Source organism: Mammaliicoccus fleurettii (assembly GCF_003970575.1).
GTDB classification, from domain to species: domain Bacteria; phylum Bacillota; class Bacilli; order Staphylococcales; family Staphylococcaceae; genus Mammaliicoccus; species Mammaliicoccus fleurettii.
The window spans coordinates 1-57,671 of sequence record NZ_RXWZ01000043.1; the positions used below are offsets into that span (position 1 = coordinate 1).

The window sequence follows — 57,671 nt, forward strand, 5'->3', positions numbered from 1 at the left end:
TAAAAATGGCCGAATCCATAGCTTAGCTATGAATTCGACCAAAAATCCATTTTTATTATTTAGTTGTCTACTTGACAGGGTACAGTTCACTGAGTGCTAGAGGGTTTTGTTATATATTATTGCCCTTTTATTCCTCTTTTTTAAAGTCTTTTCTTAAACGTTCTTTGGTCGCTTCTACACGTTTTTCTTTTGCTTTATCATCTTTATTCCGTTTCTCATACATTTCGGCGTCTTCATTCCAACGTTCTGATAATGATTTGTTTTTCTGATACGCAATTTCGTTGTCTATGCGTATACGTTCATTCATTGTTAAAGGTTTTCCCTTACCTTCTCGTATGCCTTTAAGTACTGCCGCTCTTGTTTCTGCTCGATACTTTTCAAGTCCTGCGTCGACTTCTTCTTTTGTTCTTTTAGTCATTAAGCAACAACTCCATTTTGTTGAATTTATTTATATATACACTTTCGAAAGCATTTTGTACCTATATAGTAACATTTACTATGTGTATTCTCCCTAATTTCAGACACAAAAAAACCTCTAGCCTGAGTGCTAGAGGGTTTTGCTATACGTTATATATTATTGTTCTTCTTTAACGTATGGTAATAAAGCCATGTGACGTGAACGTTTAATAGCTATAGTAAGCAAACGTTGGTATTTCGCTGAAGTACCAGTTACACGACGTGGTAAAATTTTACCTCTTTCTGAGATAAACTTTTTAAGTAAATCAGTATCTTTGTAGTCGATATGTGTAATACCGTTTGCTGTGAAATAACAAACTTTTTTACGACGACGACCACCTCTTCTTGGTCCACCTGCCATGATTGTGTTCCTCCCTTCTTTTTAAATTTTTTTATTTATATTCGTTTCAATCAACTATTAGAACGGCAAATCATCATCACTGATATCAATTGGTCCATTAGCATTTGCAAATGGGTTACTTGATTGTTGATTATTGTTTGACTGTTGATTTGAAGGTGCTTTTTGTCCTTGTTGTTGGTTACCACCAAAGTCTTGTCCATAATTTTGGAACTCGTTATTATTTTGGTTATATGATTGGTTATCATTACCAGATTGACGTTGATTTGCGCCTTTAGGTTCAAGGAATTGAACACTGTCACAAACAACTTCAGTTACATAAACACGACGACCTTCTTGGTTCTCGTAGCTACGAGATTGTAGACGACCTTCAACACCTGCAAGACTACCTTTAGATAAGTAATTGTTTACATTCTCTGCGGGACGTCTAAATACAACACAGTTGATAAAGTCAGCTTCTCTTTCACCTTGCTGATTCGTAAAAGTACGATTGATAGCTAAGGTAAAAGTAGCAACTTGAACGCCTGAGGGTGTTACTCTGTATTCCGGATCTTTAGTTAATCGACCGACTAATACAACACGATTAATCATTTAATCTCCCCCATATCTTAAAAGTTAAATTATTTTTCTTCTTCACGTACAACGATGTGACGAATGATATCATCAGTGATTTTCGCTAAACGATCGAATTCGCTGATTGATTCGTCATTTTCAGACTTAACTCTAACGATATTGTAGAAACCTTCAGTGAAGTCTTGGATTTCATAAGCTAAACGACGTTTACCCCAATCCTTTTCTTCGACGATTTCTGAACCGTTTGAAGCTAAGATTCCTTTAAAACGTTCAACGACAGCTTTTCTAGCTTCGTCTTCGATATTTGGACGTACTACGTACATTACTTCATATGTTCTCATCAATTTACACCTCCTTGTGGTCTATGCGGCCTAATAACTTAGTATTAAGCAAGGAATAATTTTCATTACTCACAATCAAGAATTATAGCATAGAGTATTACTTTTTACAATGTTTTTTAGTCAATACTGCAACTATTAAGTAGTGACTATATCATTTAAAATATAAATGGTTTTAACACGCCTTCTGAGTACATGCTTTTAGAGGGTCAGTAAAAGCAGAAATTCAATCAAATCGCACGAAGACTACAAACTCATCGTGCGATTTTCCTACCTATCTAGTCCATACCTTCATATTCAACTAACAAATACAACGACAAAAGAGGCCGAGACACAATGTCTCAGCCTCTTTAAAATTCTATCTATTACACATTAAATCTAAAATGAACTACGTCTCCGTCTTTCATTAGATATTCTTTTCCTTCTAATCTTACTTTACCCGCTTCTTTTGCACCGTTCATACCGTTATTATTCAATAAATCATCATAGCTTACTGTTTCTGCTCTAATGAAGCCTCTTTCGAAGTCTGTATGGATGATTCCGGCACATTGTGGTGCTGTCATGCCTTCTATAAATGTCCATGCTCTTACTTCTTGTTCTCCTGCTGTAAAGTATGTTGCTAGTCCTAACAGGTTATATGATGCGCGGATTAACTTGTCTAATCCTGCTTCTTCTACGCCTAAATCTTCTAAGAACATTTCACGGTCTTCATCGTCTAATGTTGCTAATTCTTCTTCGATTTTAGCTGAAATAACGATTACTTCTGATCCTTCGTTATTTGCGTATTCTTCTATTTTTTGTACATATTCATTGTGTTCTGGACTTGCTACTTCATCTTCTGCTACGTTTGCTACGTATAACATTGGTTTTGATGTTAATAAGCTTAAATGTTTCACGATTGATTTTTCATCTGATGAGAATTCTAAGCTTCTTACTGGTTCATTGTTTTCTAATGTTTCTTTTATTTTTGCTAATACTTTTTCTTCTGCTACTGCATCTTTATCTTTCTGTTTAGCCATTTTTGCTACTCTATCATAGCGTTTTTCTACTGATTCTAAATCTGCTAACACTAATTCCATATTAATTACTTCAATATCATCTATTGGATCTACTTTACCAGATACATGTGTTACATTTTCGTCTTCGAATGCACGTACAACTTGGCAAATTGCATCTACTTCACGGATATGTGATAAGAATTTATTCCCTAATCCTTCACCTTTAGATGCGCCTTTTACGATACCTGCTATATCTGTAAATTCGAAAGCTGTTGGAACTGTCTTCTTAGGTTTAACTAATTTCGTTAATTCTTGTAAACGATGATCTGGTACTTCTACGATTCCTACGTTTGGATCGATTGTTGCGAATGGATAGTTCGCTGCTAATGCTCCTGCTTTAGTAATTGCGTTAAATAGTGTTGATTTACCTACGTTAGGTAATCCTACTATGCCAGCTGTTAATGCCATATGTTATTCACCTTGTCCTTTTTCGATTATTTTTTTGATTTTTTTATTAAATTCTTGTCTAGGTAGCATAATGCTACGAGAACATTCTTCACATTTAATTCTAACATCTGCACCAAGTCTTATGATTTTAAATTTATTATAACCACATGCATGCTGCTTCTTCATTTCAACGATATCATTTAAATTATACGATTTAATCATATTACAGCCTCCCGATTAGACGATTATTGAATGTTATTAGGATTATAAGAAACCATAGTTGGTATTGGTGCTTGAATACCTTCTTTATCAAAGAACGATTTGATTTCTCTTCTTAATATTCTTGCACCTGTCGCATGTTCGTTAGGTTCTGTTTCGCCTGCGATTTTTATCGTTGCTTCTACTGCTGTAACATTTTCTACACCTAAAATTTCAGGGTCTTTTATGAAAATTTGATATTTTTCTTTTAGTGTAGGTAAAAATTTATATAATTTACTTTCTAATTCATCTAAGTCTTCTTTTATGGATACAGGTACTTCCACAATAGCCATACCATTATGAATTGAGAAGTTTACAATCTCATTCATTGTACCATTTGGAAGAATCGTTAAATCTCCTGCAAATGATAAAATTCTCGTAGATCTCATCCCTATTGATTGTACAGTACCTTCAGCAACAGTTGTACCCGTAGTATTAATTTTTACATAGTCTCCAACATCAAATTGATTCTCAAAAATAATAAAGAAACCAGTTATGACATCTTTAACTAAAGTTTGAGCACCAAAACCAATTGCTAAACCTGCAACTCCAGCACCTGCAATAATACTTTCAACTCTTATTCCTACATTGCTTAATATTGTCGTAGCAACAATGAACCACACAACATATGAAATAATGTTTTGTAGTAGGTTTACCATTGTTTTAGCACGCTTGTTAGACTTCCCTACCCTCTTAGTTCCGTATTTCGTAGTAAAGAATTTCTCGACTAATTTATGAAGTATCTTAATTATAATAAACGCTAATATAATATAAAATATCCCGATGAAAATTTGTTCTATCCATTTTTGCCAATTATCTGGATCCATAAAAGGATCGATTAGTTTATGAATGACGCTCATAATTTTATTCATTTTCACACCTCTTATTCTTCTAACAATAATTCCATAATTCTTTTGTATTCTGCTTCAGAATTAAATTCAAGTGAAATTTTACCTGCTTTTTTTGTCTTTGAAATATCAATGTTCGTTCCATATTTCTCTTTCAACTGATATTCATGTTTAACTAAAAAGCTTGGTTTATTATGTTTTGGTTGTTTTGGTTTCTCTTGACCGTTAGCATTCAAAAATTTTATATATTCTTCTAACGCTCTAACGCTCATATTTTCTTTAATCACTTTTTTAGCAACTTGATTGATTTGATGCTTTTTCTCTATTCCAAGCAAAGTTCTGCCATGTGCACTTGATAATTTTTCTTCGTTGATTAAACTTTTCACGCTTGGAGGTAGATTTAGTAATCTTAAGACATTAGCAATATAAGATCTTGATTTACCTAATCTATCTGCTACGTCTTGTTGCTTTAAATTTAGTTCTGCCATCATTGTGGCATAACTCTTTGCTTCTTCTAATGGTTTAAGATTCTCACGTTGAAGATTCTCAATTATAGCGAGTTCTAACATTTCTTCATCAGTTAGCACTTTAATAATTGCTGGTACTGTGTCTTTCTCAGCTAATTGACTTGCTCTGAATCTTCTTTCGCCAACCACAATGTCATATCCTTTAATTGTTTCTCTTACTACTATTGGTTGTAATACACCATGTTGTGAAATAGACTGCGTTAAATCTTTTAAAGCTTCTTCATCAAAATAATCTCTAGGTTGATATGGATTTCTTCTTAATTTGTCTAAAGGAATCTCAACAACTTTATCATGACTAAAGTTATAAGAAATCTTTTCAACAAGTTCGTGATTTCTTTCTTTCATTTCATCACCACGTTATATATTCTAATTTGTTTCACGTAAAACATCCAAATTAGATTATAACAATTTTGAAGATGATATGCACAAAAGAATAATTGACCGATAAATTAAAATATTCAGAAAAGTTGTTGACAAAAAAATATGCCCATAGTATTGTGTAATATATCAACAACGAAATATTAATTAAAAGCACGATAAAAAGGAAAGTAAATCTTAAACTGCAATTATCAGAGAGTTCCCATTTGCTGAAAGGGAATATTGAAAGAAAGATTGAAAATGGCCTTGGAGTGGTGACATCGATATTGAGGTGTCAACGGGATCGCCCGTTATAGCGATACAGTATTAAAGTCTCTTTAGTGTTGATGGCGTACTGGAATTTGTTCATATTTTTACTGCCATTATATACTCTTTTACAAGAGACCACGTACTTATAGAGGTAGTGTCAGTAATGTCATTACGAACAAAGGTGGTACCGCGAGCTAAGCTTTCGTCCTTTACATCCGATTAATATCGGGTTTAAAGGACGGAAGCTTTTTTTATTTTTAAATACATTAGGGAGGAAGGCTATTATGAAATCTACTCAACTCGCTCAAATTTCATTAACTAAAGATCATACAGGTGCAACCACAAATCCTATATATCTTTCAACAGCCTATCAACATGAAAAATTAGGATGTTCAACTGGCTTCGATTATACGAGGACTAAGAATCCAACTCGCTCACAATTCGAAGAAGCATTTGCCAAATTAGAAGGTGGAAAATACGCATTTGCAACTTCTAGTGGTATGGCAAGTATTCAATTAATATGTAACTTATTTAAACCAAATGATGAAATTCTCGTTTCATATGATTTATATGGTGGCACATTTAGAATCTTTGAATTTTATGAAAAACAATACAACATTAAGTTTAAATACATCGATTTTTCAAATATTGAAGAGGTCAATGCATCTATCAATGAGCATACGAGAGCTTTCTTTATAGAACCCGTATCAAATCCATTAATGTTCACAGTGGAATTAGAACCATTGTATGCAATAGCGAAGTCTAAAAATATTTTAACAATTATTGATAATACATTCTTAACACCTTACTTTTCTACACCATTAAAAGATGGAGCTGACATTGTATTACATTCTGCTACAAAATACATAAGTGGTCATAATGATGTATTAGCAGGCATTGTAACCGTATCAGACGATTATTTAGGTGAACTACTTGCTCAATTTCACAATATGATTGGTGCAACACTATCACCTTTCGACAGTTATTTATTACTAAGAGGTTTAAAAACATTACACATACGACTTGATCGTGCTACCGAAAATGCCCAAAAATTAGCCGCTTCTTTTCAGTCAATTGAAAGCATTGATGAAGTACTTTATTCAGGGCAAACAGGCATGTTAAGCATTAGATTAAACAAAGCTTACAGTGTAGATCGTTTTTTACAAAATATTGATTTATGTATATTTGCCGAAAGTCTTGGTGGCACTGAAACATTCATCACTTTTCCATATACACAAACGCATGTAGACATGGCCGATGAAGAAAAAGATAAACGTGGTATCGACGAATATCTACTTCGTCTATCAATCGGAATTGAAGACTATGAAGATATTTACGCAGATATACTTCAAGCTCTAAAAAAATCAAAGAAAGAAGGGGTGTCATTATGAGTTATTCAAAAGAAACGTCATTAATATTAGACTCCACTAGAGGTAATGAACATTTATCAAGCAACCAACCATTATATTATTCATCAACATATCACCAACAAACATTAGGTGGTAATACTGAATTTGATTACGCAAGAAGTGGTAATCCTAACAGAAAGTTACTCGAAGAAAAGTTAGCCGATTTAGAAGGCGGTAATTATGGATTTGCATTCAGTTCTGGGATAGCTGCAGTAACGGCTGTATTCCTTACATTAGAACCTGGAGATCACGTTATACTTCCTGATGATGTATACGGAGGTACTTTCAGATTAACAGAACAAATACTAAAAAAATTCAAAATCGAATTTACAACTGTCGACCAAACAGACTTACAACAAGTAGAAGACGCTGTACAGGATAATACAAAGCTTATCTATGTAGAAACACCATCTAACCCGCTATTTAAAGTAACTGATATTAATGGTGTTGGACAAATTGCTCGTAGAAATGAAGCACTTTTAGCCGTAGATAATACATTCATGACACCATTAGGACAGTCTCCTTTGAAACTTGGAGCAGATATTGTCATTCATTCTGCAACGAAATTCTTAGGAGGTCATAGTGACCTGATTGCTGGCGCTGTTATCGTAAATGATCCCCAACTTAAAAATGATATTTACTTAATTCAAAATGGAACTGGCTCAGGATTAAGCGTCTATGATTCATGGACACTTGCTAAGCATTTAAAAACATTACCAATTAGATTTAAACAATCTGTTAGCAATACTGAACAAATTTATAGATATTTAATTGAAAATGAAGCAATTGAAACTGTTTACTATCCAATAACAAATGACACACATTTAAGACAAGCTAAAAATGGTGGTGCCGTATTAGGATTCAGACTTAAAGATGAATCAAAAGCACAAGCATTTGTTGACCATCTAAATATACCTTTAGTTTCTGTAAGTTTAGGTGGTGTTGAAACCATTCTTTCTCACCCAGCTACAATGAGTCACGCAGCTATACCTGAAAACATTAGAGCTGAACGTGGTATTACAAACGGCTTATTTAGACTATCAGTAGGATTGGAAGATGTCAGAGAATTGATTACAGATATCGATTGGGCATTAAAGGAGGCTATATATGAATCTGAAAGAAGCATTGAAGAACCGCATTTTAGTGGCTGACGGTGCAATTGGAACAATCTTTTACTCAGAAGGATTAGACACTTGCCCAGAAAGTTATAACCTTACTCATCCTAAAAAAGTAGAACAAATACACCGCTCATATATAGAAGCAGGTGCTGATATCATTCAAACGAACACTTACGGTGCTAATTTCGAAAAGCTAAAAGACTTCAATTTAGAGCATCGCGTCAAAGAAATACATCGTGAAGCTGTTCAAATCGCTAAAAAAGCAAGCAATAAAGATACGTTTATATTAGGTACTGTAGGTGGCTTTCGTAACATAAAAAAGAGTGACTTATCTATAGAGGCTATTCAGTATCATACAGAAATTCAAATTGAAACACTTGTAAATGAAGGTGTAGATGGCATTCTATTTGAAACTTACTATGATTTAGAAGAGCTGCTTACCGTCTTAAAAGATGCAAAAGCGAAATATGACATTCCGATTATTGCTCAACTTACAGCAAGTAATACTAATTATTTAAGAAATGGTACACCTATACCTGACGCATTAGAGGCATTACTAAGAGAAGGCGCAGATGTTGTTGGTTTAAACTGTCACCACGGACCTTATCATATGATAAAGACGTATAAACATATTGAAATTCCTAACAGTGCATATCTTTCTTGTTACCCTAATGCAAGTTTGCTGGATTTAGAAGACAATGACTTGAAATACAATAACAATTCGGAATACTTTTCTGACGCAGCTAAAGAACTTGTCAATCAAGGCGTCAGATTAATAGGTGGTTGCTGTGGTACAACACCAGAACATATTAAAAAAATCAAAAATGTCGTTAAAGATTTAAAGCCTATCAAGCAAAAAAATGTTATTCCAATAGAGACAAAACAGTATAAAAAGCAAAATAAAAATGAACCTAGCATTAAAGAACTCGTTCAACAAAGACCGACCGTTATTGTTGAACTTGATACACCAAAACATTTAGATACGAATAAATTTTTCGATGGTATACAAGCTCTAGAAGACGCGGGTGTTGAAGCTGTAACACTTGCTGACAACTCATTAGCAAGCGTTAGAATTTCTAACATAGCAGCAGCTAGCATTATAAAGCAACAATATAAAATTAGACCCCTCGTACACTTAGCATGTCGAGATAGAAATTTAATTGGTCTTCAGTCACATCTAATGGGACTTTCGTTACTAGGTATTAATGATATTTTAACTATTACAGGTGATCCATCAAAAGTTGGTAATTTCCCTGGTGCAACAAGTGTATTCGATGTAAATTCTAGTGGATTAGCTGAAATGATTACCCAATTTAATCAAGGTATTAACGCAGATGGAGACACATTAAGAAGTAATACTAACTTCTCTGTAGCAGGCGCTTTTAATCCAAATGTAAGACGTCTTGAACCAGCAGTTAAAAGATTAGAAAAAAAGATAGAGTCTGGAATGGAATACTTCATTACACAACCTATCTATGAACCTGAAAGAGTTAAAGAAATATATGAAGCAACAAAACATATAGATGCACCAATCTTTATTGGCATCATGCCAATTACAAACTATAATAACGCCCTATTTTTACACAATGAAGTTCCCGGTATTAAATTATCAGAAACTGTTCTCAACGCTTTTGAAAAAGTTAAAGACGATCGAGACGCAACTCGTAAGCTCAGTATTAACTTGAGCAAGCAATTGATTGATGCGATACACCAATATTTTAATGGTCTGTACATCGTTACACCATTTTTAAAATATGATTTATCCGTTGAATTAGCAAATTATTCAAAATCAAAAACTGAAACACAAACCAAGGAGGCAATATTATGACAATTAAAACAGCAAATTTAGGATTTCCAAGACTAGGTAAAAAAAGAGAATGGAAGAAAGCCATTGAAAGCTACTGGGCTAAGAAAATAGATAAAGCTGAATTAGATCAAACATTGCAAGATCTACATAAAGAAATTTTAACAATTCAAAAAGAACATCATGTCGATCAAATTCCTGCTGGTGATTTCTCATTATATGACCATGTACTTGATACATCATTATTATTTAATATCATTCCAGAGCGTTTCCAAGGACGTCCTGTTGATGATGAATTATTATTTGATATTGCAAGAGGTAATAAAGAACACGTTGCAAGTGCACTTATCAAATGGTTTAACACAAACTATCACTATATCGTACCTGAATGGGATAACGTTACTCCTAAAGTAAATAACAATGTGTTACTAGAAAAATTCAACTTTTCTAAAGAAACTGGTGTAACATCTCATCCAGTAATCGTAGGACCTGTGACTTATGTAGCTTTATCAAAAGGCGGAGACCAAAGTTTTGAGGAAAAAGTTAGAACACTGTTACCATTATATAAAGAAGTATTCGAAAGTTTAACTGAAGCTGGTGCAGAATATATCCAAGTAGATGAACCAATTTTAGTAACTGACGAAGCTAAAGAACTTCAAGATATTACTAAAGAAGCATATGAATTCTTTAATAAAGAAGTTCCATCTACAAACTTAGTATTACAAACATACTTCGAACGTGTTGATTTAAACTTTGTAGGACAATTGCCTGTCTATGGTCTTGGTTTAGATTTCGTTCATGATAATGGATTTAACTTACAACAAATAAAAGATGGTTTATTCCCTAAAGAAAAGGCACTATTTGCTGGTATTGTTGATGGTAGAAATGTTTGGGCAACTAACATTGAAGCTAAAAAAGAACTGATTGCCTCTTTACAACCATATACAAATGAATTAGTTATTCAGCCTTCTTCTTCATTATTACATGTACCAGTTACTTTAGAAGAAGAAACATTAGATGATTCAGTTCGAGAAGGTTTAAGCTTTGCCACTGAGAAATTAGACGAACTATATGCTTTAAAACAATTATTTAATGAAAATGATGACACTTTATACAATGAATTAAAAACTCAATTTGAACGATTTGAAAGTCAATCATTCAAACAACTTGAATACGATTATGATTCCGTGAAATCAGAACGTACAACGCCATTTAAAGAGAGAAAAGTTTTACAAGATGAAGTATTAAACTTACCTGATTTACCAACAACGACGATAGGTTCATTCCCTCAATCAAGAGAAGTAAGAAAATATCGTGCAGATTGGAAAAACAATAGAATTTCAGACGAAAAATATGAAGAATTTGTACAAAATGAAATTAAGCGTTGGATTGATATTCAAGAAGATATTGGTTTAGATGTATTAGTACATGGTGAATTCGAACGTAATGACATGGTAGAATTCTTCGGTGAAAAATTAAATGGATTCTTAGTAACTAAGTTCGGTTGGGTTCAATCATACGGTTCTCGTGCTGTTAAACCACCAATCATCTATGGTGATGTTAAATGGACAGCTCCACTAACAGTTAAAGAAACACTATATGCTCAAAGCTTAACTGGCAAACCTGTTAAAGGTATGCTTACAGGTCCAGTTACAATCTTAAACTGGTCATTCGAACGTGTTGATATTCCTCGTAGCGAAGTTCAAGATCAAATCGCTTTAGCTATAAACGAAGAAGTATTAGCACTTGAAGAATCAGGCATTAAAGTGATTCAAGTAGACGAACCAGCATTGCGCGAAGGCTTACCTTTACGTTCAGAATATCATGAAGATTACTTAGATAAAGCTGTTCGTTCATTCAGATTATCAACATCTTCAGTCCAAGATTCAACACAAATTCATACGCATATGTGTTACTCTCAATTTGGACAAATCATCCATGCAATCAAATCACTTGATGCTGATGTTATTTCAATTGAAACATCAAGAAGCCATGGCGATTTAATCCAAGACTTTGAAGATATCACATACGATTTAGGAATTGGTTTAGGCGTATATGACATTCATAGTCCGCGTATACCTACAGAAGAAGAAATTACTGTAGCAATCGATAGAGCACTTAAAGAAATTGACCGTTCTCTATTCTGGGTAAACCCTGACTGCGGATTGAAAACAAGACAAGAAGATGAAGTTAAACAAGCTTTAACTGTACTAGTAAAATCAGTAGAAAAATTACGTAAAGATAGCACAGTAAAACAACCAAATTAAAAGAACTGCCAACACACGGTTCAGTTATATTAGCCATTAGTTCCAAATCTAATAACACTGCCATATAATATTTTTGAGCGAGTACTATATGGCAGACTTCCTTCCCTATATTAAATATATAAAATAAGAACCTTTCGGTGGAGACCGAAAGGTTCTTATTATGATGTTTAGTATTTTGAAACTGTTGCAGATCCAATTTGATGATCGATTTCAATCGCATTTTCACTGTTTTTACGATATAAATAATAGAAATACATACTACATAAAATTGTAAGACCTACTGATAACCAGTAGCTTAGAGATAAATCCATTCCAAAACCAATCGGCTGACTTAAAATATAAGTGAATATATTCCATGTCATAAACAATGCAGGAATCAATGCTACGTAGAAATTCTTTTTAGATAACAATAGATACATTGCACCTATCCACAGCGCTATTGTAGCTGTAGTTTGGTTTGCCCAAGAGAAGTATCTCCATAAGATTGTAAAGTCCACTGTTGTTAAAATGAAACTAATAATAAACATTGGTATTGCTATTGCAAATCGTTTCCACATTTTCTTTTGACCAAATTTAAAGTAATCTGCAAGAATCATTCTAGCACTTCTAAATGACGTATCACCACTCGTAATTGGTAATACAATAACACCAAGAATTGCTAATGTACCAAACACTGAGCCTAATAACATTGTAGATGCTTCACTAACTACAAGAGCCGCTTCACCTTTAGCTAATACTTCTTGAAGTCCGCCATAACCACCGAATAAACTCATTGCCGCTGCAGCCCAAACCATAGCGATAATACCTTCAGCAATCATCATGCCATAAAATATTTTACGGCCATTCTTTTCATTATTTGTCGTTCTAGAAATAATTGGCGATTGCGTCGCATGGAAACCAGATAAAGCACCACACGTGATAGTAAAGAATAATAATGGGAATATCGGTGCAGAATCAGGATGCATATTCTTTAAAGTTAATTCTGGAATCTCTGCTCCTGTCATCAATAACCTCACGAAAATACCTACTGCTGAAATCATGAGAATTAAACCAAATATCGGATATACCTTACCAATAATTTTATCAATCGGTAAAATTGTAGATAAGAAATAATATAAGAAAATAACAAAGATAATAATACCTAAAGCAATTTTTCCATCCATTAGTGAATGTAGAAGTAATGCTGGACTAGTAACAAACACAGTACCAGTCAATAAAAGTAGTAATAACGTAAACACATTAACCAAATGTTTCATCACATTACCTAAGAATTTACCAGCTAATTCAGGTAAGTGAGCCCCTTTGTTACGAATTGAAATCATACCCGTTAAATAATCGTGAACAGCACCAGCAAATATAGAACCTAATACAATCCATAAAAAAGCAACCGGACCATATAAAGCACCCATAATTGGACCAAAAATAGGTCCAACACCAGCGATATTCAATAATTGAATCAATGAATTCTTATTCGTCGTCATTGGAACATAATCAATATTATCCCTTTGATCATGAGCCGGTGTCGGACGTTCATCCTTAACACCAAACATCTTTTCGATATACTTACCATATGTAAAATACCCTACAATCAATAATACTATTGAAACTAAAAATGTAATCATTGAAATCCCCCTTTGTAAGTGCAAGCGTTTACATAATTATAAATGAGTTTTTTAGGAAATACAATGCTACATCTGTAATGATTTCGCACTTGTAAATAAATAAAAAAAATCTAAGACAAAATAATTGTCTTAGACTTTTTCATTATTTTCTTTTATACACTTTAATCGTAATTTCGTAAAAGTCTTTATGTTCTTCATCGATTCGTTTTACTTTAATACCTTCTTTTTCAACATTTTTAATGCTTTGTCCGAGTGTATCAAGTGCTTCTGTAATATCTTGTTCGAATTGAAATTGTTTAGCTTTTACTTTTTCTGATCCTCGTATTTTTTTAACACGATCTTCTGTTTGTTTTACGTTTAAATTTTGTGATTGAATTGTTGTTAAGACATCTTGTTGACCATCGTCATCTAAACCTAACATTGCTCTTGCATGTCTTTCAGTTATTTCACCTTTTTGTAATGAAATAATGATTGGTTCTGATAATTTAAGCAATCTTAATTTGTTCGCTATGAATGATTGACTTTTTCCCATGCTTGCGGCTAAATCTTGTTGTGTTATACCTTCTAGATCAAGCAGTTTTTTATATGCTTCCGCTTCTTCTATAGCTGATAAATTTTCTCGTTGAATATTTTCAATCAATGCAACTGCTGCTGTTTCTTTATCGTTTAACGGTTTAATGATTACTTCAGTCTCAGGTAAATCGTTATGTTTTATTGCACGAAATCTTCGCTCTCCAGCAATGATTTCATACATACCTTCTTCAATTGGACGAACTACAATAGGCTGTAATAATCCATGTTCTCTTATAGATTGTGCCAATTCTTTAATTTTTGATTCATCAAATACTTTTCTCGGTTGGTAACGGTTTGGCACAATTCTTTCTGTTGAAATTATCGCTACATTACCTTCAGCTCTAGCTTCTTCTATATGTTCTAATTCTTTGTCTTTAAGTCCAAATAATTTAGAAAAAGGCTTTTTCATCTCAATATACCTACTTTCGTTCATACATATTTCCCAGGAATTATTTTGTTATAGGTTCTTTGTTTGGTGTTCCTGGTTTTCTTGGATATTTCTTAGGTGTTTGTCTTAATTTATCTATCGTAATAATTTGTCTCATACTTTCTTCTAAAGGTAAAGTGAAGTCATATACTTCATTCACTTGACCACCTAGGACAGAAATAGCAAATTGTGCATCTTCTAACTCTTCATTGCCTTGTGCACCTTTGAGAGCTACAAATTGGCCACCTTTTTTAACTAAAGGTATGCAAAGTTCACTTAGTACTGATAATCTTGCGACTGCACGAGCTGTTACAAGATCAAAACTTTCACGATAATTACTTTTTCCAAATGTTTCAGCTCTATCATGAACAAAGTTTACTTTGTCTAAGTCCAAGGCAGCTGCTAATTCATTTAAAAATTTAATTCGTTTATTTAATGAATCTACTATTGTAATTTGCAAATGCGGATAAATTATTTTTAATGGAATGCTTGGAAATCCTGCTCCTGCACCTACATCACATACAGACTCAATTTTATTGAAATCTATATAAAAGCTAGGTGAAACAGAATCAAAAAAGTGCTTCAAATAGACTTCTTCTTTTTCAGTCACTGCTGTTAAATTAATTTTTTCATTCCACTCTACTAGCGTTTCAAAATAAATTTCAAATTGTTTTAATTGTTTATCTGTAATTTCTATACCTGATTCTTTTAATGAATTAATAAATGTTTGTTCGTTCATCTATTTCACCTTCTGAATTTTACCTTGTTCAATATAAACAAGCAATATTGAAATGTCTGCAGGATTAACACCTGAAATACGTGAAGCTTGTGCAATATCTAATGGGTTTACTTCTTTAAGTTTTTGACGTGCTTCAGTAGCTAAACTGTTAATTGCATCATAATCTATATTTTCAGGTATTTTTTTATCTTCCATACGTTTCATTTTTTCAACTTGTGCTAATGATTTTTGGATGTAACCTTCGTATTTAGTTTGAATTTCAACTTGTTCTTGAACATCTGCACTTACTGGAGATTCTTCTTCTAAGATTTCCATAATAGCATCATAGTCCATTTCTGGTCTACGTAATAAATCTAATGCTAAAATACCATCTTTAAGTGCTGCGCCTCCACGACTTTCAATAACACTTTGTGTGTGTTCATTCGGTTTAATACGAATACCTTTTAATCTGTCTTGTTCTCCGCTGATCGCATCACGTTTTTGGTTAAATTTAGCATAACGTTCTTCAGAAATCATGCCTAATTCATAACCAATATCCGTTAGTCTTAAATCTGCATTGTCATGTCTTAATAATAGACGGTGTTCAGCACGTGAAGTTAATAAACGATAAGGCTCATTTGTACCTTTCGTCACTAAATCATCAATTAATACACCAATATATGCATCTGAACGACGTAAAACAACATCCTCTTTACCTTGTACTTTACCTGCAGCATTAATACCAGCCATTAATCCTTGACCAGCCGCTTCTTCATAACCTGAAGTACCATTAATTTGGCCTGCAGTGAATAAATTAGTTACAAGTTTCGTTTCTAATGTTGGCCATAATTGAGTTGGAACAATTGCATCATATTCAATTGCGTATCCTGCACGCATCATATCTGCTTTTTCAAGACCTGGGATTGTCTCTAACATTTTGCGTTGAACGTCTTCCGGTAAGCTTGTAGATAAGCCTTGTACATAAACTTCTTGAGTTTGGCGTCCTTCTGGTTCTAAGAACAATTGATGTCTTGGTTTATCGTTAAATCTTACGAATTTGTCTTCAATTGATGGACAATATCTTGGACCAGTTCCTTTAATCATACCTGAGTACATTGCAGATAAATGTAAATTATCATCAATAACTTTATGTGTATGTTCATTAGTATAAGTTAACCAACAAGGTAATTGATCTAAAATATATTCTGTCGTTTCATAACTAAATGCTCGTCCGACATCATCACCTGGTTGAATTTCAGTCTTGCTGTAATCTATAGTATTTCCATTTACACGTGGTGGTGTTCCTGTTTTGAAACGAACTATTTCAAAGCCTAATTCTTTCAAATGATCAGCTAATTTTAGTGATGGCATTTGATGATTTGGACCACTTGAATATTTTAAATTTCCTAAAATGATTTCGCCACGTAAGAACGTACCTGTAGTTAATACAACTGCATCAGCTTCATAAGTTGATCCAATAACCATTTCAACGCCTTTAATTTTATTATCTTCTATAATTAAACGTTCTACCATACCTTGCATAATATCAAGGTTAGGTTCGTCTTCTATCACACGTTTCATTTCTTGTTGATATAACACTTTATCAGCTTGTGCACGCAATGCTCTAACAGCTGGACCTTTACCAGTGTTTAACATACGCATTTGAATATGTGTTCTATCAATTGTCTTAGCCATTTGACCACCAAGTGCATCGATTTCTCTCACTACTATACCTTTAGCTGGTCCACCTACTGATGGGTTACATGGCATAAATGCTACACTATCTAAATTGATTGTAAGCATAAGTGTTTTTGCGCCACGTCTAGCTGAAGCTAATCCTGCTTCTACCCCAGCATGCCCTGCTCCGACAACAATAACGTCATATTTTTGTGTCAAAATTTTTCCTCCTTTTTATTTTCCTAAACAGAATTGACTAAACAGTTGATCGATTAGCGAATCACTCGCCTCTTCACCTATTACTTCTCCTAGCAATTCCCATGTTTTAATTAAATCAATTTGTACGATATCTATAGGTACGCCGTCTTCAGCTGACTGAATTGCATCATTAATTGAAATTTTCGCATCTTTTAAAAGTGCAATGTGCCTAGAATTAGAGACATATGTCATATCTTGAGACTGAACTTGTCCACCAAAGAATAGTTCTGAAATTTTTTGTTCAAGTTCTTCTATTCCTTGTTGTTCTATCATCGACGTTTGTACTAATGGATGGTCACCTATCATGTCTTTTAATTGATCCATGTCTAAGTTTTGTTCTAAGTCCATTTTATTTATTATAACAATAACATCTTCATCTTTAATGACATCAAATAATTGATAATCATTTTCTGTTAATGCCTCATTGTAATTAAGTACAAATAAAATTAAATCTGCTTCTGATAATGCTTTTCTAGATCTTTCGACACCGATTTTTTCTACTATATCTTCAGTTTCACGAATACCAGCTGTGTCTACAAGTCTTAGCGGTACACCACGAACATTAACATATTCTTCTAATACATCACGTGTAGTTCCTGCAACTTCAGTCACGATAGCTTTATTATCTTGAATTAAGTTATTAAGCATCGAACTTTTACCTACATTAGGCTTCCCTACTATTACTGTAGATAGACCTTCACGCATGATTTTTCCTTGTTGGCCAGTTCTTAATAATTGATCAATTTCATTCTCAATATGCCTAGATTCCTTTAAAAGGAATTGCGCAGTTGCTTCTTCGACATCATCATACTCTGGATAGTCTATATTTACTTCCACTTGTGCAAGGATTTCTAAAATAGATTGTCTTAGACCTTTAATTAGATTACTTAGACGCCCTTCCATCTGCCCTAAGGCTACCTTCGATGCGCGTTCCGTCTTAGATCTTATGAAATCCATGACCGCTTCTGCTTGTGATAAATCAATACGTCCGTGTAAAAATGCTCTCTTTGTGAATTCACCTGGTTCAGCCATTCTTGCACCATTTGATAAAGTTAATTCAAGTACACGATTAACAGTTACAAGACCACCATGACAGTTAATTTCAACGATATCTTCTCTTGTAAAAGTCTTGGGTGCTTTCATTACGGCTACCATTACTTCTTCAACAACTTCTTCTGAATCAGGATCAATAATATGACCATAATTTATTGTATGCGATGCTACTTCATTGAGTTGTTTCTTTCCTTTATAAATACGATCAGCAATATTTAAGGCATCCGGGCCACTTAATCGTACTATTGCTATTGCACCTTCACCCATAGGCGTTGAGATACTTGTAATTGTATCTAATTCCATGTTTTTCTCCTCCACCATTAGTAACTATTCTATTGATTGTAAATGGTTTTGTTCTATTTTTCGAATATATTGTTCGAAAAAATGCGGAGCGAGATCACTCACTCCGACTATTATCATTTATTCTTAATGACTAAATATCGATGTGGTTCTCTTCCTTCAGAGTACGTTTCGATATTTTCAATCTTACTAACTGCTTGATGCATTATTTTTCGTTCGAAATTTGGCATAGGCTCTAATTTAACAGGTTTCTTTGTCTGGATAGCCTTTTTAGCCATATTAATTGCCAACTGTTCTAAAGTTTCTTTACGCTTTTCTCTATAAGATTCTATATCTAATATAAGCGTATAATAACCTTTCACGAATTGATGCATATAATTTTGTCCTACAATTTGAAGCGCATTTAAAATTTGTCCACGCTTACCTATTATATAAGCAGCATTATTTGAAGTCATATTAATATAAATTGTATGAGACTTAACTTCATACGAACCATCTACATCAATATTCATTTCTCTTACTATTTTAAGTACATATTCTAATGTATCTTGTGCTACTTCATTTAATGAATCTTTTTTCTGATTACTGTGTTCATGTATATCTTCTTCTGACTGAATATCATTTTGAACATCATCATTACGCTCTTGAACCGTTTCTTCTTGCTGAATATGAACATTATTTGATGATTCATCAACCTCTTCAAGTTGTTGATGACGATTTTTTAATGCTTCAATTGATTCAAACTGTTTAAGTTCTGGATCAATTACAGTTAATTCAATTTGTGCATCCTGTTTCATAAATCCAAAAATACCTTTTTTACCTTCTTTAATAACATCAATTCTTACTTGTTGTTCTTGAACATCCAAATCTTCTAAACCTTGTTGTAGTGCTTGTTCTACTGATTGTCCTTCATAGCGTGATTTAAGCATCCTGCAACCTCCTAGTAATATTTCAATACTTAAGGAATACGTTTATTAAAAACTTTAGCAATCTTCAATACATGCTCTAAACTCTTCTGTGTTTCAAGTACATCTAAATCAACAGCTTGGTTTCGAGCGATAACAATGATGTCTTTAGGAATAATATTTTCTTTATGATTCTTAAAACATTCTCTAATAGACCTTTTTATTCTATTTCTAGTAACAGCATTTCCTAATTTCTTTGAAACACTTATGCCTAATCTGAAATGTTCATTATCATTTTCTGCTGTATAAATAACAAACTGTCTATTAGCAACTGACTTACCTTTTTTATAAATTCTTTGAAAATCATTATTTCTCTTAATACGATAAGCCTTTTCCACAAACATCCACTCCACAATACATCACTTAATTATTGTTCATTATACAAAACAATTACATCAATTAAAACAAAAAAAAGACCACTGCTCTTCAGTGATCTTAAGCTGATAATACTTTTCTACCTTTACGACGACGGCGAGCTAATACTTTACGACCGTTTTTAGAACTCATGCGTGCACGGAAACCGTGTACTTTACTGTGTTTACGCTTATTTGGTTGATACGTACGTTTTACCATTTAAGAGCACCTCCATTATTTATTCGTTAGTATCTAATTTATAGTTAGATAATTGTTTGTATGATATTCATTTATATATATCAGATCAGAAGATTAGTTTCAAAATTATTTATACCATACATGTGATTTGTCACAATTTCAATAACTACTAAACTATAACAAAACAGTTTTTAAAAATCAAGAAGAAATTTATCGTAATCAAAAAATCGAGTTATCCACTTATTCACAATGCATCACAAACATTTTGTGGATAATCATATAACTATTTTTTCTTATTCACAGCATAATATTATCTTTCTACACATATTCACATGTATTTGACAACTTGTTTTGTTTAAAAGTATAATTGTGTGGATAAGTTATACAAAGTATTGATACTACTATGATTACTACATGAAAATATTAGTGTAAAGATTGTGGACAAGAGAATTATAAAGTTGAGTTATCCACCGTTTGTGTGTAAGTTGTGGATAATTATTCACACCTTGTGGTTTTCTTTATCAACAGTCTTATTTTATGTGTATAACTCAATAAATTTAAATTAGAAAGAGGACTTTTATGAATTCAAAAGAAGAAATCTGGGAGCAAGTGTTATCCATTGCTGAAGATCAAATCGCTTCTGCTGGTTATAATACTTGGTTCAAAGGCACTTACTTACATCAAATAGATAGTAATCGTGCAATAATCGTTGCACAAAGTCCTTTTGTTGCTGAGTGGTTAACCAATAAATATCATGAACATGTCATTAATTTCATCTATGATGTCATTGGCGACAAAGTTCAAGTTAAATTTATTTCAGAAGAAGATTTGCAAAGTGAAGATTTCGCTGTGCAACCGAAAAAATCAAAAGAAATCGAAGAGCATGAAGAAGTAATAAACAGCCAACTTAATAGTAACAACACGTTTGATACATTTGTTATTGGACCTGGTAACCAGTTTCCACACGCTGCTTCATTAGCTGTTGCTGAAGAACCAGCCAATGCTTATAATCCACTGTTTATATATGGTGGTGTTGGTTTAGGTAAGACACATTTAATGCATGCGATTGGTCACTACGTACTTGAACAGAATCCAAATGCAAATGTACTATATACATCTAGTGAAAAATTTACAAATGAATTTATTAAGTCTATAAGAAAAAATGATACTGAAAGCTTTAGAGACAAGTATCGTAATATAGATGTTCTACTAATAGACGATATTCAATTCATTCAAAAGAAAGAACAAACTCAAGAAGAATTTTTCCACACATTTAATGATTTACACCAAAATAAAAAGCAAATTGTTATCTCAAGTGATCGTCCACCTAAAGAAATTCCTACTTTAGAAGATCGTTTAAGAACACGCTTTGAATGGGGTTTAATTGTAGATATTACACCGCCTGATTTTGAAACACGAATGGCTATTCTACAAAAGAAAATTGAAGAAGAAAACTTAGATTTACCGGTAGAAGCTCTGACTTATATCGCAAATTCAATTCAATCTAATATTCGTGAATTAGAAGGTGCTTTAACAAGAGTGTTAGCCTATTCTAAGCTTAGAAATAAACCAATTAATACTGATTTAGTAGCAGAAGCGCTTAAAGATATTATTTCTACACCTAGATCCACTAAAATTACTATTCAAGACATTCAGCAAATAGTTGGTAAAATGTATAATATCCGTATAGAAGACTTTGCTGCCAAAAAACGTACAAAATCTATTGCATATCCTAGACAAATTGCGATGTATCTTTCTCGCGAACTTACAGATTTCTCATTACCAAAAATTGGTGAAGAGTTTGGTGGTCGAGATCATACAACAGTAATTCATGCGCATGAAAAGATTAAAAAAGATTTAGTAAACAATCCAGAACTCAAATCTGATTTAGAACAACTAGAAAATCAAATCCGTGGATAATGTGGATAAGTTGTGCACATCCATACACAGTTTATTAACATGTGAATAACTTTTGTATCACGTTTTTAAACCACTTATCCACCAATCCACAGCCCCTATGACTATTACTATGATTTTAAAAGATATATAATTAAATATATAACGACTGGAAGGAGTTTTATAAGTTATGAAATTTACTATTCAACGAGATTACTTTCTTAATCAATTGAATGACACATTAAAAGCAATTTCACCAAGAACAACATTACCAATACTTACAGGTATAAAAATCGATGCTACCGATAGAGGCATCATATTAACAGGATCAGACTCTGAGATATCGATAGAAATAACAATAAATCAAAATATTGATGGTGAAAAAATTGTAGATATTGAAGAAAAAGGTTCTGTAGTACTTCCAGGACGTTTCTTTGTAGATATCGTTAAAAAATTACCAGGTAAAACAGTTAATCTATCAACAAACGATCAATTCAAAACACTTATCACTTCAGGACATTCAGAATTTAACGTTAGTGGTTTAGATCCAGATCAATATCCTTTATTGCCACAAGTATCCGAAGATGATGCAATCAAATTACCAATCAAGGTATTAAAAAATATAATCGCGCAAACAAACTTTGCAGTGTCCACGTCAGAAACACGCCCAGTGTTAACAGGTGTAAACTGGTTGATACAAAATAATGAATTAACCTGTACTGCAACAGATTCACACAGACTTGCATTAAGAAAATTAAAACTTGAAGATGAAGAAATAGAAGATAAAAATGTTATTATTCCAGGTAAAGCTTTATCTGAATTAAATAAAATAGTTTCGGATTCTGAAGAAGATATCAATATATTCTTTGCAAGCAACCAAGTTTTATTCAAAGTAGGTCATATAAACTTTATTTCACGTTTACTTGAAGGCAATTATCCAGATACGACAAGATTATTCCCTGAAAACTATGAAACTAAATTAACTTTGGATAATAGTGAGTTCTATCACGCTATTGATCGTGCATCATTATTAGCACGTGAAGGTGGAAATAATGTTATTAAATTATCAACTGATGTAGATAAATTAGAATTATCATCAACTTCACCAGAAATTGGTACTGTAAAAGAAGATGTGTCTACAGATAACGTTGAAGGTGAATCGTTAAAGATTTCGTTCAACTCTAAATATATGATGGATGCATTAAAAGCAATTGATAATGATGAAGTACAAGTAGAATTTTTTGGAACGATGAGACCATTTATTCTTAAACCAAAAGATGATGAAACATTAATTCAACTAATTTTACCGATTAGAACATACTAATAATTTTTTAAGAAACTCACTTTAATTAGTGAGTTTCTTATTTTTTTGTCGTTAATTGTCAAGTAAACTTGACATAGAGTACTAAATATTTTATTGTAAAGTTAACTTGCCAGGAAGTGATGAATTGAAAAATAAAGTTTATGAATATCGAACGAGTAGAAAAATGACTCAAAGTGAATTATCTCGATTGGTCAATGTGTCGAGACAAACGATTAATTCTATTGAGCGTTATAAATTTAATCCGACATTAGTATTAGCACATAAGCTTTCTCAAGTATTTGAAATTTCCATTGATGAATTATTTATTTTTGAAAATGATGAAAATATAGACATTTCAGAAATAAAATCCAACAAAAAGGAGTAAAAGTTATGACATTACTAATTAAAAATGTTTCTAAAAAATTTAATGACTTTGTAGCTGTACATGATGTTAATTTGGAAGTTCCAAAAGGGAAAATGTATGGATTTTTAGGTGGAAATGGTGCAGGTAAAACAACTACTTTCCGTATGATTCTAGGTTTATTACCTAAAACAACTGGTGTCGTTTCTTTTGATGACAAACCGATTGATTATTCTATGACTAATACAGTTGGTTATTTGCCTGAAGAAAGAGGTCTACACCCGAAACTTAAAGTTTGGGAACAAGTGCAATATTTAGCAGAATTAAAAGGTATGAGAAAAAAAGACATCGAAAAAGAGCTAGATTATTGGTTGAAAAGATTTGATGCATTTGAAAATAAAGAAAAAAAGATCGAAGCATTATCAAAAGGTAATCAGCAAAAAGTTCAATTAATCGCAGCTATTATTCATAAGCCAGAATTACTAATTCTTGATGAACCATTTAGTGGTCTAGATCCTGTAAATGTTGAATTACTTAAGTCGGCAGTTAAAGATCTTAAAGACCAAGGCACAACGATTATATTTAGTTCTCACAGAATGGAGCATGTTGAAGAACTTTGTGATTACATTTGCATTATGAGTAAAGGGAAAGCGATTGTCTCAGGTTCTATAGACAAAGTTAAAGATGATTTCGGAAAGAAAGATATTTTCATTGAAGGTGCTCATAATTTTGAATTTTTAAAAGAATTTGAAGGTGTCGAAGATTTCAAAGAGACTAAAAAAGGCGTTAAAATCACAATTTCTGATGAATCATACGCAGAAAATATATATCAAAGTGTTACAAAATTAGGATATCTTAAACGATTCCAAGTTGCTGAACCATCACTAAACGATATATTTATTGCTAAGGTGGGTGAGAAACATGAATAAATTTTGGACAACATTTAATTTAACGTATATGCAAAAAGTGAAAAGTAAATCTTTTATCATAATGACAGCGATTTTTATGATTTTTGTATTTGCATTAAGTAATGTCGATAAAATTATTGATTTCTTCGACAACGATAGTAAAACAGTAGCGATTCAATCAGATAACGATATGATTTATAAAGTACTGGAAAAACAATATAAACAAAATGATGATATAGAAAAAGTCGAAAAAGTAACTCTTGAAAAAGGTAAGAAGGGCGTTAAAGATGAAAAGTATAAACGTCTTATTGAAGTTAAGGTAAAAGGTGAAAAAGTAGACGGTAAGATTTACGAAAAAGGTAATGTTAGTGAAAGCGAAAAAATGACTTTGCAATCAACACTTAGCCAAATGCAATCATCATTAACAGCTCAAAAATTAAATTTATCAGAAGATGATTTAAAAACATTGAATACACCTAGTGATGTAAAAACAGAAGAAATTAAATCTGACAAAGATAAACAATCGAGTGATGTTAACCCGAAAGTTCAAGCGTTAAATTCAGCTGTTGTTTATATCATCATCTTCTTATCATTCTTTATAACTATAAATTATGCTAACCAAATAGGTTCAGAGATTGCGACTGAGAAGACTACTCGCGTAATTGAAATGATTGTAACGAGTGTGAAGCCTTCAGTACACGTTACAGCTAAGATATTAGCTATTATATCTGTCGCATTCACTCAAATATTCTTTATTGTTCTCGCAATCGTAATTAGTATCTTTGCATTTGATTTAAAAGGTCTATTCGAGTCAGCTGGTGTTGAATATGGTCCTGAGACAACTAGAATCATCGTATATGGAGCTATATTCTTAATTTTAGGGGTAATATCCTATATTTCATTAGCGGCTATTCTAGGGGCATTAACGAGCCGTATAGAAGATCTTGCTCAATCTATGATGCCTGTCACATTTATATCATTAGGCGCTTTCTATATTGCAATATTCAGCATATCTAATCCTGATACAATGCTTGTTAAAATAACGAGCTTCATTCCAATGCTATCGCCAATGGTAATGTTGCTAAGAACAACTTCTGAAAGCACACCTGAATGGCACTTAATTTTAGGAATTGTGATTTCAATCGTTACTTGCATTATTTTACTTTTATTCGCAGCTAGAACATATCGAGGCAGTGTACTTACGTATGAAAAAGGTATTATTAAAAATCTAAAGAATGCATTAAATATTACTAAATAACTTTAAAAACCATATAAAAAGCCAATTTGTCACAAAACCTTAATGAATTTTTAGTGAATAATATAGAATTTCTTTGTATGATAGTATAAAATTTATATTATCAACATAAGAGATTGAGGGGTAAATATGGCGAATAAAAATAGTAATAGTAATATTATGTTTCTGATGATAGCAATACTTGTAGTGGTAGTAGGTATTGTATTACTAGTTGTGTTTGGTGGAAGCGGCAGTGACAATAAAGAAGAAAGTCTATTTGATAGAACTGTTAAAGCAACAGATTTATCAAAAGATACAAAAGATAATCCAACACAGAAAAAAGATAAAGCTAAAGTTCAAATTATTGAATTTGGAGACTTTAAATGTCCAGCATGTAAAGCATTCGAAACAAACTACATGGATCAAATAGAAAAAGACTATATCGATAAAGATAAAGTTGAATATAGATTCGTTAATGCACCATTTCATGGTGAAGGTTCAGAATTAGGAGGTGCTTCAGCACACGCTGTGTATAAAGTAGCACCAGATGCATATTGGGATTATCATAGAGCATTATTTGAAGCTCAACCAGATGATCATAATGCTGAAACTGATGACGAATGGTTAGATTTGAAGGTAGTTAAAAAAGCAGTAGATGGTTTAGATATTGATCAAAGTAAAAAAGATCAAATCATGAAACTAGTAGAAGATAGAAATTCAGAACCGTATAAACAAATGAAGAATGATTCAGACTTAACAAATAAATATGATGTAGATATCACGCCTACAGTTGTCATAGATGGTAAAGTGTTGTCAGACCCAATGGATTATGACAAAGTATCTAAAGCAATCGATCAAGCAATCGAAAAGAAAAATAAATAAAAATAGGTGATATATTTGAAGCAGCAATATGCACTATTTATTTCCTGGGTTATAGCTTTATTAGCTATGTTAGGTAGTTTATATTTCAGTGAAATACAAGGATTTATACCATGTACGCTTTGTTGGTATCAAAGAATATGTATGTATCCTTTAGTCATTATTTTAGGAATCGGATCGTTCCAAAACGATTATAGCGTTAAGAAAATAGCACTTCCATTTTCAATAATTGGACTATTAATCTCAACATGGCACTACTTAGAACAAAAAGTACCTGGCTTTGCTGAAATTAAACCATGTACGCAAGGTGTTCCGTGTTCATCAGAATATATAAATATATTTGGATTCATAACAATACCGTTTTTAGCAGGAATAGCATTCTTATCAATCAGCTTGTTATTAATATTCTCTAAAAAAGATAAAGAAATTTAATGACGTAAGTCTAGACAAATTTCTATTATCAAAAATATCCCAATCCGTTAAAATTTAATTTCGGATTGGGATATTTTTTTAGTTTGAATATAAATTTTTTGAAGATTTATTTATCTTAAAATGAATTGTACATAAAACATGATTTTTTAGTGAAAAAAAGGTATAATATAGAGATGACTAATTAAGATTGGAGTGAAGATAGTGGTACAAGATATCTCAGTTGAAGACGATATAACTTTAGGTCAATTCCTAAAAAATGAAGGCGTCATTGGAACGGGTGGTCAAGCTAAATGGTTCCTCCAAGATGAAGAAGTATTAATAAATGGTGAACGTGAGATTCGTCGTGGAAAAAAATTACATGATGGTGACTTAATTGAAATTCCTTCAGAGGGCAAATTTCGTATTAACCATCAAAGTGAATAAATTATGATACTACAAAAGCTTACTTTAACTAATTACAGAAATTATGATAAATGCACACTTCAATTTAATCCAAATGTGAATATTTTGATCGGTGAGAACGCTCAAGGTAAGACGAATTTATTAGAATCTATTTATACTTTGGCATTAGCTAAAAGTCATAGGACTTCAAATGACAAAGAACTCATACAGTTTGGTGAAGAGTATGGTAAAATAGAAGGTGAACTAAGTTATCGCCATGGATCGATGCCTATTTCTTTAATCATTACGAAAAAAGGCAAAAAGGCGAAAGTCAATCATCTAGAACAGAGTCGTTTAACGCAATATATTGGCCATTTAAATGTGGTATTGTTCGCACCAGAAGATTTAAATATTGTAAAGGGTAGCCCGCAAATAAGACGACGTTTTATTGATATGGAACTCGGTCAGATGTCTGCGGTCTATTTAAATCATTTATCTAATTATCAGAGATTACTTAAACAAAAAAATCATTACCTCAAAATGTTACAAATTGGGAGAATGAAAGATCGAACAATGTTAGAAGTATTCAACGATCAATTTTCAGAAGCGGCAGCAAATGTGACTTTGAAACGTGCACACTTTATTAGTGAATTAGAAAAGATTGCAGAAGTGATTCATCAAGGTATAACGAGTGATAAGGAAAGTTTAATGGTTCATTACGAACCTAACATTAAGCTTGCTGAAACACATCACAATGTAGCTGATTTAAAGAATGCTTTTTGTGAGTTGCTTAATGAATCTATGGATAAAGAGATTGAGCGTGGAAGTGCAAGGTTTGGACCACATAGAGACGACATTAGTTTTCATGTTAATGATATGAATGTACAGATTTATGGTTCACAAGGACAGCAACGTACAACAGCATTATCTATAAAGCTTGCAGAGATTGAGTTAATTAATCAAGTTGTTGGAGAATATCCAATTTTATTATTAGATGATGTGTTGAGTGAACTTGATGATAAACGACAAACCCATTTATTAAGTACAATTCAAGAAAAGGTTCAAACTTTTGTTACGACAACATCTGTTGATGGAATTGAACATGAGATTATGAAAGATGCCAAGGTATTTAATGTATCTAAAGGCAACATTATTGAGTAGATGAAAGTGAAGGTGGAAATACGTGTCAGAACAAAATAACGGTACAAGTTATGGTGCAGATCAGATACAAGTATTAGAAGGTTTAGAGGCAGTCCGTAAACGCCCTGGTATGTATATTGGTTCTACAGCTGCAAGAGGTTTACATCATCTAGTTTGGGAAATTGTTGATAATAGTATTGACGAAGCTTTAGCTGGGTATGCAGATCATGTAGAACTTGTGATTGAAAAAGATAATTGGATTAAAGTAACGGATAACGGTAGAGGAATACCTGTAGATATTCAAGAGAAAATGGGTCGTCCTGCTGTAGAAGTTATATTAACCGTTCTACATGCTGGTGGTAAATTTGGCGGTGGCGGATACAAAGTATCTGGTGGTCTACATGGTGTAGGTTCATCTGTCGTAAACGCACTATCTTCTGAACTAGAAGTTTACGTTCACCTTAATAATAAAATATATCATCAAGCATACGAAAGAGGCGTACCAGCATTTGATTTAAAAGTCATTGGCGAAACAGAACATACAGGTACGACTATTCGTTTTAAAGCAGACAGTGAAATCTTCACTGAAACAACTGAATACGACTATGAAACATTACAAAAGCGTATACGTGAATTAGCATTTTTAAATAAAGGTATTCAAATTTCATTGAAAGATGAAAGAGACGAAGAGAATATTCAAGAAGATTCTTACCATTACGAAGGTGGTATTAAATCTTACGTTGAAATGTTAAATAAATCTAAAGATGTATTATATGATGAACCAATTTATATTCACGATTCAAAAGAAGATGTAGAAGTTGAAATTGCAATTCAATATAACGGTGGTTTTGCTACAACATTACTTACGTATGCCAATAACATTCATACTTATGAAGGTGGTACACATGAGGATGGATTTAAACGTGCTTTAACACGTGTGATTAATAGCTACGGACTGAAGAACAAACTTCTTAAAGAAAACGAAGAAAAGCTTTCTGGTGAAGATGTGCGTGAAGGTATGACAGCTGTTGTATCTATCAAACATAGTGATCCTCAGTTCGAAGGTCAAACTAAGACTAAATTAGGTAATTCAGAAGTACGTCAAATTGTTGATAAACTTTTCTCTGAACTATTTGAAAGATTCTTATTAGAAAATCCAAACGTAGCAAGAATTATTGTTGATAAAGGTGTTATGGCATCTAGAGCTCGTCTTGCTGCTAAGAAAGCAAGAGAAGTAACGAGACGTAAATCAGCTTTAGAAGTTTCAAGTTTACCGGGTAAACTTGCTGACTGTTCAAGTAAGAAGCCTGACGAATGTGAATTATATATCGTTGAGGGTGACTCTGCTGGTGGGTCTGCGAAATTAGGTAGAGACTCTAGAACACAAGCCATCTTACCTTTACGTGGTAAAATTTTGAATGTTGAAAAAGCACGTCTAGATAGAATTCTAGGCAACAATGAAATCCGTGCAATGATTACGGGTCTTGGTACAGGTATTGGTGGAGAATTTGATATTAGTAAAGCTAGATATCATAAACTAGTTATTATGACAGATGCTGACGTTGATGGTGCTCATATTAGAACGTTATTATTAACATTCTTCTATAGATTTATGAGACCACTTATTGAAGCGGGATATGTGTATATTGCACAACCACCTTTATATAAAGTCGAACAAGGTAAGAAAAAATATTACGTATTTAACGATAGAGAATTAGATAAATTAAAAGAAGAACTTAGCTCAACACCAAAATTATCTATAGCACGTTATAAAGGTCTTGGAGAGATGAATGCTGATCAATTGTGGGATACAACAATGAATCCTGAACATCGTTCAATGCTTAAAGTAACACTAACTGATGCGATAGAAGCTGACGAAACTTTTGAAATGCTTATGGGAGATGTTGTTGAGTTTCGTCGTCAATTTATTGAAGAAAATGCCGAATACGCAACGTTAGATATATAAAGCATCATTTACGATTTAAGGAGGATATGATTAATGGCTGAAATACCACAATCAAGAGTTAGTGAACGTAACATCAGTAAAGAAATGAAAGAATCATTTTTAGATTATGCAATGAGCGTAATTGTATCTCGTGCTTTACCAGATGTTAGAGACGGTTTGAAACCAGTTCATAGACGTATTTTATATGGTATGAATGATCAAGGTATGACTTCAGATAAACCATACAAAAAATCTGCACGTATTGTTGGTGACGTAATGGGTAAGTATCACCCTCATGGTGACTCATCTATTTATGAAGCAATGGTACGTATGGCACAAGACTTTAGTTATAGATATCCATTAGTAGATGGCCAAGGTAACTTTGGTTCTATGGATGGTGATGGTGCTGCTGCAATGCGTTATACTGAAGCACGTATGTCTAAAATTACAGGCGAATTATTGAGAGATATAAACAAAGATACAATTGATTTTCAAGATAACTATGATGGTAATGAAAGAGAGCCAGTAGTCTTACCTGCAAGATTTCCTAACTTATTAGTAAATGGTACTTCAGGTATAGCTGTTGGTATGGCTACAAACATTCCACCACATAACTTAAATGAGGTCATTGACGGGGTATTGGCATTAAGTCATAATCCAGAAATTACAACGAATGAGTTAATGGATATCGTTCAAGGTCCTGATTTTCCAACTTCTGGTTTAATTATGGGAAGAAGCGGAATTAGACGCGCTTATGAAACAGGTCGTGGTTCCATCATAATGAGAGCTCGTTCTGAAATAGAAGTTATGAAGAACGGTAAAGAGCGTATCGTAGTAAGTGAAATTCCTTACCAAGTTAACAAAGCAAGATTAATTGAAAAAATTGCTGAGTTAGCACGTGATAAGAAAATCGAAGGTATTACAGACTTAAGAGATGAAACAAGCTTAAAAGTCGGCGTTCGTATCGTTATTGAAGTAAGAAAAGATGCTAATGCGAATGTTATTTTAAATAATTTATATAAACAAACGCCATTACAAACTTCATTTGGTGTAAATATGATTGCTTTAGTAAATGGTAAGCCTAAATTATTAGGATTACGTCCAGTACTATTCCACTATTTAGAACATCAAAAAGAAGTCGTAACAAGACGTACTAAATATAACCTTAAAAAAGCACAAGATAGAGCACATATTCTTGAAGGTTTAAGAATAGCGTTAGACCATATCGATGAAATCATTGCATTAATTCGTGAGTCACAAAGTGATTCAGAAGCTATGGATGGATTACAAAATCGCTTTAATTTATCAGAAAGACAAGCACAAGCGATATTAGATATGCGTTTACGCCGATTAACTGGATTAGAACGTGGCAAAATCGAAAATGAATATCAAGAGTTACTTAAACTGATCGAAGAGTTAATAGAGATTCTTAAAGATGAAGAAAAGTTACTTGAAATCATTAGAGAAGAAATTATTGAAATAAGAGATAAATATGGCGACAAACGTCGTACTGAAATTACTGCAGCCGGTCTTGATCAAATAGAAGATGAAGACTTAATTCCTGAAGAACAAATTGTTATTTCATTAAGTCATAATAACTATATTAAACGATTACCAGTTTCTACATATCGCTCTCAAAATAGAGGTGGTCGTGGTGTACAAGGTATGAATACTATAGAAGACGACTTTGTTAGTCAGTTAGTAACATTAAGTACGCACGATAATGTCTTATTCTTTACGAATAAAGGCCGTGTATACAAACTTAAAGGCTATGAAATTCCAGAGATGTCTAGACAGTCTAAAGGGTTACCAATTGTGAATGCTTTAGAAATAGATAAAGATGAAATGATTAGTACAATGATAGCAGTCAAAGATCTATCAAGTGAAGAAGACTTCTTAGTATTTGCTACTAAACATGGTACTGTTAAACGATCTAAACTATCTAATTTCTCTCGTATAAATAAAAATGGTAAAATCGCAATCAACTTTAAAGAAGGTGATGAACTTATAGCGGTTAGACTGACGGACGGTACTAAAGAAATTATTATTGGTACTAAACATGCTTCATTAATTAGATTTGATGAAACTAAGTTACGTCCATTAGGTAGAACAGCAGCGGGTGTAAGAGGTATTTCATTACGAGATGGTGACGAAGTAATAGGACTAGACATCACAGATGAAGAACAACAAGATGAAATCCTGATCGTAACTGAAAATGGTTATGGTAAACGTACATCAGCAGACCAATACCGTATCTCTAATAGAGGCGGTAAAGGTATTAAGACTGCTACCTTAAATGAGAAAAATGGTGATCTCGTTTGTATCACAACAGTTGCAGGTGATGAAGACTTGATGATCGTTACAAACTCAGGCGTAATCATAAGACTTCATGTCTCAGATATTTCTCAAAACGGACGAAGCGCTCAAGGTGTTAGATTAATCCGTTTAGGCGATAACCAACACGTTGCAACAGTTGCAAAAGTTGAACCAGACGAAGAAGAAATAGCAGAAACTCCAGTAGAAGGTGTATCAGAAGAAACTGTAGATACAGAAGTTACTGAAGAAGAGAATGAAGGTAAAGAAGATTTAAGAGAAGACTTCATAGAACGAGTAAATGAAGATATCGAAGAACAAGATAACGACGAAGAATAATATATAATAATGATAAAAGGCTGAGACAATTAACTTGTCTCAGCCTCTTTTTGCATTTAAATATAGAATTTATGGTCTGTTTCTAAGACTCAAATGATTTCATAGCATATGGGATTTCATCTATAAGTTTGGATGGTGGGACGATATACATGTCTTTAGCTAATTTTTCACCGATATAGCTGTGTATATAACACGCATTTATAACCGCTTCTTCTAAATCAAATTGTCCTACGAAACTTGTGATCATGCCTGCTAATGTATCTCCCATTCCACCTGTAGCCATAGCTGGGGTACCAATTGATAATTTATATTCATGGTCTTTAAAGAACAACTCTGTACCATGCTTTTTTAATACTACAGTCGCATTCAAAGCTTCGACTGCTTCTTTATTTTTTTCATATGTTTGTTCTTCTATAGGAATATTGCTCAGTCTTTCCCATTCTTTTTGATGAGGAGTGAAGATAATTTCACATTCTGGTAAAGTATGCTTTAATTTACTCAAAATTGTAATAGCATCTCCATCAATAATTAAAGTTTGGTGTGGCTGAATATTTTGGAATAGAAATGTTAATGTATTATTCCCTTTAAAATCTAAACCGAGTCCTGGACCAATTAAAATACAGTCCGATAGTTCGATTAATTTAGATAGCTTTTTTAAATCAGTTATATCTGAAACCATTGCTTCAGGACAACGTGAATGTAAAGCAGCAAAGTTTGATGAATGTGTGGAAACTGTGATAAGACCACTACCACTAAATACACAAGCTCTTGCAGCTAACATAATTGCGCCACCTAAATTAGCGTTACCACCGATTAATAATATCCTACCATAATCCCCTTTGTGAGACTCTTGTTCTCTTTTTGGAATTGTGACAGATGAAATTGTCTTCATATTAACCCACCTTCAAATAATTGTACGACTTATTATGCCACTTAAAGTTGAAATTGAACAGTGTAATTTCTAAAACATTACAAAGAAATCACTTTAACAAGCTAATATATTAATCAATCACTGAATTACGGATGTATTAAAAACTATTGTCATAAAAATTTTGAAAGCGTATACTAAATATAAATATAGACATTAGATATTAGACGAGATAGGAGCTTCTACATGACTGAACAGATATCGATTGGAAAGTACGCTACATTATTAACTATTACAGATGAGCAGACTGCTAAACAGCTGATGCCTCAGTGTAAAGAAATGCAATTTTTAGTAGGCAAAATTGGAACAATGTCGTTGAACAAAATTATTGCATCGGTTGAAACAGCGGCTAGAAGAGAAGGTATTATTTCAGAAAGTCATTATAGAGAAACTCATGCTTTATATCATGCAATTTTAGAAGCAGTTAATGGTATAACGAGAGGTGAATTATCTATAGGTGAAATCATGCGAACAGTTGGCTTAAGATTTGCTATTGTACGTGGTTATCCATATAAAGATGTTGGAGAAGGTGAATGGATAGCAGTTAGCTTATACGGTACAATTGGTGCACCTATCAAAGGTAAAGAACATGAAACAATCGGATTAGGTATAAATCATATATAGACATAGAAACACCTACTAGACATTAGCTATAAGAAAGGTGCAACAAATGGTTATTTGTTGTATTTTTTTGTGTCCTGAAAAAGGAGTGTTTTAAATGGCTTTAGTACTAAATGGTAAAGATTTAACAATTCAAGATATTAAAGAATTTTTAAAAGAAAATGGTCAAATTACGATTTCAGAAGAAGCATTAGTAAATGTTAGAAAAAGTCGTGAAACAGTTGAAAGAATCATTAAAAATAAAGAAACGATCTATGGTATCACAACTGGATTTGGATTGTTTAGTGATGTATTAATAGAAAAAGAAAAATATAACGATTTACAAGTAAACTTAATTCGTTCACATTCATGTGGTATTGGTAAAGCATTTCCTAACGATGTGTCATTAGTCATGATGGTCTTAAGGCTAAACACAATGTTAAAGGGACACTCTGGTGTTACAGAATCACTCGTGGAATTACTTGTAGAATTTATCAATCGAAGAATTATACCTGTTATACCAGAGCAAGGTTCACTAGGTGCTTCTGGAGATTTAGCGCCGTTATCTCACTTAGCATTGGCATTGATTGGTGAAGGAGATGTTCAATACGAAGGTGTAACGCGTAATGCGAAAGAAGTGTTACATGAAGTTGGACTAGAACCTCATTCATTACAAGCTAAAGAAGGATTAGCACTTATTAATGGGACACAAGCAATGACATCACAAGGGGTAATTGCTTATATAGAAGCAGAAAATATTGCTTACAATGCTGAATGGATTTCTTCATTAACACATCAAGCACTTAACGGTATTGTAGATGCTTATGATGAACATGTGCATATTGTGAGAAATTTTGAAGAACAAGTTGAAGTAGCCGAAAGAATGAGAGACTGGTTGGAAGGATCTAAGTTAACAACCCGTCAAGGTGAAGTTCGCGTCCAAGATGCTTATACATTAAGATGTATTCCACAAATTCATGGGGCAAGCTTCCAAGTACTTAATTACGTAAAAGAAAAATTAGAACTAGAAATGAATGCAGCAAACGACAATCCTCTTATCTTTGATAATGATGATGAAACACTTGTTATTTCAGGTGGTAACTTCCATGGTCAACCAATTGCATTTGCAGTCGATTTCTTAAAAATTGGTGTTGCAGAGTTAGCTAATGTATCAGAAAGAAGACTTGAGAGACTTGTAAACCCTCAGTTGAATGGTGGTCTACCAGCCTTCTTAAGTCCAGAACCAGGATTACAAAGTGGCGCGATGATTATGCAATATGCAGCTGCTTCATTAGTATCAGAAAATAAAACATTAGCTCACCCAGCAAGTGTAGATTCAATTCCTTCTTCAGCAAATCAAGAAGATCATGTTTCTATGGGGACTATTGGAGCAAGACATGCTTATCAAATCATTCAGAATGTAAGAAGAGTGATTTCTATAGAGTGCATCATTGCATTACAAGCTGTAGAAATCAAAGGTGTGGATAAATTATCACCTAAGACAAAAGCGAAATACGACGAACTAAGAGCAGTCGTTCCTTCCATCACACACGATAGAGTATTCCATCATGATATAGAAAAAGTTTGTGAATATTTAAGATAATTATTGAACAAACAAAGGGGTGTTATGGTGAATAATCAGAAATTAGACAACAAAGGTAAGGATATGTGGAGATTTTATGTATTTAGCTTATTAGGAATTGTGTTGTTCTTTATACCGATGGAGATTGGTGGACAGAGTACGATTTTAGTCGATCATATACATCTAGGTATACGCAGTTTACTTGGTGATTTTATGGCTTATTATGCACTCATCATTATTTTAATAGGTGCGATATTACCAATTGTACGTATGGACTTTAAGAAATCTATAACTGACTTTATATTAGTATTGTTTAAAGTTATGGGAGCAGTAATTGGGTGTATGTATGTCTTTAAGGTAGGACCACAATTACTCTTTAAACCGGATTATGGGCCGTTTCTTTTTGATAAATTAATGTTACCACTTAGTGTACTTATACCTGTTGGTGCAATTGCTTTATCATTCTTAGTTGGTTATGGACTATTAGAATTTATCGGTGTGCTGATGCAACCAATTATGAGACCAATATTTAAGACGCCTGGTAAGTCTGCCGTCGATGCAGTTGCTTCATTTGTAGGAAGTTATTCTTTAGGATTACTCATTACAAATAGAGTTTATAAAGACGGAATGTATAACAAAAAAGAAGCGGTTATTATTGCAACTGGATTTTCAACTGTATCGGCTACATTTATGGTTATCGTAGCTAATACTTTAGATTTAATGAGTATGTGGAATTTATTCTTCTGGATTACATTGGTTATTACTTTTATTGTAACGGCAATTTCTGCACACTTACCACCAATTTCAGGTGAGTCAGAAGCTTATTATAATAATCAAGAAGGTCAAAAAGAAGTTACAGTTAAAGGCAATTATTTTAAGGCAGCTTACAGAGAAGCAAAGCTTCAATCACATCAATCATTAACATTATTTAAAAACATCATGGCAAATTTAAAAGATGGTATAGAAATGACAATGGCAATATTACCTTCAATCTTATCAATTGGATTTTTAGGATTAGTGTTAGCTAATTTTACGACTATTATTGACTGGTTAAGTTATATATTCTATCCGTTTATATATCTGTTCCCAATCGATGATAAAGCATTATTAGCAAAAGCTTCTACAATATCAATCATAGAAATGTTCTTACCATCATTACTTGTTGTGAAAGCAGCGATAGAAGTTAAGTTTGTTACAGCTATTACAAGTATCTCAGCAATTATATTCTTCTCTGCTTTGGTACCTTGTATTTTGGCAACAGATATCAAAATTCCAATTTGGAAATTGGTAGTAATTTGGTTTATTCGTGTCGCACTCACATTATTAATTGCGATACCGTTCAGTTTATTAATTTTTTAGAAAAGGGGAAATGACAAATGTCTAGAGAAATTAAAGCTAAAAAAGGTTTAGAAATTGAATGTAAAGGTTGGGAACAAGAAGCGGTACTTAGAATGTTATATAACAACCTTGATCCTGAAGTGGCAGAACATCCAGAGAAATTAGTTGTGTATGGTGGTATTGGTAAAGCGGCTCGTAACTGGGAAAGCTTTGATGCGATTGTTGAAACGTTAAGAAGATTAGAAAGCGATGAAACAATGCTTGTACAATCAGGTAAGCCAGTAGCTGTATTCAAAACTCATGAAGAAGCACCAAGAGTATTATTATCAAACTCTGTACTTGTACCTAAATGGGCAAATTGGGAACATTTCCATGAATTAGATAAAAAAGGGCTTATGATGTATGGTCAAATGACTGCAGGTAGTTGGATTTATATCGGTTCTCAAGGTATCGTTCAAGGTACTTTTGAAACATTTGCAGAACTTGCAAATCAACATTTTGGTGGTTCATTAAAAGGTACAATCACTTTAACTGCTGGATTAGGTGGAATGGGCGGTGCTCAACCATTAGCAGTAACAATGAATGAAGGGGTAGTAATTGGTGTAGACGTCGATCCTTCAAGAATCGAAAAGAGAATTGAGACTAGATACTGTGATATTATTACGGAATCTTTAGATGAAGCTTTAGAAAAAGCTGAAGAAGCTAAAAAAGCAGGCAAACCACTTGCAATAGGTTTAGTAGGTAATGCAGCTGAAGTACATCATGAAATCTTAAATAGAGGATTTAAGATTGATATCGTAACAGACCAAACTTCAGCACATGATCCTTTAAATGGATATGTTCCAGAAGGTTATTCATTAGAAGAAGCGGACAAATTACGAGAAAGTGATCCTAAAAAATACGTTAAATTATCTTCAGCATCTATGAAAAAACATGTCGATGCAATGTTGAAATTCCAAGAAAAAGGTTCAGTAGCTTTTGACTATGGAAATAATATCCGACAAGTAGCATTTGATGAAGGTTTAGAAAATGCTTTTGACTTCCCAGGATTTGTACCTGCTTATATTCGTCCATTGTTCTGTGAAGGTAAAGGTCCATTTAGATTTGCAGCATTAAGTGGAGATCCAAAAGATATTGAAAGAGCAGATCAACTAATGAGAGAGTTATTCCCAGAAGATGAAAAATTAATGCGTTGGTTAGACATGGCAGCAGAAAAAATCGCCTTCCAAGGGTTACCTTCTAGAATTGCATGGTTAGGATATGGAGAACGTGCAAAAATGGGCTTAGCTTTAAATGAACTTGTTAGAAATGGTGAAATTTCAGCTCCAATTGTAATTGGTCGTGACCACTTAGATTCTGGATCTGTAGCATCTCCAAACAGAGAAACAGAATCAATGAAAGACGGATCAGACGCTGTAGGTGACTGGGCAATATTAAATGCACTTGTTAATACTGCGGCAGGTGGCTCTTGGATTTCAGTTCACCATGGTGGTGGCGTAGGTATGGGTTATTCATTACATGCTGGTATGGTAGTTGTAGCAGATGGTAGTGAACGTGCTGATAGACGTCTAGGAAGAGTATTAACAACAGATCCGGGTATGGGTGTAGTAAGACATGCAGATGCAGGTTATGACATTGCAATCGATACTGCAAAAGAAAAAAATGTAGATATTCCAATGTTAAAGGAGAAAGATAACAATGAATGATATTTTAATTCAAAACATAGGCGAATTAATTTTACCAAAAAAGACTGACCGACCTCTTAAAGGTAAAAAATTAAACGAATTAACAGTAATTAAAAATGGTACTGTAGCTGTTAAAGATGGCAAAGTTATATATGCAGGGGAGCATTCTGAAGAATATGAAGCAAAAGAAGTAATAGATGCTTCAAACAAAGTTGTCTCTCCAGGTTTAATAGATGCACATACACATTTAGTGTTCGGTGGGTCTAGAGAGCATGAAATGGCGCTTAAACAACAAGGTGTGAGTTACTTAGATATATTGAAACAAGGTGGCGGTATTTTAAGTACAGTTGAATCAACGCGCAAATCAACTGAAGAAGAACTTTACAATAAATCTAAAAAAGAAATTGTTAGAATGATCCAATTTGGCACAACGACAGTTGAAGCTAAAAGCGGTTATGGATTGGATAAAGAAACCGAATTAAAACAATTAAATGTTGCGCATCAATTGGATAAAGATACACCTATCAGAATGAAACACACTTTCCTCGGACCACACGCAGTTCCTAAAGATGCTAAAGATAATGCTACATTTTTACAAGAAATGATAGATTTATTAGATGATGTGAAAGATAAAGCTGATTTTGCAGATATATTCTGTGAAACTGGTGTATTCACAACTGAAGAATCAAGACGTTATATGAAAGCAGCAAAAGAAAAAGGATTAAAAGTTAAAATCCATGCTGATGAAATTGATCCTCTTGGTGGATTAGGACTAGCAATTGATGAAGGTGCAATTTCAGCAGACCATCTTGTTGCTTCAAGTGAAGAAGATAAAGCTGCTTTAAAAGATAGTAATACAGTTGCTGTATTATTACCTGGTACAACATTCTATTTAGGCAAAGATCAATATGCAGATGCTAGAGGGATGATTGATCAAAATGGTGCAATTGCAATTGCGACAGACTTCAATCCGGGTAGTTGTGTAACAGATAACCTTCAACTAGTGATGAGTATTGCTGCTTTAAAATTAAAGCTTACGCCTAATGAAATATGGAATGCTGTTACAGTGAATGCTTCTAAAGCAATAGATGCTGATGCAGGAACTCTTGAAAAAGGCGATCAAGCTGATGTTGTCGTTTGGGATATTCCAAACCATGAATATTTACCTTATCATTACGGAGTTAATCATGCTCAAACCGTTATTATCAATGGTAAAAAAGTGTACGAAAATACAGGCTTATTAACTGAATCATAAGTATATCTTGAAAATGTGATGTCGATTTGATATATTTAGGTTAATTTAATATCCATATTGTTTAGGAATAAGTAATTTAAGGCGTAATGTAAAGAGAGCTTGTGGTTGGTGGAAACAAGACATGAAACTTAAATGAATCTATCCTTTTAAGAATAACAATCGGTTTAAACCGTTATATGACTTAGAGTGCAGTCTTAGTGACTGTTAAATAGGGTGGCAACGCGTAAGCACCACGTCCCTTGTGTAATAACAAGGAACGTGGTGCTTTTTTTCTTAAACAATATTGGAATAAGAGGGAGGAAATATTATGTTAGACATTAGGTTAATTAGATCTGAACCAGAATTCGTTAAAGACAAAGTAGCAAAAAGAGGTGATGACCCAAAAGTCATCGATGAAATTCTAGAACTTGATAAAAAACGTCGTGAGTTAATTGCTCAAACAGAAGAACTTAAATCTCGTCGTAATAAAGTAAGTGGAGAAATCGCTCAGAAAAAACGTAATAAAGAAAATGCGGATGATGTTATTTTAGAAATGCGTCAAGTTGGAGACCAAATTAAAGAAATAGATCAAACTTTAAATCAATTAAATGATGATGTTACTTATAAATTAGTTAGAATCCCTAATTTAATTAGTGACGAAACACCAGTTGGTAAAGATGAAAATGACAATGTAGAAGTTCGTAAATGGGGTACACCTAGAACATTTGATTTCGAATCTAAAGCACATTGGGATTTAGTTGAAAGCTTGAAAATGGCAGATTTCGAAAGAGCTGCTAAAGTCTCTGGTGCACGTTTCGTATTTTTAACTGGTAAAGGTGCACAACTTGAAAGAGCACTTATGAATTTCATGGTAACGATGCATACAACACAACATGGTTATACTGAAATGATGGTGCCACAACTTGTAAATGCTGATTCTATGTTTGGAACTGGTCAACTACCTAAATTTGAAGAAGATTTATTCAAAGTTGAAAAAGAAGGATTATATACAATTCCTACAGCAGAAGTACCGTTAACGAATTTCTATCGTAATGAAGTACTACAAAATGAACAATTTCCTATTAAATTTACAGGGCAGTCAGCATGTTTCAGAAGTGAAGCAGGTTCAGCTGGTAGAGATACAAGAGGCTTAATTAGATTACATCAGTTTAACAAAGTAGAGATGGTAAGATATGAAAGACCTGAAGATTCATTTAAAGCATTAGAAGAGCTTACAGAGCATGCTGAGAATATCCTTAAAACGTTAGAATTACCATATAGAACAGTTAATCTATGTACAGGTGATATAGGCTTTGGAAGTACTAAAACATACGATATAGAAGTATGGTTACCAAGCTACAATGATTACAAAGAAATTAGCTCATGTTCAAATATGACTGATTTCCAAGCAAGAAGATCAAATATTAGATTTAAACGTGATAAAGATGCGAAACCTGAATATGTACACACATTAAATGGTAGTGGTTTAGCAGTTGGTCGTACATTTGCAGCAATCGTTGAAAATTATCAAAATGAAGATGGATCAATCACAGTCCCTGAAGCATTAGTACCATTTATGGGTGGACAAAAAATAATTGAATTATAATTGAATTAAAACTTTGAAAAAGGGTAATCATATATTGGTTACCTTTTTTTAGATTTAATGCTTGAATATACTTTTTATATCTGATATACTAAGTATACAATATAAATAAAGGGAGTTTTGACACATGACTAATTTCAATTTTGACAAAGCACACAGTAGTTTAGAATTTACAGTAAAACATTTAATGGTATCTCGCGTAAAAGGTACTTTTGAAGATTATGATGTAGCAGTATCAGGAGATATAAATGATCTTTCATCATTAAAAGCAACAGTAACAATTAAATCAAACTCAATTAACACTAAAAATCCTGACCGTGACGCACACTTAAAATCAGCAGATTTCTTCAGTGCAGATGATAATCCAAACATTACGTTTGAAACAAAATCTATTAGTGAAGATTCAATCACTGGTGATTTAACAATGGCTGGTACAACTCATGAAGAAACATTCGATGTTGACTTCAATGGCGTTAGTAAAAACCCATTAAACGGTGAAACAGTTACAGGTTTCGTAGTTAACGGTAAAATTGATCGTGAAAAATATGGCGTATCATTTAACCAAGCACTAGAAACTGGTGGCGTAATGATCGGTAGAGAAGTTAAATTCGAAGCAAGTGCAGAATTCGGTTTAAGCGAATAATTTAAAATAGATTATTTAATGATTAGAGAGTTTAGGACATGAATCCTAACTCAAAATAAATAAGCATATCACGTAACTGATTTTATATAGGTTACAGTGATATGCTTATTTTTTATACAAACTTACGATTTTGTACGTGCATGCTTGCCTAGGGTAGGGTACGATTCTGTAGTTTCTCACACATACTATTCCCTCAGGCGTCCGCACTATACAAAATCGTTACTAATAATCTGTTTTTATAAAATCTTACGATTTTGTAAAGTGCATGCTTGCCTAGGGGTATGGCTTGAGCCTGTAGTCTCTCACACATACTATTCCCTCAGGCGTCCGCACTTCACAAAATCGTTACTAATAATCTATTTTTATAAAATTTTATGATTTTGTACGTGCATGCTTGCCTAGGGTAGGGTTCGAGCCTGTAGTCTCTCACGCATACTATTCCCTCAGGCGTCCGCACTATACAAAATCGTTACATATATCTATTTTTTTAAATCTTACGATTTTGTACGTGCATGCTTGTCTAGGGTAGGGTGCGATTCTGTAGTTTCTCACGCATATTTTTTCTTCAGGTGTCTTTTTTTAGGCAAGAAAGGTTATGAAAATGGATTTAATATACAATCAGGTCTTATTGCTAAAGTGCGGTATGTATGATAAAAATAAGACATATTTAAAAATAAAAAAAGAGGTAAGTCAGACTGAGGTTAGACAAACGTTAGACTAACCTGAATGGCGTTATGTAGTTTGGAGGTAGGCAATTGACCAGTTCTAGTATGACGAATAAAACTTTATTTCTTCAAGGTGTTAAAGATTGTATACCTACGATGCTTGGATATTTTAGTGTTGCATTAGCATTTGGAATTGTAGGTGTTTCATCAGGCTTATCTATTTTAGAAATTGCTTTGTTATCTATCTTTGTATATGCAGGTGCGGCTCAATTTATTATTTGTGCGTTAGTTGCAATTCAATCTCCTATATCAGCTATTTTATTAACTGTATTCTTTGTTAATTCTAGAATGTTTCTTCAAAGTTTAGCGTTAGTCCCAGCGTTTAAAGGTAATGGATTTTGGTCTAATATCGGTATAGGAACACTCGTGACCGACGAATCATTTGGTGTTGCAATAACAAAATATGCTAAAGAAAAAGCTTTAAATGCTACGTGGATGCACGGTTTAAATATTTCTGCTTATTTATTGTGGATATTGACTTCAATAATAGGTGGTTTAGTAGGAAACTTGATTCCGAAGCCTGAAGCTTTTGGTTTAGATTACGCTTTAACAGCGATGTTTATATTTTTACTCGTCGCACAGTTTGAAACAATACATAAAACCAAAGTTTTCTTTTATATATTTTTAATTGTCTTAACAACCATTTGTATGATAATTCTTACATGTTTTATGCCGACTTATTTATCTATTATTTTAGCGACGATCATTGCTTCAGTCGCAGGGGTGGTGTTTGATAAATGAGTATTTCAATGTATTTAATGCTTATTATTTTGGGTTGTTTTATTTTAACGTGGGTTATAAGGGTATCGCCCTTTGCATTTTTATCAAAGGTTGAATTTCCTAAAAGTGTGATTAAATGGCTGCAATATGTGCCTGTATGTTTATTTACAGCATTGATTGTTGAAGGTATGTTAAATCAAGAAGGTCATTCTGGGTTCACATTCAACTACGAAAGTATTTTCGTTGCCATTCCAACATTGATGATAGCTTTAATTTCTAGAAGTTTAACGATATCAGTTATAGCAGGAATGTTCATCATGGCGATTGTTCGATTAGTCTTTTAATTTCATTCGTTAACTTATTGAAAGAAATGCACTTTTCTAGTATTCTTAATATAAATTATATAGCAAAGCTTATTCAGAGAAGTTAAGGGATTTGGCCCGATGACACTTCAGCAACCGGTCGTTTAAGATACGGTGCTACTACCAACGAGTTTACTCGCATAATAAGGATGATGAGGACTTCTTACTTCTTTAACGAGTAAGAAGTCTTTCTATTTAATAACAAGGAGGTTCTAATATGCTTATTTCTCGAGACACAGGTTTAGTTGAACTAGGACATTTCGAAACAGAATCTGGTGAAGTGATAGATAATTTAAAGCTTCAATATGAATATGTAGGTCACAAAGGACAGCCTTTAGTTGTTGTTTGTCATGCTTTAACAGGGAATCATCTTACTTATGGAGATGATGAAAATCCAGGTTGGTGGAGAGAAATTATTGATGGTGGTTATCTTTCAATCAATGATTATCAGTTTATAACATTCAATGTGATTGGTAGCCCTTATGGTTCAAGCTCTAAATTGAATACGCCCGACTTTCCTGAGAGATTGTCTATGAGAGATATTTCTAAAGCAAATATTTTAGCGTTAAAACATTTTGGCTACGAAAAAATAGATGTATTAATTGGTGGTTCTCTAGGTGGAATGCAAACTTTAGAAATGCTTTATGACGGATCTATTGAAGTTAAAAAAGCAGTTATATTAGCAGCTACAGAGAAGACTTCATCATATAGTAGAGCGTTTAATGAGATTGCTAGACAAGTTATAAATATGAATGGACAAGATGGCTTAAGTATCGCAAGACAGATAGGCTTCTTAACTTACCGTTCAAGTAAAGATTATGAATCGAGATTTTCAGCGGATGATGTAGTGAGTTACCAAAAATATCAAGGTAATAAATTTAAAGATGTCTTCAATAAAGATTGTTATTTAACATTGTTAGATGTATTAGATAGTCATGACATATTTAAAGGTCGTGATGATGTCGAAGAAAGGTTACAACAACTCGAAACGAAAGTATTAACTTTAGGGTTCGCTGATGATTTATTGTATCCAGATGATCAAGTTAGAGCTTTAGGTAGATTCTTTAAATATCATAGACATTTCTTCGTACCAGACAATGTTGGCCATGATGGATTTCTATTAAACTTTGGAGATTGGGCACCTTACGTATATCACTTCTTAAAATTACATAAATTTAAAGCGCGTTAATATCATCTGAAAAGTCACGTACGTTGTTTTAAGCGTTAAAAATCTGTAAAATAGAGAAAGATGTTTAAATTAGATTGGGAAGTGAAAAATTTGTCTTTTAAAGTCGATATAAAAGCGACAATTATTGCAACATTAGTACTTGTGCTTAGTGTGGTTGTCATGAGTCTTGTACCATATTTAGCGATTATTATATTACCGTTCATTACGATACCCGGAACAATACTCTGGTATCGATCTAAACCGTCATTTTTTGTGACAGTCGTCGTGACCTTATGTGCGACCGTATTATTTAATAATGTATTTTTATTAACAGTCATGACGCTTATGATATTTATGAGTGTTTTCATAGGTCAATTGCTCGTTGAACGTACATCAAAAGAACGTATTCTATACTTAGTGACAACGTTTATGAGTATTTTAACAATAGGTAGTGTATTAATTTTACAAATTACGGGAAACCTACCTTTAACAAGCAAGTTTTTCAGTCAGTATCATGATGTTTTAATTTCTTACTTTGAAATGGGTGGAAATTTAACGACTGAAATTGAAGAAACATTACAAACTTCATTAGAAATATTACAAGCAAGTATTCCTGGGTATATAGTATTATGGGTATTTTTATTAGTATTTGTTAATTTACTTGTGACATTCCCTATACTAAGAAAATTCAAAGTAGCGACACCAGTATTTAGACCATTATTTATGTGGCAAATTAATAGAAGTGTAGCTTTTGTATTTGTGATAACCGTGCTGATAAGTTTGTTTGTAACGAAAGAAAATGTTGTGATGTATGGTATAGTCACTAACTTACAATTTGTGTTAGAATGGGTTATATTTATTCAAGCATTATCGTTGTTCCATTTATTTGTAAAAGTGAAAAAACTACCTGTTGTTGTGGGAGTTTTGATATTTGTATTGGCATTTGTGTTTAAACCATTTGCGTACTTATTTGGATTGATGGATATTTGGTTTAATTTAAAACAACGCATAAAAAAGTAAATTGAGGTGAGTTTATGAACCGTCAATCAGTTAAGAAAGCCCTAATATTTCCGTACATAATTATGATGATATTAGCTTTAGTGATACTTGTATTCAGTTTTTTTAATTCTATATATTGGGCGATTATTTCGACGGTTGTTACAGTAATTCTAATTGCAGTGAGCATATTTTTTATTAGAAAGAGCTTCTTAAAATTAGATTTATATATTGGGAGTTTAGCCGGAAGAATTACTAAAAGTAAAACGAGTGCTGTCAGTGACTTACCAATAGGTGTAATACTATTAGATAAAAAAGATCATATCGAATGGATTAATAATTTTATAAATAAACGTATAGAACGAGATGTTTTAGACGAACCAATTAATGAAGTTTTTCCAAATATTTTAAAAAGATTAGAAAACACACATGAAGTAGAGATTGAAGAAGGTTCTTATAAATATAAGGTTACATATACTGAAGATGAAAAAGCTATTTATCTGTTTGATATAACAGAGTCTTCACATGTATATGAATTATATGAAAATGAAAAACCGATCATAGCGACAATTTTCTTAGATAACTATGACGAAATTACTCAGAACATGAATGATTCTCAACGTTCTGAAGTCAATAGTATCATTACACGTGTTGTAGACGATTGGTCATCACGTTATCAACTATTTATTAAACGATATAGTTCTGATCAATTTATAGCATTATTAAATAACAGTATTCTAGAAGATATTGAAACATTGAAGTTCAATTTATTAGATGACTTAAGAGATAGAACAAGAGAAATTGGACACCAGTTAACATTGAGTATCGGTATTGGTGAAGGTAGTGAGAACTTAATTGAATTAGGTGAACTATCACAATCAAGTTTAGACTTAGCGCTCGGACGTGGTGGAGACCAAGTTGCAATTAAGAATAGTAATGGTAATGTGAGATTTTATGGCGGTAAAACAGACCCAATGGAAAAAAGAACAAGAGTCCGTGCCCGTGTTATTTCACATGCATTAAGAGATATCTTAATTGAAGGTGACAAGGTTATTATTATGGGTCATAAATCACCTGATATGGATGCAATCGGTGCAGCAATCGGTGTTTCTCGTATAGCCAAAATGAATAATTTAGAGTCTTATATTGTGTTGAATGACTCTGATATTGATAGTACATTAGAACGTGTTATGACTGAAATAGACGAGAAGCCTGACCTTAAGGAAAGATTTATTACTTCAGAAGAAGCATGGCATGAAATGACACCACGCACAACGCTAGTAGTTGTAGACACGCATAAACCAGAACTAGTAATAGATGAGAATTTGTTGAATAAAGCAAATAGAAAAGTAGTGATCGACCATCATCGTCGAGGAGAAAGCATTATATCTAGTCCGCTACTTGTTTATATGGAGCCTTACGCAAGTTCAACTGCTGAACTTGTAACTGAATTGCTTGAATATCAACCAACAGAACATCGTTTAACAAGAATAGAATCAACCATCATGTTAGCAGGTATTATAGTTGATACACGTAACTTTACGTTAAGAACTGGATCACGAACATTTGATGCAGCAAGCTTTTTAAGAAGTCATGGCGCAGATACAATTCTTTGTCAGCATTTCTTAAAAGATGATATAGATACGTACATTAAACGTTCGGATTTAATTAAGACAGTTAAACTGTTACGCAATGGTGTCGCAATTGCTCATGGAGAAGATCATCAAACTTATCACCCTGTTACAGTTGCACAGGCTGCAGATGAGTTGCTAGGCTTAGAAGGTGTGGAAGCATCTTACGTAGTAGCAAGACGATCTGAAGATACAATTGGTATTTCCGCACGCTCGTTAGGTGAAGTGAATGTACAATTAACAATGGAAGCATTAGGTGGAGGCGGTCATTTATCAAATGCCGCAACACAAATTAAAAATACATCAGTAGAGAAAGCAATCGAAGAATTAATTAAGGTTGTTGAATCAGACGAAAAAGGAGTGGAAGAATAATGAAAGTTATTTTCACACAAGACGTTAAAGGTAAAGGTAAAAAAGGCGAAGTAAAAGACGTACCAGTAGGCTATGGTCAAAATTACTTAATAAAAAATAATTTTGCTGTTGAAGCAACTCCAGGTAATATGAAACAATTAGAACAACAAAATAAACGCCAAGAAGAGTTGAAACAACAAGAAATAGATGATGCAAAAGCACTTGCAGAAAAATTAAAAGAATTAGAAGTTGAAATTTCTGCTAAAACAGGTGAAGGTGGTAAATTGTTTGGTTCAGTAAGTACTAAACAAATTACACAAGCATTAGAAAAACAACACCAAATTAAAGTAGATAAACGCAAAATGGACTTACCTAATGGCATTCATAGTTTAGGTTATACAAATGTTCCTATTAAACTTCATAATAAAGTTTCTGGAACATTAAAAGTACACGTTGTTGAAGCTTAAGTAATCCATTAAAATGGTCGGTATTTGATTTACCGACCTATTTTAATGCGTTATAATAAAAAATATTAAAAACGGAAAGGAGTAATCAGTATGGATGGTATGGATAATATGATGAATGCGAAACAAATGCCCCATAGTATAGAGGCTGAACAATCTGTTATCGGTGCAATCTTGATTGATCCTGAACTGATTAACTCAACAGGTGAAACATTAATACCTGAAGCTTTCTATCGTGCAAATCACCAACATATCTTTAGAGCAATGTTGATGTTAAGTGAGCAGAATAAAGAAATTGATTCGGTAACACTGATGGATGAGTTAGCAGCTGAATCTTTGTTAGAAGAAGCGGGTGGCCCAGCATACTTAGCTGAATTAGCAAACAATGTCCCAACAACTAGAAATATTCATTTCTACATAGATATAGTGTTTAAACATGCAGTGAAACGTCAATTGATTCGTGTAGCAGATAGTATTGCTGAAGATGGGTATAATCCAGAGCTTGATTTAGAATCGTTGTTAGGTGACGCAGAAAAAAGAATATTAGAAATTTCTGCTTCAAGAGGTACAGAAGGATTCAAAGACATAAAAGATGTCTTAAGTATAGTATTTGATAATGCTGAGCAACTAGACCAAAACAGTGGTCAAACGCCAGGAATACCAACAGGATATAGAGATTTAGACCAAATGACAGCAGGATTTAACCGCAATGATTTAATTATTATTGCGGCACGTCCTTCTGTCGGTAAGACTGCCTTCGCATTAAATATTGCTCAACAAGTAGCAACACATCAAGATTTATACTCTGTTGGAATCTTCTCACTCGAAATGGGTGCAGATCAGCTGGCAACACGTATGATTTGTAGTACGGGTAATGTCGATTCAAATAGATTGCGTACAGGTTCTATGACAGAAGAAGACTGGAGCAGATTTACAGTTGCAGTAGGTAAATTGTCTCGTACAAAAATATTTATTGATGATACACCAGGTATTCGTATAACGGATATTCGTGCAAAATGTCGTAGACTGAAACAAGAGCATGGCTTAGATATGATTGTGATTGACTACTTACAGTTAATTCAAGGTAGTGGTTCACGAAGTTCAGATAATAGACAACAAGAAGTATCTGAAATATCTCGTATGCTTAAAGCAATAGCAAGGGAATTAGAGTGTCCAGTTATCGCATTAAGTCAATTATCTCGTGGCGTTGAGCAAAGACAAGATAAGAGACCGATGATGAGTGATATTCGTGAATCAGGTTCTATTGAGCAAGATGCTGATATTGTTGCCTTCTTGTATAGAGATGATTATTATTCAAGAGGCGGAGAAGACGAAGATGGTGAAGCAGTTGATGCTGGTGCACAAGATGATAATGGTGAAATAGAAATTATCATTGCTAAACAACGTAACGGTCCAACCGGCACAGTTAAACTGCATTTCATGAAACAATACAACAAATTCACAGATATCGATTATCAACATGCAGGAATGGAATTTGGATAAAAAAGTTTTTAGGCTTAAAGACGTACATTTATAGGACTTTCTATTATAATGTACGTCTTTTGTTTTGTGTAAAGACACTATTATTTCTTTATGTTTGTGTTTTTATAGTTAGTGATTTTGGTTAAAAACCTTTTAATTACTATGGTTAAGGCGTTTATTAGACATTGTGATGTGATTACAAAATGTAAAAAAACACTCATGACTAATGTTCGTTTTTAGTTTGCAATTTAGTTATAGGACTGATAGAATACTTAATGGTTAATGAGAAAAAGCGGAGGTGCTCACATGTCATCAATCGTAGTAGTTGGGACGCAATGGGGAGACGAAGGTAAAGGTAAAATTACAGATTTCTTAGCAGAGGATGCAAACGTTATTGCACGTTTTTCAGGCGGTAACAATGCAGGTCATACAATAAAATTTGATGGAGAAACTTATAAATTACACTTAGTACCATCAGGTATATTTTATAAAGAGAAATCAAGTGTTATCGGTAATGGCGTAGTAGTTGATCCAGTAGCTTTATTAAAAGAATTAGATGCTTTAAACGAACGCGGAGTTGAAACAAACAACTTGAGAATTTCTAACCGTGCACAAGTAATCTTGCCATATCATTTAAAACAAGATGAACTAGAAGAAGAAAAACGCGGTGATAACAAAATTGGTACAACTAAAAAAGGTATCGGTCCAGCTTATGTAGACAAAGCACAACGTATCGGTATTCGTATGGCTGATTTATTAGATAAAGAAACATTTGAAAAGCTTTTAAAAAATAATCTTGAATATAAAAATGAACTATTTGAAAAAATGTTCAATGCTGAAGGTTTCACTTTTGAAGAAATCTTTGAAACATATTTTGCTGCAGGTCAACGTTTGAAAGATTACGTTACTGACACAGCTAAATTATTAGACGATGCTTTCGTAAACGAAGAAAAAGTTTTATTTGAAGGTGCACAAGGTGTTATGTTAGACATCGATCATGGTACATATCCATTCGTAACTTCAAGTAATCCAATTGCTGGTAACGTTACAGTAGGTGGCGGAGTTGGTCCAACATACGTATCAAAAGTTATCGGTGTATGTAAAGCTTATACATCACGTGTAGGAGACGGTCCATTCCCAACAGAACTATTTGATGAAGATGGTCATCATATCCGTGAAGTAGGTCGTGAATACGGTACAACAACAGGACGTCCTCGTCGTGTAGGTTGGTTTGACTCAGTAGTATTACGTCACTCACGTCGTGTAAGTGGTATTACAGACTTATCAATCAACTCAATTGATGTATTAACAGGACTTAAAACAGTTAAAATTTGTACAGCATATGAAATTGATGGCGTAGAAATTACAGAATACCCAGCAAACTTAAACGAATTAGAACGTTGTAAACCAATCTTCGAAGAACTACCAGGTTGGGAAGAAGACATTACAAGTTGTCGTTCATTAGATGAACTACCAGATAACGCACGTCGTTACTTAGAACGCATCTCTGAATTATGTAACGTGAAAATTTCTATCTTCTCAGTAGGACCAGATAGAAACCAAACAAACTTATTAGAAAACTTATGGAACTAAGTTTTTATATAGATAAAGTAGGAGGCAATTCAGCATATAGCTGAATTGCTTCTTTTTTGTTTGGATAAGACGTATTTAGTGTTTCTGGACCGATAAAAATAAATAGCGGTCCAGAAATGAGAAATACGGACCGATAAATAAAAATACCGGTCCAGAAATGAGAAATACGGACCGATAAAAATAAATAGCGGTCCAGAAATGAGAAATACGGACCGATAAAAATAAATAGCGGTCCAGAAATGAGAAATACGGACCGATAAAAATAAATAGCGACCCGAAAACGAGAAATACAGGCCGATAAAAATAAATAGCGACCCGAAAATCGAAAATACAGGCCGATAAAAATAAATAGCGACCCGAAAATCAAAAATACAGGCCGATAAAAATATTTATCGGCCTGTATTTCTCATAATATATTAATCACTACATAAAATTGGAATAAAAAAGCACAAGAACTCAATTTGTAAGAACAACTATGACTGTAGACATGAATCTCAACCATCTACTATGTAACTAACCATTCTTTAGACTACCCGCTCACATAGATGTCTAAAAAAACGATAGTGTAATCATTAATTCTCATGCGTTTTTAGTCAATTTGTTAATGGATTTCTCTTTTTTTAAAGCGTCCACCTTTTACTTCGCTAACATCTCCTATTGATAGGAATGCTGTATTGTCTATTTCTGTAACAATATCCTTTAATTTAGATTCTTCTAATCGTGTGATTACGCAGAACACTACTTTTTTATCTTCTCCTGTATATGCGCCTTCTCCATTAAGGTATGTAACACCTCTACCTAGACGGTCGTTGATTGCTTCTCCTATGTCTCGATATGTATCACTGATTATCCATACTGCTTTAGATTCATCAAATCCTTGTACTGTCACGTCAATCATCTTAGCTGCTATAAAATATGCTATAACCGAAAACATAGCTGACTCCCAGTTGAATACAAAGCCTGCAGCTGTGAATATGAAACAATTAATAAGCATCACGATTTCTCCGACTGAAAACGGTGCTTTACTACTTATCAATATTGCACTGATTTCTGATCCATCTAAAGATCCACCATATCTAATAACTAGACCGACGCCTAGTCCTATAATTGCCCCACCGAAAATAGTAACTAGAAATGTCTCTTTGATAAATGGGTCAAAATGATGTAAATAAGCAGTTGTAATTGATAAGACTGTTATGGCATATATTGTTGAAATCGTGAATGTTTTACCAATTTGTTTATAACCTAAAAAGAAAAAGGGGATATTTAGTAAGAATATAAATAGTCCGAGTTTCAAATTTGTTAAATGGCTTAAAATAATCGCAATCCCTACAATTCCTCCATCGAGTAATTTGTTTGGTACTAGGAATAGTTCTAACCCGACACCCATTAAAACACTCCCGATTGTGATAAAAATGAACCGTTTAAGGATTTCTCCTTTACTTAATTTACGGTGTCCTTTTTTAATAACTTGCGCTTGCTCCATATCATCATCCCTTTTTATTACTTCTATTTTATATTATATAAAAAATTTAAAATAAAATCTTGTCTTCTGTATAATAGTCATGCTATAATCAATCTTGTGTCTAATATAGGCCCCTTGGTCAAGCGGTTAAGACACCGCCCTTTCACGGCGGTAACACGGGTTCGAGTCCCGTAGGGGTCACCATCTAAATTATATACATATAAGGTCCCGTGGTGTAGCGGTTAACATGCCTGCCTGTCACGCAGGAGATCGCGGGTTCGATTCCCGTCGGGACCGCTTTTAATGCTTATCGTAATAACGATAAGCATTTTTTTGTTGTTCAATTATAGAATAACATCAAACAATAGAATTAATGGACAAATAGTGTTAAATTATAGTATAGGATATCATGCACAATTGTGTGCTTGAAGATACTTATTTTCAAAAAGAAATGAGGTAAATAGCATGGCTAGAAAAATAGTAGTCGTTGATGATGAAAAACCAATTGCAGATATACTTGAATTTAACTTAAAAAAAGAAGGTTATGATGTTTATTGCGCGTATGACGGTGATGACGCAGTAGATTTAATATATGCAGAAGAACCAGACATAGTGCTCTTAGATATTATGTTACCTGGTAGAGATGGCATGGAAGTATGTCGAGAGGTTCGTAAGAAATTTGAAATGCCAATCATTATGTTAACAGCTAAAGACTCAGAAATTGATAAAGTTTTAGGTCTTGAGCTTGGTGCAGATGATTATGTAACTAAACCATTTTCAACACGTGAATTGATTGCCCGTGTTAAAGCGAACTTGCGTAGACATTATTCACAACCTACTCAAACTGAAGATGAAGAAACAAATGAAATTGTTATTAAAGATATTACAGTATACCCGGATGCATATTCAATTAAAAAACGTGGTGTGGATATCGAATTAACACATCGTGAGTTTGAATTATTCCATTACTTAGCTAAACATATTGGACAAGTTATGACGCGTGAACACTTACTTCAAACAGTGTGGGGTTATGATTATTTCGGTGATGTGCGTACTGTTGACGTGACAATACGTCGACTACGTGAAAAAATCGAAGACGATGCATCTCACCCAGAATATATCGTTACGCGTAGGGGTGTGGGTTATTTCCTACAAACGCAAGAGTAGGCTGATCATATGAATTGGCTAAAGAAATTTCAGTCCTTACACATTAAACTTGTCGTCATTTATGTTTTATTAATCATTATTGGTATGCAAATTATCGGTTTATATTTTACAAACAGCCTTGAGAAGGAACTAACACGTAACTTCAAGACGAACATTGAACAACACGTGAAACAGATTAATTACAACATAAAGAAAACGTACAATTCAGAAGATCCTAATCGGAACTTCCAAAAAGAGATACAAAGTATATTAGATGACTACGCAAACCGAACTGAAATTGATGAGATTAGGTTTATTGACCAAGATCAAATCATCGTTGCGACATCTAAAGCTACAAATCAAAATACCGTCAATCAAAAAGTAAACGATAGCTCTGTAAAAAAGGCGTTATCATTAGGCAAAGCAAATGATAAAATCGTTTTGAAAAATGATTCCTCGGATAGTAACCGAGTATGGATTAAAAATAAACCTGTTGAATACGAAGGTAAAGTTGTTGGGGATATTTATGTAGAATCAGATATTGATTCTGTATATGAACAGTTAAACAACATTAACCAAATTTTCATTATAGGTACAGCAATCTCATTATTGATCACAATTGTGCTCGGTTTCTTTATTGCGAGAACAATTACGAAACCAATATCAGATATGCGTAACCAAACTTTAGAAATGTCTAAAGGTAACTATACACAGCGCGTTAAAATATATGGGAATGATGAAATTGGCGAACTTGCACTTTCATTCAATAATTTATCGAAGCGTGTACAAGAAGCTCAAGCGAATACTGAAAGTGAGAAACGACGACTTGATTCAGTTATTACACATATGAGTGATGGTGTATTAGCGACAGACAGACGTGGTCGTGTACGTATTATCAATGAAATGGCGCTTAAAATGTTAGGTTTAGAGCGTTCAGATGTAGAAGCTAAACATATACTAGACATTCTTAATATTGATGATAATTATTCATTAGATGATTTACAGGAGAATAATGATAGCTTCATTATTGATGTAAACGAAGAAGAAGGCATAATCGCTCGTGTTAACTTCAGTACAATCATACAAGATACAGGCTTTATAAATGGTTATATTGCGGTATTACACGATGTTACTGAACAACACATTCTAGAAAATGAACGACGCGAATTTGTTGCGAATGTTTCACATGAATTACGTACGCCATTAACATCAATGAGAAGTTATATAGAAGCACTAGAAGAAGGGGCTTGGCGTGATCCAGAAGTTGCGCCAACATTCTTAAATGTTACGCGTGAAGAAACAGATCGTATGATTCGTTTAGTTAACGATCTATTACAACTATCTAAAATGGATAGCTCGAGTGATCAGATGAATTCAGAGTTAATTGACTTTAATATGTTCATTAATAAAATTATCAATAGACATGAAATGACTCAAGGTAAGAATGTAACGTTTATACGTGACATACCTGTTAAAGGATTATTTGTTGAAATCGATCCTGATAAAATGACTCAAGTGTTTGATAATGTTATTACAAATGCGATTAAATATTCTCAAGAATCTCATAAACGTGTAGAGTTTCATGTGAAACAAAATACGTTATATAACAGAATGACGATACAGATTAAAGATAATGGTATCGGTATTCCAGTTAATAAAGTTGATAAAATATTTGATCGATTTTATAGAGTAGATAAAGCAAGAGCACGTAAGATGGGCGGCACTGGATTAGGTTTAGCGATTACTAAAGAAATCGTAGAAGCACATAAAGGTAGAATATGGGCGAATAGTAAAGAAGGTCAAGGCACATCCATTTATATTACTTTGCCATGTGAATTCATAGAAGATGAGTTTGGTGATTGGGATGCGTAATAGAGAAGTTATTAAATCTGCTATTCTCATAATCCTCGTTCTAATTAGTGTGTTTATGACATACCGTATATGGACATTTACACCTGAATTGACTGACTTGGAAACGGATGTTAATGCTGATACACCTTCTATTGGACCTAAGATTAGTAAGCCTATCGATAGTGTGATTATGCCTTTTAGAATGATTAATCGTAATGGTACGGACGTGAAAGGGACGTCTAATATGAAAGATATCAAAAAGGTAACGGATCAAATGTTGAGTAAAGAAGTTAAGAAGGTAGATGTCTTAAGTAGCGAGTCAGTTGTGCAACTTGAAGATTTATCTGAACGCTATACAATTTTAGACTTCCCTGACAGTGTCCCTAGTGAAATGTATTTGAATCAAGTATTAGGTATGAATATGAGTTATTATCCTAGTGTTAATTTTGATAGAATTTTAGTAGATACGAAGTCAACAAATGAAGCGAATGTTTATTTGTTAAGTGAGAATAAGCAAAAAGCAGTAAAGTTACAGACAACGATGAAAAGTCATAAATTTGATCAAATGAATAAAGAAGTTGCGAAAGATTTAAAACCTTATACAGGCATTATTACGAATGAAACAACGACGAATGAAATTAATCAAATTTATGCACCTGAAAATGCTTATAGCATGAATGTATATCGTTATGTGACTAACAAAATATCTGTATCTGATTTAAATGATGTCATTCTTGGAGATTCTGTTATTGCGCGTAGTAACGAAGATCAAGTTTCAACGTATAATAATAACACGGGTA

General features: G+C 33.3%; 51 protein-coding genes, 2 tRNA genes, 1 riboswitch and 2 other annotated features (1 of these 56 running past the window's edge). Of the genes, 35 read left to right on the top strand and 18 right to left on the bottom strand.

The features are described 5' to 3' along the window. Nucleotides 1–127 precede the first annotated feature (127 nt). The 8 genes from CD129_RS03550 to CD129_RS03585 form a co-directional block, all read right to left on the bottom strand. On the bottom strand, nucleotides 128–418 hold the full coding sequence (locus CD129_RS03550) for a hypothetical protein (protein ID WP_115337909.1): 291 nt from the start codon (nucleotides 416–418) through the stop codon (nucleotides 128–130). A 156-nt stretch (nucleotides 419–574) separates the two neighbouring features. Beyond that, nucleotides 575–817 carry a 30S ribosomal protein S18 gene (gene rpsR / locus CD129_RS03555; protein ID WP_078357163.1) on the bottom strand — a complete coding sequence of 81 codons (243 nt, stop codon included), beginning with the start codon at nucleotides 815–817 and terminating at the stop codon, nucleotides 575–577. A 57-nt stretch (nucleotides 818–874) separates the two neighbouring features. Continuing rightward, nucleotides 875–1,405 carry a single-stranded DNA-binding protein gene (ssb, locus tag CD129_RS03560; RefSeq protein ID WP_078357164.1) on the bottom strand — a complete coding sequence of 177 codons (531 nt, stop codon included), beginning with the start codon at nucleotides 1,403–1,405 and terminating at the stop codon, nucleotides 875–877. Nucleotides 1,406–1,434: 29 nt separating this feature from the next. After that, the gene (gene rpsF / locus CD129_RS03565) at nucleotides 1,435–1,728 is read right to left on the bottom strand and encodes a 30S ribosomal protein S6 (protein ID WP_078357165.1); all 294 of its coding nucleotides are present in this window, start codon (nucleotides 1,726–1,728) and stop codon (nucleotides 1,435–1,437) included. A gap of 362 nt (nucleotides 1,729–2,090) precedes the next feature. Then, complete coding sequence (gene ychF / locus CD129_RS03570; RefSeq protein WP_115337910.1) at nucleotides 2,091–3,191, bottom strand: redox-regulated ATPase YchF; 1,101 nt, start codon at nucleotides 3,189–3,191, stop codon at nucleotides 2,091–2,093. Between the two features lie 3 nt (nucleotides 3,192–3,194). Next, nucleotides 3,195–3,392 carry a DUF951 domain-containing protein gene (locus tag CD129_RS03575; protein ID WP_078357167.1) on the bottom strand — a complete coding sequence of 66 codons (198 nt, stop codon included), beginning with the start codon at nucleotides 3,390–3,392 and terminating at the stop codon, nucleotides 3,195–3,197. Nucleotides 3,393–3,415: 23 nt separating this feature from the next. Beyond that, a complete protein-coding gene (locus CD129_RS03580) occupies nucleotides 3,416–4,300 on the bottom strand; it encodes a mechanosensitive ion channel family protein (RefSeq protein WP_115337911.1) in 885 nt (294 codons plus the stop codon). 11 nt (nucleotides 4,301–4,311) lie between these two features. Next, complete coding sequence (locus CD129_RS03585; protein WP_115337912.1) at nucleotides 4,312–5,148, bottom strand: ParB/RepB/Spo0J family partition protein; 837 nt, start codon at nucleotides 5,146–5,148, stop codon at nucleotides 4,312–4,314. Between the two features lie 182 nt (nucleotides 5,149–5,330). Next, nucleotides 5,331–5,643: a binding site (T-box leader), on the top strand. Between the two features lie 71 nt (nucleotides 5,644–5,714). Between CD129_RS03585 and CD129_RS03590 the strand changes: the two genes are divergently transcribed. Genes CD129_RS03590 through metE form a run of 4 tightly spaced genes read left to right on the top strand, consistent with a single transcriptional unit; the run spans nucleotide 5,715 to nucleotide 12,028 of the window. Next, nucleotides 5,715–6,821: an aminotransferase class I/II-fold pyridoxal phosphate-dependent enzyme gene (locus CD129_RS03590; protein WP_107509096.1), complete on the top strand. Its 1,107-nt coding sequence runs from the start codon at nucleotides 5,715–5,717 to the stop codon at nucleotides 6,819–6,821. Continuing rightward, entirely contained in the window at nucleotides 6,818–7,990 is a 1,173-nt protein-coding gene (metC, locus tag CD129_RS03595) for a cystathionine beta-lyase MetC (RefSeq protein WP_115337913.1), read from the top strand. The genes CD129_RS03590 and metC overlap by 4 nt, the downstream gene beginning before the upstream one ends. Beyond that, nucleotides 7,947–9,785 (top strand): bifunctional homocysteine S-methyltransferase/methylenetetrahydrofolate reductase, encoded by a 1,839-nt coding sequence (locus CD129_RS03600; protein ID WP_078357172.1) that lies wholly within the window; start codon nucleotides 7,947–7,949, stop codon nucleotides 9,783–9,785. The genes metC and CD129_RS03600 overlap by 44 nt, the downstream gene beginning before the upstream one ends. Next, a complete protein-coding gene (gene metE / locus CD129_RS03605) occupies nucleotides 9,779–12,028 on the top strand; it encodes a 5-methyltetrahydropteroyltriglutamate--homocysteine S-methyltransferase (RefSeq protein WP_115337914.1) in 2,250 nt (749 codons plus the stop codon). The genes CD129_RS03600 and metE overlap by 7 nt, the downstream gene beginning before the upstream one ends. Nucleotides 12,029–12,195: 167 nt before the next feature. Here metE and CD129_RS03610 read toward each other — a convergent pair whose 3' ends face one another. The 8 genes from CD129_RS03610 to rpmH all read right to left on the bottom strand — a co-directional run bounded on the left by CD129_RS03610 (nucleotide 12,196) and on the right by rpmH (nucleotide 20,194). After that, nucleotides 12,196–13,650 carry a carbon starvation CstA family protein gene (locus tag CD129_RS03610; protein ID WP_115337915.1) on the bottom strand — a complete coding sequence of 485 codons (1,455 nt, stop codon included), beginning with the start codon at nucleotides 13,648–13,650 and terminating at the stop codon, nucleotides 12,196–12,198. 142 nt (nucleotides 13,651–13,792) lie between these two features. After that, nucleotides 13,793–14,632: a nucleoid occlusion protein gene (gene noc, locus CD129_RS03615; protein ID WP_115337916.1), complete on the bottom strand. Its 840-nt coding sequence runs from the start codon at nucleotides 14,630–14,632 to the stop codon at nucleotides 13,793–13,795. 40 nt (nucleotides 14,633–14,672) lie between these two features. Beyond that, on the bottom strand, nucleotides 14,673–15,389 hold the full coding sequence (gene rsmG, locus CD129_RS03620) for a 16S rRNA (guanine(527)-N(7))-methyltransferase RsmG (RefSeq protein WP_115337917.1): 717 nt from the start codon (nucleotides 15,387–15,389) through the stop codon (nucleotides 14,673–14,675). Further along, entirely contained in the window at nucleotides 15,390–17,264 is a 1,875-nt protein-coding gene (mnmG, locus tag CD129_RS03625; RefSeq protein ID WP_078357180.1) for a tRNA uridine-5-carboxymethylaminomethyl(34) synthesis enzyme MnmG, read from the bottom strand. A gap of 15 nt (nucleotides 17,265–17,279) precedes the next feature. Then, entirely contained in the window at nucleotides 17,280–18,659 is a 1,380-nt protein-coding gene (gene mnmE / locus CD129_RS03630; RefSeq protein WP_115337918.1) for a tRNA uridine-5-carboxymethylaminomethyl(34) synthesis GTPase MnmE, read from the bottom strand. Nucleotides 18,660–18,772: 113 nt separating this feature from the next. Further along, nucleotides 18,773–19,585, bottom strand: coding sequence for an RNA-binding cell elongation regulator Jag/EloR (jag, locus tag CD129_RS03635; protein WP_115337919.1), 813 nt, complete (start codon nucleotides 19,583–19,585; stop codon nucleotides 18,773–18,775). A 29-nt stretch (nucleotides 19,586–19,614) separates the two neighbouring features. After that, nucleotides 19,615–19,959 (bottom strand): ribonuclease P protein component, encoded by a 345-nt coding sequence (gene rnpA / locus CD129_RS03640; RefSeq protein ID WP_078357183.1) that lies wholly within the window; start codon nucleotides 19,957–19,959, stop codon nucleotides 19,615–19,617. Nucleotides 19,960–20,056: 97 nt separating this feature from the next. Beyond that, nucleotides 20,057–20,194: a 50S ribosomal protein L34 gene (rpmH, locus tag CD129_RS03645; RefSeq protein ID WP_016999186.1), complete on the bottom strand. Its 138-nt coding sequence runs from the start codon at nucleotides 20,192–20,194 to the stop codon at nucleotides 20,057–20,059. A gap of 558 nt (nucleotides 20,195–20,752) precedes the next feature. Between rpmH and dnaA the strand changes: the two genes are divergently transcribed. The 11 genes from dnaA (at nucleotide 20,753) to gyrA (ending at nucleotide 33,304) form a co-directional block, all read left to right on the top strand. Then, nucleotides 20,753–22,093: a chromosomal replication initiator protein DnaA gene (dnaA, locus tag CD129_RS03650; protein WP_115336932.1), complete on the top strand. Its 1,341-nt coding sequence runs from the start codon at nucleotides 20,753–20,755 to the stop codon at nucleotides 22,091–22,093. Nucleotides 22,094–22,259: 166 nt separating this feature from the next. Continuing rightward, on the top strand, nucleotides 22,260–23,393 hold the full coding sequence (gene dnaN, locus CD129_RS03655; RefSeq protein WP_078357185.1) for a DNA polymerase III subunit beta: 1,134 nt from the start codon (nucleotides 22,260–22,262) through the stop codon (nucleotides 23,391–23,393). Between the two features lie 124 nt (nucleotides 23,394–23,517). Further along, complete coding sequence (locus CD129_RS03660) at nucleotides 23,518–23,757, top strand: helix-turn-helix transcriptional regulator (RefSeq protein ID WP_078357186.1); 240 nt, start codon at nucleotides 23,518–23,520, stop codon at nucleotides 23,755–23,757. Nucleotides 23,758–23,762: 5 nt separating this feature from the next. Then, complete coding sequence (locus CD129_RS03665) at nucleotides 23,763–24,662, top strand: ABC transporter ATP-binding protein (RefSeq protein ID WP_115336933.1); 900 nt, start codon at nucleotides 23,763–23,765, stop codon at nucleotides 24,660–24,662. Then, nucleotides 24,655–25,899, top strand: coding sequence for an ABC transporter permease (locus CD129_RS03670; RefSeq protein ID WP_078357188.1), 1,245 nt, complete (start codon nucleotides 24,655–24,657; stop codon nucleotides 25,897–25,899). The genes CD129_RS03665 and CD129_RS03670 overlap by 8 nt, the downstream gene beginning before the upstream one ends. 126 nt (nucleotides 25,900–26,025) lie before the next feature. Beyond that, on the top strand, nucleotides 26,026–26,757 hold the full coding sequence (locus CD129_RS03675) for a DsbA family protein (protein ID WP_107509107.1): 732 nt from the start codon (nucleotides 26,026–26,028) through the stop codon (nucleotides 26,755–26,757). 15 nt (nucleotides 26,758–26,772) lie between these two features. Continuing rightward, nucleotides 26,773–27,186: a disulfide oxidoreductase gene (locus CD129_RS03680; RefSeq protein WP_078357190.1), complete on the top strand. Its 414-nt coding sequence runs from the start codon at nucleotides 26,773–26,775 to the stop codon at nucleotides 27,184–27,186. Nucleotides 27,187–27,378: 192 nt separating this feature from the next. Beyond that, nucleotides 27,379–27,609, top strand: coding sequence for a S4 domain-containing protein YaaA (gene yaaA, locus CD129_RS03685; protein ID WP_239701244.1), 231 nt, complete (start codon nucleotides 27,379–27,381; stop codon nucleotides 27,607–27,609). 3 nt (nucleotides 27,610–27,612) lie between these two features. After that, nucleotides 27,613–28,728, top strand: coding sequence for a DNA replication/repair protein RecF (recF, locus tag CD129_RS03690; RefSeq protein WP_078357192.1), 1,116 nt, complete (start codon nucleotides 27,613–27,615; stop codon nucleotides 28,726–28,728). A 22-nt stretch (nucleotides 28,729–28,750) separates the two neighbouring features. Beyond that, nucleotides 28,751–30,673, top strand: coding sequence for a DNA topoisomerase (ATP-hydrolyzing) subunit B (gene gyrB, locus CD129_RS03695; RefSeq protein WP_115336934.1), 1,923 nt, complete (start codon nucleotides 28,751–28,753; stop codon nucleotides 30,671–30,673). Between the two features lie 33 nt (nucleotides 30,674–30,706). Further along, nucleotides 30,707–33,304 (top strand): DNA gyrase subunit A, encoded by a 2,598-nt coding sequence (gene gyrA, locus CD129_RS03700; protein WP_107509108.1) that lies wholly within the window; start codon nucleotides 30,707–30,709, stop codon nucleotides 33,302–33,304. Nucleotides 33,305–33,386: 82 nt separating this feature from the next. On the opposite strand, the gene CD129_RS03705 is transcribed toward gyrA, so the two are convergent. Continuing rightward, the gene (locus CD129_RS03705) at nucleotides 33,387–34,196 is read right to left on the bottom strand and encodes an NAD(P)H-hydrate dehydratase (RefSeq protein WP_078357195.1); all 810 of its coding nucleotides are present in this window, start codon (nucleotides 34,194–34,196) and stop codon (nucleotides 33,387–33,389) included. Between the two features lie 222 nt (nucleotides 34,197–34,418). On the opposite strand from CD129_RS03705, the gene hutP reads away from it, so the two are divergent. The 15 genes from hutP to CD129_RS03780 all read left to right on the top strand — a co-directional run bounded on the left by hutP (nucleotide 34,419) and on the right by CD129_RS03780 (nucleotide 52,409). After that, nucleotides 34,419–34,856, top strand: a complete 438-nt coding sequence (hutP, locus tag CD129_RS03710; protein WP_078357196.1) for a hut operon transcriptional regulator HutP — start codon at nucleotides 34,419–34,421, stop codon at nucleotides 34,854–34,856. Between the two features lie 94 nt (nucleotides 34,857–34,950). Beyond that, entirely contained in the window at nucleotides 34,951–36,435 is a 1,485-nt protein-coding gene (hutH, locus tag CD129_RS03715) for a histidine ammonia-lyase (RefSeq protein ID WP_078357197.1), read from the top strand. 24 nt (nucleotides 36,436–36,459) lie between these two features. Continuing rightward, nucleotides 36,460–37,773, top strand: a complete 1,314-nt coding sequence (locus CD129_RS03720) for a YjiH family protein (RefSeq protein ID WP_170167667.1) — start codon at nucleotides 36,460–36,462, stop codon at nucleotides 37,771–37,773. Nucleotides 37,774–37,790: 17 nt separating this feature from the next. Beyond that, complete coding sequence (gene hutU, locus CD129_RS03725; RefSeq protein ID WP_078357199.1) at nucleotides 37,791–39,458, top strand: urocanate hydratase; 1,668 nt, start codon at nucleotides 37,791–37,793, stop codon at nucleotides 39,456–39,458. After that, nucleotides 39,451–40,692: an imidazolonepropionase gene (gene hutI, locus CD129_RS03730; protein WP_115336936.1), complete on the top strand. Its 1,242-nt coding sequence runs from the start codon at nucleotides 39,451–39,453 to the stop codon at nucleotides 40,690–40,692. The genes hutU and hutI overlap by 8 nt, the downstream gene beginning before the upstream one ends. Nucleotides 40,693–40,740: 48 nt before the next feature. Then, nucleotides 40,741–40,935: a binding site (T-box leader), on the top strand. A 64-nt stretch (nucleotides 40,936–40,999) separates the two neighbouring features. Beyond that, the gene (gene serS, locus CD129_RS03735) at nucleotides 41,000–42,277 is read left to right on the top strand and encodes a serine--tRNA ligase (protein ID WP_078357201.1); all 1,278 of its coding nucleotides are present in this window, start codon (nucleotides 41,000–41,002) and stop codon (nucleotides 42,275–42,277) included. A gap of 124 nt (nucleotides 42,278–42,401) precedes the next feature. Continuing rightward, on the top strand, nucleotides 42,402–42,917 hold the full coding sequence (locus CD129_RS03740) for a YceI family protein (protein ID WP_078357202.1): 516 nt from the start codon (nucleotides 42,402–42,404) through the stop codon (nucleotides 42,915–42,917). Between the two features lie 770 nt (nucleotides 42,918–43,687). Next, complete coding sequence (locus CD129_RS03745; RefSeq protein ID WP_078357203.1) at nucleotides 43,688–44,383, top strand: AzlC family ABC transporter permease; 696 nt, start codon at nucleotides 43,688–43,690, stop codon at nucleotides 44,381–44,383. Beyond that, nucleotides 44,380–44,706: an AzlD domain-containing protein gene (locus tag CD129_RS03750; RefSeq protein ID WP_078357204.1), complete on the top strand. Its 327-nt coding sequence runs from the start codon at nucleotides 44,380–44,382 to the stop codon at nucleotides 44,704–44,706. Before CD129_RS03745 ends, CD129_RS03750 begins: the two co-directional genes overlap by 4 nt. Nucleotides 44,707–44,772: 66 nt before the next feature. Then, a riboswitch (SAM riboswitch) is annotated at nucleotides 44,773–44,874 on the top strand. A gap of 67 nt (nucleotides 44,875–44,941) precedes the next feature. Then, nucleotides 44,942–45,913: a homoserine O-acetyltransferase MetX gene (metX, locus tag CD129_RS03755; protein WP_078357205.1), complete on the top strand. Its 972-nt coding sequence runs from the start codon at nucleotides 44,942–44,944 to the stop codon at nucleotides 45,911–45,913. Between the two features lie 81 nt (nucleotides 45,914–45,994). Beyond that, on the top strand, nucleotides 45,995–46,912 hold the full coding sequence (locus CD129_RS03760) for a DUF2232 domain-containing protein (RefSeq protein WP_239732741.1): 918 nt from the start codon (nucleotides 45,995–45,997) through the stop codon (nucleotides 46,910–46,912). 14 nt (nucleotides 46,913–46,926) lie between these two features. Further along, a complete protein-coding gene (locus CD129_RS03765) occupies nucleotides 46,927–48,891 on the top strand; it encodes a DHH family phosphoesterase (RefSeq protein ID WP_115336937.1) in 1,965 nt (654 codons plus the stop codon). Next, nucleotides 48,891–49,337, top strand: coding sequence for a 50S ribosomal protein L9 (gene rplI / locus CD129_RS03770; RefSeq protein WP_078357207.1), 447 nt, complete (start codon nucleotides 48,891–48,893; stop codon nucleotides 49,335–49,337). Before CD129_RS03765 ends, rplI begins: the two co-directional genes overlap by 1 nt. A gap of 99 nt (nucleotides 49,338–49,436) precedes the next feature. Beyond that, a complete protein-coding gene (gene dnaB, locus CD129_RS03775; protein WP_174221873.1) occupies nucleotides 49,437–50,837 on the top strand; it encodes a replicative DNA helicase in 1,401 nt (466 codons plus the stop codon). A 285-nt stretch (nucleotides 50,838–51,122) separates the two neighbouring features. Further along, the gene (locus CD129_RS03780) at nucleotides 51,123–52,409 is read left to right on the top strand and encodes an adenylosuccinate synthase (protein WP_078357209.1); all 1,287 of its coding nucleotides are present in this window, start codon (nucleotides 51,123–51,125) and stop codon (nucleotides 52,407–52,409) included. A 601-nt stretch (nucleotides 52,410–53,010) separates the two neighbouring features. On the opposite strand, the gene CD129_RS03785 is transcribed toward CD129_RS03780, so the two are convergent. Further along, nucleotides 53,011–53,895 carry a YitT family protein gene (locus tag CD129_RS03785; protein ID WP_078357210.1) on the bottom strand — a complete coding sequence of 295 codons (885 nt, stop codon included), beginning with the start codon at nucleotides 53,893–53,895 and terminating at the stop codon, nucleotides 53,011–53,013. A gap of 108 nt (nucleotides 53,896–54,003) precedes the next feature. Between CD129_RS03785 and CD129_RS03790 the strand changes: the two genes are divergently transcribed. The 5 genes from CD129_RS03790 to CD129_RS03810 all read left to right on the top strand — a co-directional run. Further along, a tRNA-Glu gene (locus CD129_RS03790) sits at nucleotides 54,004–54,078 on the top strand. 20 nt (nucleotides 54,079–54,098) lie between these two features. Further along, a tRNA-Asp gene (locus CD129_RS03795) sits at nucleotides 54,099–54,171 on the top strand. Between the two features lie 168 nt (nucleotides 54,172–54,339). After that, a complete protein-coding gene (gene yycF, locus CD129_RS03800; protein ID WP_078357211.1) occupies nucleotides 54,340–55,041 on the top strand; it encodes a response regulator YycF in 702 nt (233 codons plus the stop codon). A gap of 9 nt (nucleotides 55,042–55,050) precedes the next feature. Next, nucleotides 55,051–56,892 (top strand): cell wall metabolism sensor histidine kinase WalK, encoded by a 1,842-nt coding sequence (gene walK / locus CD129_RS03805; protein ID WP_078357212.1) that lies wholly within the window; start codon nucleotides 55,051–55,053, stop codon nucleotides 56,890–56,892. Then, nucleotides 56,885–57,671, top strand: the 5' portion of a protein-coding gene (locus tag CD129_RS03810) for a YycH family regulatory protein (protein ID WP_115336938.1). The gene runs 536 nt beyond the window's last position; the window shows 787 of its 1,323 coding nt (coding positions 1–787); its start codon is at nucleotides 56,885–56,887; the stop codon falls past the right edge of the window. Before walK ends, CD129_RS03810 begins: the two co-directional genes overlap by 8 nt.

Excerpts from the sequence above, each read along its gene's own strand:
- hutP (WP_078357196.1), top strand. The coding sequence starts at position 34,419 with ATGACTGAACAGATATCGATTGGAAAGTACGCTACATTATTAACTATT.
- CD129_RS03785 (WP_078357210.1), bottom strand. The coding sequence starts at position 53,895 with ATGGAGCAAGCGCAAGTTATTAAAAAAGGACACCGTAAATTAAGTAAA.
- CD129_RS03665 (WP_115336933.1), top strand. The coding sequence starts at position 23,763 with ATGACATTACTAATTAAAAATGTTTCTAAAAAATTTAATGACTTTGTA.
- rpmH (WP_016999186.1), bottom strand. The coding sequence starts at position 20,194 with ATGGTAAAACGTACGTATCAACCAAATAAGCGTAAACACAGTAAAGTA.
- recF (WP_078357192.1), top strand. The coding sequence starts at position 27,613 with ATGATACTACAAAAGCTTACTTTAACTAATTACAGAAATTATGATAAA.
- CD129_RS03750 (WP_078357204.1), top strand. The coding sequence starts at position 44,380 with ATGAGTATTTCAATGTATTTAATGCTTATTATTTTGGGTTGTTTTATT.
- CD129_RS03745 (WP_078357203.1), top strand. The coding sequence starts at position 43,688 with ATGACGAATAAAACTTTATTTCTTCAAGGTGTTAAAGATTGTATACCT.
- CD129_RS03740 (WP_078357202.1), top strand. The coding sequence starts at position 42,402 with ATGACTAATTTCAATTTTGACAAAGCACACAGTAGTTTAGAATTTACA.
- hutI (WP_115336936.1), top strand. The coding sequence starts at position 39,451 with ATGAATGATATTTTAATTCAAAACATAGGCGAATTAATTTTACCAAAA.
- CD129_RS03765 (WP_115336937.1), top strand. The coding sequence starts at position 46,927 with ATGAACCGTCAATCAGTTAAGAAAGCCCTAATATTTCCGTACATAATT.
- dnaA (WP_115336932.1), top strand. The coding sequence starts at position 20,753 with ATGAATTCAAAAGAAGAAATCTGGGAGCAAGTGTTATCCATTGCTGAA.
- jag (WP_115337919.1), bottom strand. The coding sequence starts at position 19,585 with ATGCTTAAATCACGCTATGAAGGACAATCAGTAGAACAAGCACTACAA.
- CD129_RS03575 (WP_078357167.1), bottom strand. The coding sequence starts at position 3,392 with ATGATTAAATCGTATAATTTAAATGATATCGTTGAAATGAAGAAGCAG.
- hutU (WP_078357199.1), top strand. The coding sequence starts at position 37,791 with ATGTCTAGAGAAATTAAAGCTAAAAAAGGTTTAGAAATTGAATGTAAA.
- ychF (WP_115337910.1), bottom strand. The coding sequence starts at position 3,191 with ATGGCATTAACAGCTGGCATAGTAGGATTACCTAACGTAGGTAAATCA.
- metX (WP_078357205.1), top strand. The coding sequence starts at position 44,942 with ATGCTTATTTCTCGAGACACAGGTTTAGTTGAACTAGGACATTTCGAA.
- rplI (WP_078357207.1), top strand. The coding sequence starts at position 48,891 with ATGAAAGTTATTTTCACACAAGACGTTAAAGGTAAAGGTAAAAAAGGC.
- CD129_RS03705 (WP_078357195.1), bottom strand. The coding sequence starts at position 34,196 with ATGAAGACAATTTCATCTGTCACAATTCCAAAAAGAGAACAAGAGTCT.
- rpsR (WP_078357163.1), bottom strand. The coding sequence starts at position 817 with ATGGCAGGTGGACCAAGAAGAGGTGGTCGTCGTCGTAAAAAAGTTTGT.
- noc (WP_115337916.1), bottom strand. The coding sequence starts at position 14,632 with ATGAAAAAGCCTTTTTCTAAATTATTTGGACTTAAAGACAAAGAATTA.
- serS (WP_078357201.1), top strand. The coding sequence starts at position 41,000 with ATGTTAGACATTAGGTTAATTAGATCTGAACCAGAATTCGTTAAAGAC.
- rpsF (WP_078357165.1), bottom strand. The coding sequence starts at position 1,728 with ATGAGAACATATGAAGTAATGTACGTAGTACGTCCAAATATCGAAGAC.
- CD129_RS03590 (WP_107509096.1), top strand. The coding sequence starts at position 5,715 with ATGAAATCTACTCAACTCGCTCAAATTTCATTAACTAAAGATCATACA.
- CD129_RS03610 (WP_115337915.1), bottom strand. The coding sequence starts at position 13,650 with ATGATTACATTTTTAGTTTCAATAGTATTATTGATTGTAGGGTATTTT.
- mnmE (WP_115337918.1), bottom strand. The coding sequence starts at position 18,659 with ATGGAATTAGATACAATTACAAGTATCTCAACGCCTATGGGTGAAGGT.
- hutH (WP_078357197.1), top strand. The coding sequence starts at position 34,951 with ATGGCTTTAGTACTAAATGGTAAAGATTTAACAATTCAAGATATTAAA.
- CD129_RS03720 (WP_170167667.1), top strand. The coding sequence starts at position 36,460 with ATGGTGAATAATCAGAAATTAGACAACAAAGGTAAGGATATGTGGAGA.
- CD129_RS03580 (WP_115337911.1), bottom strand. The coding sequence starts at position 4,300 with ATGAATAAAATTATGAGCGTCATTCATAAACTAATCGATCCTTTTATG.
- CD129_RS03585 (WP_115337912.1), bottom strand. The coding sequence starts at position 5,148 with ATGAAAGAAAGAAATCACGAACTTGTTGAAAAGATTTCTTATAACTTT.
- CD129_RS03670 (WP_078357188.1), top strand. The coding sequence starts at position 24,655 with ATGAATAAATTTTGGACAACATTTAATTTAACGTATATGCAAAAAGTG.
- CD129_RS03600 (WP_078357172.1), top strand. The coding sequence starts at position 7,947 with ATGAATCTGAAAGAAGCATTGAAGAACCGCATTTTAGTGGCTGACGGT.
- metC (WP_115337913.1), top strand. The coding sequence starts at position 6,818 with ATGAGTTATTCAAAAGAAACGTCATTAATATTAGACTCCACTAGAGGT.
- rsmG (WP_115337917.1), bottom strand. The coding sequence starts at position 15,389 with ATGAACGAACAAACATTTATTAATTCATTAAAAGAATCAGGTATAGAA.
- dnaB (WP_174221873.1), top strand. The coding sequence starts at position 49,437 with ATGGATAATATGATGAATGCGAAACAAATGCCCCATAGTATAGAGGCT.
- yycF (WP_078357211.1), top strand. The coding sequence starts at position 54,340 with ATGGCTAGAAAAATAGTAGTCGTTGATGATGAAAAACCAATTGCAGAT.
- CD129_RS03550 (WP_115337909.1), bottom strand. The coding sequence starts at position 418 with ATGACTAAAAGAACAAAAGAAGAAGTCGACGCAGGACTTGAAAAGTAT.
- gyrA (WP_107509108.1), top strand. The coding sequence starts at position 30,707 with ATGGCTGAAATACCACAATCAAGAGTTAGTGAACGTAACATCAGTAAA.
- ssb (WP_078357164.1), bottom strand. The coding sequence starts at position 1,405 with ATGATTAATCGTGTTGTATTAGTCGGTCGATTAACTAAAGATCCGGAA.
- walK (WP_078357212.1), top strand. The coding sequence starts at position 55,051 with ATGAATTGGCTAAAGAAATTTCAGTCCTTACACATTAAACTTGTCGTC.
- CD129_RS03780 (WP_078357209.1), top strand. The coding sequence starts at position 51,123 with ATGTCATCAATCGTAGTAGTTGGGACGCAATGGGGAGACGAAGGTAAA.
- dnaN (WP_078357185.1), top strand. The coding sequence starts at position 22,260 with ATGAAATTTACTATTCAACGAGATTACTTTCTTAATCAATTGAATGAC.
- CD129_RS03675 (WP_107509107.1), top strand. The coding sequence starts at position 26,026 with ATGGCGAATAAAAATAGTAATAGTAATATTATGTTTCTGATGATAGCA.